The sequence below is a fragment of the Actinomadura decatromicini genome (genome assembly GCF_008121305.1).
GTDB classification, from domain to species: Bacteria; Actinomycetota; Actinomycetes; order Streptosporangiales; family Streptosporangiaceae; genus Spirillospora; species Spirillospora syzygii.
The window spans coordinates 1-57,671 of sequence record NZ_VSRQ01000008.1 but is presented as its reverse complement, the minus strand read 5'-3'; the positions used below and the strand labels follow the sequence as shown (position 1 = coordinate 57,671).

The following is a 57,671-nucleotide window of genomic DNA, read 5'->3' as shown; positions in this document are numbered from 1 at the left end:
CTGATGCTGAACGCCCGCGCCTACCAGGCGCTCAAGGCGGGCGCCCCGTTCGAGCCGGTCTGGGACAAGACGATCGTCAACTGGGACGATCTCGTGATCCCCAAGGGCTCGAAGAACAAGGAGCAGGCGATGAAGTTCATCGCCTCCGCGTCCGGGGAGAAGCCGTCCGCCAGGATGTCGGAGCTGGCGTCGGTGCTGCCGATCAAGGAGACCATCAAGCCGAACTTCGACCAGTACCAGCAGCGGCTGAACGCGTACGCGCCGGAGCACAAGGACAGCATCGTCCGGACCGACGCGGCCTGGTGGGGCAAGAACTTCGACATGGTCACCAAGCGCTACACGGCGTGGCTCAACGGGTGACGCGATGAGCGCCCCGACCGCATCGGCGCCGCCGGTCGCCGCCACCGGCGGCGCCGGCCCGGCCGCCGCCCGGCCGCGCCGGCGGCTGGCGGGCTGGTTCATCCTGCCCGCCACCGCCCTGCTGCTGGTGTTCTTCTGCTACCCGCTCGCCTTCGTCATCTGGCGGAGCTTCACCGACCCGTCCGCGGGGCTCGGCAACTACACGGCCCTGCTGCACGACGGCGTGTCCACCACGGTCCTGGTGCGGACGCTCGTCACCGGGCTGATCGTGTCCGCCTGCACCCTCGTGATCGCCTACCCGTACGCGTACACGATGACGAGGGTCGGGCCGCGCGGCCGGAACCTGATGACGGTCGTGGTCCTGCTGCCGTTCTGGACGTCGATGATGGCCCGCAACTTCGCCTGGTACATGCTGGAGCAGCGCGGCGGCCTGATCGACGACGCGTTCTCCGCGGTCGGGATCCACGGCGTCGTCCTGCTCGGCTCGGTGCCCGGCGTGGCGGTCGCGATGGTGCAGGTCATGCTGCCGTTCATGGTCCTCCCGCTGTACAGCGGGATGGAGGGCATCGACAAGCGGCTGCTCGACGCGGCGACCAGCCTCGGCGCGCCGCGCTGGCGGGCGTTCGCCCGGGTGTACCTGCCGCTGTCGCTGCCGGGCGTGCTGTCGGGGTTCACGCTCGTGTTCATCCTGACGCTCGGGTTCTACGTCACCCCGGCGCTGCTCGGCTCGCCGCAGGAGTCCCTGGTCGCCCAGCTGATCGCGACGCAGGTCAGCAAGCTGCTCGACTTCGGCGGAGCGGGCGCGCTCGGCACGGTGCTGCTGGCGGTGACGCTGCTGGCGCTGTTCGTCGTGTCGCGGTTCGCGAACCTCTCGTCCACGACGGAGAAGGCGGTGACGAATGACTGAGCAGGCTGCCTCGGGCGGGCCCGGGCTGCGGGCCGGACGGGACGGCGGCGTCGGCTGGGGCCTGCGGTCGGTGGTCGCGCTGACCGGGCTCGTGCTGATCGCGCCGACCGCCGTCGTGATCCCGATGAGCTTCTCCGGGGGCGACACCTTCCAGTTCCCGCCCGAGGACTGGTCGCTGCGCTGGTACCAGGCGTTCTTCAGCTCCGAGAAGTGGATGCGGTCGCTGCTGACCTCGGTGCAGATCGGGCTGCTCGTGGCGGTGACGGCGACCGTCCTCGGCGTCGCGGCGGCGTTCGGGCTGAACCGGGCGGGCTTCCGCGGCCGGGGCGCGATCCGCTCGCTGATGATGGCGCCGCTGATCGTCCCGGGCATCGTGGTCGCGGTGGCGATCTACGGCGTGTTCCTGCGCTGGCAGCTCAACGGCACCGCGATCGGGTTCGTGACCGCGCACACCGTGATGGCGCTGCCGTTCGTGGTGACGGTCATGACGACCAGCCTGGCCGGCTACGACCGCACGCTCGACACGGCCGCCGCGTCGCTCGGCGCCACCCCGGTGACGACGTTCTTCCGGATCACCGTGCCGCTGATCGCGCCCGGCGTGCTGTCGGGGTTCGTGTTCGCGTTCGTCATGTCGCTGGACGAGGTCGTCGTCGCGCTGTTCCTGCAGACGCCCGACATCCAGACGCTGCCGGTGCAGATGTACAACTCCATCACGCTGGAGATCGACCCGACCATCGCGGCCGCGTCCAGCCTGATGGTGACGGCCACGACCCTCGTCCTGCTGGTCCCGCAGTTCGTTCGCCGCAAGCGGAGCACACCATGAGCCATTCCGACACCAGCGCCAGCCCCGGGATCCGGATCGCGGGCGTCTCGAAGGTCTACCACGGGACGTCCCGTCCCGCCGTGGACGACGTGTCCCTCGACATCGCGGACGGCGAGTTCATCACCTTCCTCGGGCCGTCGGGCTCGGGCAAGACGACGATGCTGTCGATGCTCGCCGGGTTCGTCTCGGTGTCCGGCGGGACGATCGAGATCGACGGCCGGGACGTCTCCCGGCAGAAGCCGCACAAGCGGAACCTGGGCGTGGTGTTCCAGCAGTACGCGCTGTTCCCGCACATGAGCGTCGCGAAGAACGTCGCGTTCCCGCTCCAGCAGCGGCGGATGCCGAAGGCGCAGATCGCGGCGAAGGTCGCCGAGACGCTGAAGCTCGTCCACCTGGAGGACTACGCGGACCGGCTGCCGAGCATGCTGTCCGGCGGGCAGCAGCAGCGCGTCGCGCTGGCCCGCGCGGTGGTGTACCAGCCGCGCGCCCTGCTGATGGACGAGCCGCTCGGCGCGCTCGACCGGCGGCTGCGCGACCAGCTCCAGCGGGAGATCGCCCGCATGCACCGGGAGCTGGGCATGACGTTCATCTTCGTCACCCACGACCAGCACGAGGCGCTCACCCTGTCCGACCGCATCGCGGTGTTCAACGACGGCAGGGTCGAGCAGGTCGGGACGCCCTCCGAACTGTACGAGCGTCCCGGGACGCTGTTCGTCGCGCAGTTCCTCGGCGAGTCCACCTGCTTCCGCGGCACCGTCGACGCGGCCGCGGGCCTGCTGCGCTGCGAGGGGTTCGCGGCGCGGGCGCCGCGCCTGGACGCCGGGCTCGACGGGACGGGCGGCGTCGCCGTCGTCCGGCCCGAGCGGCTGGAGCTGCACTCCGGCGCGGGCGACGTCCCGTCCGGGCACAACCATGCCACCGCGACCGTCACCGAGATCGTCTACGTCGGCAACCACCACCAGGTGGGGCTGCGGTTCGGGGACGGCACGACCGGCTCGGCCATGCGGGTGGCCGGGCGGTCGCTCCCCGCCGTGCCGGGCGAGGAGGTCACGGTGAGCTGGGACCCGGAGCACCAGTCGATCGTCCCCGCCCCCGGCGGGACGTCCGCCTCGCCGTCCGTGCTCGAAGCCGCGGGCACCTGACCCCGCCCCCACCCTGAACCGCACACCCGCCACCGCACCCCGACCACCAGAGGGAGTCGCCCATGCCCGTCCAGAGCCACCGCGCCGGGCCCGACGAGCGCTACGAGCGGATCACCGCCGGGGTTCCCGAGCTGCCCGACGAGCTGGTACGGGACGTCCTGCGCGACCGGTACGGGCTCGACGCCGACGACCTCCGCCCGCTCGCCGGGGAGACCGACCGCAACCTCCGCGTCCGGGCGGGCGGGGCGGAGTACGTGTTCAAGGTCTGCGACCCGGCCGACCGCGCGGCCATCGACTTCCAGTCGGCGCTGCTCGCGCATCTCGACGGGCAGGAGCTGGGCTTCGAGGTTCCGCGGGGCGTCCCGGACGTGTCGGGCGCGCCCGTCACGTCCGTGTCCGAGGGCGGCCGCGACCTGCCGGTCCGGCTGCTGACCTGGGTGCCCGGGGAGCTGCTGGCCGAGACGGTCCCGGCGCGCCGGTCGGCCGAGCTGCTCGCCGACGTCGGCGCCGTGGCGGGACGGCTGACCGCCGCGACCGCGTCCTTCGCCCATCCCGCGCCGCCCGCGCCGCACTACTGGGAGTTCGGCCACGCCGGCACGGCGCTCGCCGGGTCGGCCGGGCACGTCCCCGACCCGGACGTGCGCGCCGCCGTCGACGCGATCCGGGAGCGGTACGAGCCCCTGCTCGCTGAGCGGCTGCCCGAACTGCCCACGGCCGTGGTGCACCACGACCTGAACGCCTTCAACCTGCTGGTCCGGCGGGACGGCGGCCGACGCCGGGTCAGCGGCGTGATCGACTTCGGCGACGCGCTGCCGACCGCGCGGGCCGCCGACCTGGCCGTGCTGATCTCCAGCGTGGCGCGCGGGGCCGCCCGGCCGCTGACCGTCGCGCGGACGCTCGTCGCCGCCTACCACGCGGCGTGCCCGCTGACCGAGGCCGAGCTCGACCTGCTGTTCCCGCTGGTCGCGGTGCGCGCCGCGACGGTCGCCGCCACGACCGCCCGGCTCGACGCGGAACGGCGGCACGGCGACCCCCGGCACCGGTCGGCGGCCGCCGCCGACCTGGTGCGGGCGCTCGCGGAGATCCCGGCCGAGCTGGGGCGCGGAGCCGTCCGGGAGGCGTGCGGGCTGCCCGCGCATCCGTCCGGACCGGCGCTCGTGTCCTGGCTGGCGGGCTGTGCCGCGACGGCGCCGGTGGACGGCGCGTTCACCACGGTCGACCTCGGCGCGTCCTCCCCCGTCTTCGACGGCGTCGACCCGCGCGACCACGACGCGCTGCGGGCCGCCGCGAACGCCGCCCTCCTGGCCGAGCGTCCGGACGTGGCGGTCGGGCGGTACGGCGAGCCGCGCTTCCTCGCGCCGCGCCCGCGCCGCGACGGCGGACCGGACGAGCCCGACAACGTCCACCTCGGCGTCGACCTGTTCGCGGCGGCCGGGACGCCCGTCCGCGCGCCGCTGCCCGGCCGGGTCGAGGAGAACGGCGCGGCCCTGGTGCTGCTCCACGAGCCGTCCGGAGGCGTCCCGTTCCGGACGCTCTACACCGGGCTGGACGGCGCGCCCGAGGCGGGCACGGAAATCGCGGCGGGCGAGCCGATCGGCCGGATCGCGCCGAGCACCGGGCTGCCGCCGCACGTCCGGATCCAGGCGACGTGCTCGGATCTCGGCACCTGGACGTCCGTGCCGTCCGGCGTGCCCGGCTCCGAGGAGGCGGTGTGGCGGGGCCTGTTCCCCGACCCGACGCCGCTGCTCGGCGCGCAGAACGCGGTCACTGCCTGGACGCCCGCGATCGACAAGGCGCTGGAGGCCCGCCGCAAGCACCTGCCGAACACGCACCCGACGTACTTCGCGGACCCGATCGCCATGGCCCGCGCCCGGGACTGCCTGTTCTACGACGAGCGGGGCCTCTCCTACCTGGACGCGCTCAACAACGTCACCCTGCTCGGCCACGGCCACCCCCGCCTCGTGGACGCCGCGACCCGCCAGCTCGGCAGGCTGAACACCAACACCAGGTTCGTCTACGACACGCTGACCGAGTACGCCGAGCGGCTCACCGCGACGCTCCCCGATGGGCTCGACGTCGTCTACTTCGTCAACTCCGGCAGCGAGGCCAACGACCTCGCCCTGCGCATGGCCCGCTTCCTGACGAAGCGCGACGACATCGTCATCATCGACGACGCCTACCACGGCTACACGACCGTGGTGGCGGACGTGAGCCCGTCGCGGTACCGGAACTACGGCAAGCCGGACACGACGCATCCGACGCCCGTCCCCGACCGCTACCGGGGCGCGTACGGCTACGACGACGCGGACGCGGGGGCCAAGTACGCCCAGCACGTGATCGACACGTTCGACCGGCTGGCGGCGGAGGGACGTCCGCCCGCGGCGTTCCTGTACGAGTCGCTGCTGGCGGGCGGCGGGCAGGTCGTCCTGCCGCCCGGCTACCTGGAGCCGATCACGGCGGCGGCGGCCGAGCGCGGCGTGCTGACGATCGCGGACGAGGTCCAGGTCGGGTTCGGCAGGCTGGGCGAGGCGTTCTGGGGGTTCCAGACGCAGGGGCCGGGCGTCGTCCCCGACTTCGTGACGATGGGCAAGGCAATGGGCAACGGGTTCCCGATGGCGGCGATGGTCACGACGCGGGAGATCTCGCGGGCCTTCGACCCGGCCGGGCGGTTCTTCTCCACCTACGGCGGCAACCCGGTCGCCTGCGCGGTCGGCCTTGAGCTGCTGGAGGTCGTCGCGGACGAGGGGCTCCAGCACAACGCGCTCGTCGTCGGCCAGTACCTGCGCGACCGGCTCGCCGGGCTCGCCGACCGGCACCCGCTGATCGGGGACGTGCGCGGGCAGGGCTTCTACAGCGGGGTCGAGTTCGTCCGCGACCGGGAGACCAAGGAACCGGCCTCGGAGGAGACGCTGACCATCTGCGAACGGCTCAAGGACCGGGGAGTGCTCGTGTATCCGACCGGACCGTCGTGGAACATCCTCAAGCTCAAACCGCCGCTGACGTTCACGCGGGGGCACGCCGACGAGTTCACGGACGCGCTCGACGCCGTCCTAGAGACGGGCTGGTGACATGACCGGACACGCTGACATGGTCCTGCTGAACGGGCGGGTGCTCACCGTCGACGACGCGTTCACGGTCGCGTCCGCGCTGGCGGTGACCGGCGACCGGATCACGGCCGTCGGATCGGACGACGAGGTCAGGGCCCTCGCCGGGCCGTCCACGACGGTCGTCGACCTCGACGGCCGGACGGTGCTCCCCGGCATCAACGACGCGCACCTGCACCTCGCGATGTTCGGCCTGGCCGGGCCGCCCTTCTCGGCCGACCTCAACGGCGTCGCCTCGCTGGCCGACCTGCGCGCGGCGCTCGCGGACGGCCCGCCCGGACCCGGCGGCAGCCGGTGGCTGATCGGCGAGGGCTGGCGGGAGGCGAACATCGCCGAGTTCGACGCCTCCGACCCGGGGCCGCACCGCTCCCTCATCGACGAGGTCACCGGCGACCGGCCGACCGTGCTGCACCACGCGTCCCGGCACTCGGTGCTGGTGAACACCGCCGCGCTGCGGATCGCCGGGATCACCCGCGACACCCCCGACCCGGCGGGCGGGCACATCGTCCGCGACCGCGACGGGGAGCCGTCCGGGCTGCTGCTGGAAGGGGCGAAGGGGCTGGTCACGCCGTTCGTCCCGGCGCACTCCGAGCGGGAGCGGCTGGACGCGATCGAGTCGGCGATGCGCACGCTCAACGCGCTCGGCATCACCAGCGTCACCGACCCGATCGTCTGGCCGGAGCTGCTGCGCGACTACACGACGCTGCGGCGGCAGGGGCGGATGACCGTCCGGGTGAACGCGCTGCTGCACTGGGACTGGCCGTCCCCGGCGAGCTCGTCCGAGCGGCTGGAGACGGCGCTCGGATACGCGGGGCTGTCCGCGGGGTTGGGCGACGACTGGCTCCGCGTCGGCGGCCTCAAGCTGTTCGCGGACGGCGTGCCCACGCAGTGCACGGCCTGGCTGCACGAACCGTACCCGGCCGGCGGGCACGGGAGCCTGATCACCTCGGGCGACGACGACGAGGCCCGCTACGAGGAGCTGCTGCGCTCGATCGAGCTGGGCCACCGGCACCGGCTCCAGGTCCAGGTGCACGTCACCGGCGACCGCGCGGCCGACGCCGCCGCCGACGGCCTGGTCCGCGCCCTCAAGGAGGACCCGTGGCCGGACGCGCGGCACGCCCTCATCCACGGCACGCTCCTCAACGAGGACGGCTTCGCGCGGCTGGCCGAGCACGACATCAGCGTGATCACCAGTTCGCTGATGAAGTCGCACAGCGGCGCGTCGATGACGCGGGCGATCGGCGCGGACCGGTGGGCCCGCGCGTTCCCGGCCGGGGCGCTGCTCGCGGCGGGCGTCCACGTCGCGGACAGCTCGGACGCGCCGGTCACCTTCCCCGACTGGCTTCGCGGCATCGCCACGTTCACCGGCTCCGCCCCGGGGCCGTTCGCCGACGTGCCCGCCGACCTGCGGCTCACCCGCGAGCAGGCCGTCCGGCTGTGGACCACGGCGGGCGCCTACCTGGAGCACGCCGAGGACCGCAAGGGCACCCTCACGCCCGGCAGCCTCGCGGACCTGGTCGTGCTGGACGGCGACCCCGTGACCGCGGACGGCGACGCGCTGCAGCGCATCAAGCCCGTGTTCACCGTGGTCGGCGGGCGCGTCGTCCACACTGGGGGAACGTCCGGCTAGCGATCTCAGCCGTCCGACCCCGTGAAGGAGCCCGCCCATGCGGATCACCGCCGCTCTCGTCGAGGAACTGGACGGCCCGTTCACCCTCACCGAGCTGGAGCTGGACGAGCCCGGCCCCGGCGAGGTCCTGGTCAAGGTGGCCGCCGCCGGGATCTGCCACACCGACGGGCTGGCCCGGCACGGCGACCTGCCGTTCCCGCTGCCCGGCGTCCTCGGCCACGAGGGCGCCGGGACGGTCGCCGCGGTCGGGCCCGGCGTCACCGGCTTCGCCGAGGGCGACCCGGTCGTCATCGGATGGCCGTCGTGCGGCGCGTGCCGCAACTGCCGGGCCGGGGAGCCGCGCTACTGCGAGATGCTCGCGACGGCGCTGGTCGGCGGCGGACGGCTCGGCGGGCCGCGCGCCGGGGAGACGGCGCTGCGCCGCCCGGACGGCAAGCCGGTCTCCAGCCACTTCTTCGGCCAGTCGTCGTTCGCGACGCACGCGCTGACCACGGCCGCCGCCCTGGTGCCCGTCCCGCCGGAGCTGCCGCTCGCGCTGATGGGGCCGCTGGCCTGCGGGGTGTCCACCGGCGCGGGCGCGATCTTCAACACGGTCCGGCCGGGCGCGGGGGCGCAGCTCGTCGTGTTCGGGACGGGGACCGTCGGCCTTGCCGCGATCATGGCCGCCCGCAACTCCCCCGCCACCCGGATCATCGCCGTCGACCGGCACGCCTCCCGGCTGGAGCTGGCCCGCGACCTCGGCGCGACCGACACCGTCGACGCGACCGGGCACGACCCGGTCGACGCCGTCCGCGACCTGTGCGGCGGGCCCGCCGACTACGCGCTGGAGTGCACCGGGGTGATCGACGTCGTCCGGCAGGCCGCCGACGTGGTCGGCATGCTCGGCACCTGCGTCCTCATCGGCGGTGCCCCGGCCGCCGCCGAGTTCTCCCTCGACCACCTGTCCACGCTGTGGGGCAAGCGGATCGTCGGGGTGCTCGGCGGCGGCGGGCGCAGCGAGGAGCTGATCACCGCGATCATGCGGCTGTACGCGCAGGGCCGCTTCCCGTTCGACCGGCTCGTGGAGTACTTCGACCTCGCCGACGTCCAGACCGCGCTGGACCGGTCCTACGCGGGCGAGGTCATCAAGCCCGTGCTGCGCATGCCGTGAGGCCGCGCACGGGCCGACCACGGGGCCTGCGAAAAAACGGGTTGCGCGGCGGACATACGGTGGAAGCGTGATCGAGATCAAGGACATCCCCGAGGCCGACGCCGACCGCATGGTGGACTTCGCCGGGATCGTGTTCCACAGCCGCATCGAGGACGGCGACCACGAGCGCAACTCGTGGGTGGCCCGGCGCGCCGAGCGGATCGGCGCCTACGACGGCGGCACGGTCGCCGGGCAGCTCGCGGCCCTCCCGATGCGGCTCGCCGTGCCCGGCGCGCTGCTCGATTGCTCCGCCGTCACGTTCGTCGGGGTGCTGCCCACGCACCGCCGCCGCGGCGTCCTCACGTCCATGATCGAGCGGATGCACGCGGACGCGGTCGCCGCGGGCCGCCCGGTCGCCGCGCTCTGGGCGTCGCAGGGCGCGATCTACGGACGGTACGGCTTCGGCCTCGCGACCCGCGCCATCGGCCTGGAGATCGACGCCGCGCGTCCGCTCGAACTGCGCACGACGCCCGATCCCGCGCCGCTGCGGCTGATCGACCTCGCGTCCGCGCCGGAGATCCTCGGCCCGATCCACTCGCGCGCGCTGGCCGCGCGTCCGGGCGGGCTGGTCCGCGACCCGGAATGGTGGACGCGCGGCACGCTGCGCGCGGTCGAGCAGGAGGCCCCCGGGTTCAGCGAGCCGCGCGTCGTCGTCCATCCCGGCGGCTACGCGGCCTACCGCGCCCACGAGCACACCGTCAGGGTCGAGGACCTCGTCGCGGACACACCGGCGGTGGAGGCCGCGCTGTGGCGGTACCTCGCGTCGATCGACCTGATCAAGGTGGTGCACGCGCCGAGCCGCCCGGTGGACGACCTGCTCCCGCTCATGGCCGCCGATCCCGACCAGGTCGTCGTGAAGAACGGCTACGGCGCGCTGTGGCTGCGGCTGATCGACGTCCCGGCCGCGCTGCGCGCCCGGTCGTGGGCCGCCGAGGACGCCTTCGTGCTGGACGTCCAGGACGACCGCCTCCCGGCCAACGCGGGCCGCTGGCGGCTGACGACCGGCGCCGCGCCCGCGTGCGACCGGACGGACGCGGCCCCCGACCTGACCCTGTCCGCCGCCGACCTGGCGTCCGTGTACATGGGCGGCACGCGGGTGTCCGCGCTGGCCCGTCTCGGCGTGGTGACCGAGCACACCCCGTCCGCGGTCGCCCAGCTGGACGCGGCCCTCGCCATTCCCCTCGCGCCTTACACCAACGACGACTTCTAGGTGACGGCGAAGCCCGTGCAGGCTATGGGCGTGGCCTTGCCGTTCGCCGGGACGTGGTACCACAGCACCGTCCAGGCGCCGGGCGACAGGGGGAACACCTCGTTGTTGGCGCCCGGCCAGCTGAAGTCCTCCGGATAGGTCACGGTCAGCGCCTCGGCCATCGTCGCCTGCTGGCGGGGGTCCGCCTTCGCCGGATACCGGATCGGCTTGGAGTTGACGATGCCGGTGATCCGGTTGCCGCCCTGCCCGGCGGGCGGCCTGATCTGGGCGGCGATGGAGTAGCCGGGAGGGCCGTACCACTCGAAGAGCAGTTTCAGGTCGACGCTTCCTCCGGCGCGGATGGCCGCCGGCGTGTGCGCCAGTCTCATGGTCGCGGCGAGCGTCTGGTCGTCGGGCTTGACGTTCTTGTCGCATTTGCCGGTCGCCGGGTCCCAGGTGAAGGCGCCCACGCGCTGGTCGATGGACGTGATCTCTGGGGCCTTCGCGGCGGCCCGGGTCGCGGCCGGGGAGTGCGTGACGCCGCCGGTCGTCGTCCCGCCAGTGGTTCCGCCTGTGGTCCCGCCCGTTGTGCCGGTGCCGCCGTGTGCGGAGGGGCCGGTGTCGGGGAGGCTTTCGTAGACCAGGAGGGACGCGGCGGCCAGCAGCGCCGTCCCGCCGAGGATGACGGCCACCCGCCGCCGGGTGCGGGACGGCCGGGTCACCGACGTCGCCACCGCCGTGCGGCCGTGGTCGGGCGGGACGAGCCCGTCCGCGATCGCCGACCGCAGGTCGGGCGGCGGCGGGGCGGTGAGCGCCACCAGCCGCCGGTAGTCCGGATGCTCCGCCAGCGGGTCGCGGACCGCGCACAGCCGCATGACCTCCTCCGGCCCCGGCCGGGCGGCGGGGTCCTTGGCGGCGCAGCGGGTCAGGAGGGCGGCCAGCCGCGGGTCGACGCCGTCCAGGTCGAGGTCGCCCGCCAGGGTGCGGTGGACGATCACGGAGAGGCTCTCGTCGCCGAACGGGGGCCGCCCGGTCGCCGCGAAGGCGATCGTCCCGGCGAGCGAGAACACGTCCGACGCGGCGGACGCCGGACGGCCGTCGATCAGCTCCGGCGCGACGAACCCGGGCGTGCCCGTCCAGGCGCCGGTCCCGGTGATCTGCTCCTGGCCCTCGCCGCGGGCGATGCCGAAGTCGATCAGGCGCGGCCCGTCCCGGCCGAGGATCACGTTCGCCGGTTTGAGGTCGCGGTGCCGGACGCCCTGCCGGTGCAGGTCGCCGAGGCCCTCGGCCAGCGCCGCCAGCAGCCGCAGGCAGGTCTCCGGCGGCAGCGGCCCGTGCCGCCGCACCGCCTGCTGGAGCGTCGGCCCGGGGACGTACTCGGTCGCCAGCCAGTACGGCGGGGCCGCGACGCCCGCCCCGACGAGCGCGGCGGCGAACCGGCTGCGCACGAGGCCGACCGTCTCGACCTCGCGGCGGAACCGCGCGAACGCCTGCGGCGCGGTGAACTCCCTGCTGATCACCTTGAGCGCGACGTGCAGGCCGCCCCGGCTGAGACCGAGGTAGACCTCGCCCATGCCGCCGGCGCCGAGCCTCGCCAGCACCGGGAAGCCGCCGATCTCCGCCGGGTCGTCCGGCCGTAGCGCCTGCATCGCCGACCTCCGGGCGGACGAGCCGAAAAGGACACGCCGAGTATGATTGACTGAGCGTCATTCAATCAAGGGGAACGCGATGTCTCCGCGCAACGTCGGCACCAACCAGCGGATGCGCGCCGAGGCGAAGGCCAAGATCCTCGCCTGCGCCCACCGGCTGTTCAGGGAGCACGGCTACGACTCGACGAGCCTGGCCCGGATCGCCCGCGAGGCCGGGGTGTCGGCGGGCCTGACGGTCTACTACTTCCGCACCAAGCACCACCTCGTCCAGGCGCTGGCGGACCGGCTGCTCCACGAGAGGGTGGTGCGGCGGATCGAGGCGCTCGACCCGGGCGCCGGTCCGGACGAGCGGCTCGCGACCCTGGTCGACGCGGTCCTGGAGGCCGCGGCGGCCGAGCCGCAGATCATCGCCCTGCACCTGGCCCTGCTGCTGCGGCCCGGCATCGCCGAGACCCTCGCCGACGCCGAGCACGAGCACGAGGAACGGCTCGCCGTCCTGGCCCAGGAGATCCTCGCGTCCAGGGGAACCGACGCCGTCACCGAACAACTGCTGTTCCGCACCTCGATGATGGGGCTCGTCTATGGAATGGTCAGCCCGTATCAGCCATTGCCGCTGGAAACGGCGCGCGCGCACATGTACGCCCAGTACGGCCTGGCCGAGCGGTAAAGGGCCCGGGGCCGGAACATGCTGACGGTCGGCGGCGGCGGGGAGTTGCGGGTCGGCCCCGCGTTCCGCCGGGGCGGGCAGGGCGAGCTCTTCGCCGTTTCCGGACGGCCCGACCTGGTGTTCAAACGCATCCACGACACGGAACTGGCACGGGACGCCGCATGGCCCGACCGGTTACGCGTCATGGTCAGCCATCCCCCGCCGGGAATCCGGGACGGGCACGGGCATGTGCTGCTGGCCTGGCCTTCCGACTACGTCCTGGACGGCGACCGCTGCGTGGGCTTTCTCATGCCGCGCCTGGACGTTTCCCGGACCGCCGAACTGCACCTGCTGGCCAATCCGTCCGACCGGCGCTCTCCGGCTCCGGGTGGGCCGCATTGGGCCGTGCAGTGGACGTGGCGGGAATTGCTGCACACCGCCGTGAACCTGGCCGCGGCCGTCCGGGTCGTCCACGAGTCGGGCGTGGTGATCGGCGATTTCCAGGAGCGGAATGTGCTCGTCGACCAGAGGGCACTCGTGTCCTTGGTCGACTGCGACTCGATGCAGGTCGCCGATCCCGACACGGGACGGGTGTTCCACTGCACGGTCGGACGGCCCGAATACACCGCGCCGGAGTTGATCGGCGCCGACGTCGCGAACCTCCGCCGGGAGCCGTCGTCCGACCTGTTCGCCCTCGCCGTCCATATCCATCAGATCCTCTTTTCCGGCGCCCATCCCTTCGACGGTCTGTGGACCGGGTCGGGAGAAAAGCCGCGCCGGGACCGGTTGGCGGCGAAGGGCTGGTACGCCAACGGCCGGAAGGGTCCGCTCCGCCCGCCGCCGGGCGTTCCCGGGTTCGAGCTGGTAACGGCCCCGGTCCGCGACCTGTTCGACCGGGCGCTGGCCGAAGGGGCGCGCCGTCCGGAACGGCGGCCGACGGCGGCGGAATGGCAGGCGGCGCTGCGGGAACTGGCCGCCGACCTGAGGAGTTGCCGGGCGGACCGGACACACGTGTATCCGCGGGAGGCGGCGTCGTGCCCGTGGTGCGCCGCCGAACGCGCACGGTCTGAGCACGCGCCGCCCGTCCCCGGCCCCGTGCCCCAGCAGGTCGCGGCGGCGGCGCCCGTGCGGAGGCGCCGCCGGTGGCCCGCCTGGGTCGGCGCGTTCGCGGTCCTGGCGACGGTGGGCGCGTTCGCCGTTCCGAAGGTCGCGGACGCGGTACGAACCGAACCGGCTCCCCCGGACGTCGCGGCGCCCCGACTGTCGGGTGCCGCGACGCATACCGTCCCGGCCAAGGCCCAATTTCAGAGCGCCTATCCTTCGACGCTGAAAATCGAGCGGGCCACCCTCAGCGGGTTCCGGCTGACCGTGAGTTTCGACGCGCGCGGCGACTACGTGTCCAATCCCGGATTCCGGGGGGCGCGGCTGCTCGTCCATACCCGCCGGGGACTGGTCGACGTCGCCCCGATGAAGCTTGAGCCAATCGCTTCGGACCAGCAGCACATCGCGGCCCGCCTCACCTATCCGGCGCATCTGCCGGGTGACTACGACTTCGTTTTCAACCGCGACCGTTTTGCCTGGACGCGGATCGGCCGTGTCGACGTGCCCGCCGTGGCCTTCGTCCCCAACGCGAACGGAGCGTTCGGAACTCCGGCGTCCTGGACGCTCTTCCGCAAGACGTCCCTGCCCGACGGACGTCTCCGCCTCGACGTCGGCGGCTATGGACGTCCGAGCGCGAGCTGCCTGCTCCCGAAGAAGAGCGAACCGAAGACGACCGAACGCGAATACCAGAACCAGAACTACTTCACCTGGAACGGCACCACCTCGATGGCGGTCGGCAACTCCCCGTTCTACCGCGCCACGCTCACCTTCCCCCACAAGGGCCGAGCGTTCCGCTTCTACTGCCGCATTTCCGAGACCGAGGTCCCCCTCTAACCCCCAAGCTCCCCCGAAAGGAACAGTCCAGAATGACCGCACCCTTCACCCCGCGTTTGAAACTGGACAATCGCGATCCGCGCGTCGCCTGCGTCCTGCTCCTCGACGTCTCCCTGTCGATGGGCGGCGCGCCGATCGACGAACTGAACCGCGGGTACGCGCAGTTCTGCGGCGAACTCGGCGAAGACCCGCTGGCCCGCAAGCGCACCGAGGTGGCGGTCGTGACGTTCGGCGGCGAGGTGCGCGTCGCGCAGCCGTTCGCCGAGGCCAGAGAGCTCGCGCCGCAGCGGTTCTCGGTCTCGGGCACGACCCCGCTGGGCGAGGCCCTCGACACGGCGATGGACCTCGTCGAAGGGCGCAAGGCCGAATACCGGGCGGCCGGGCTGGAGTACTACCGGCCGTGGCTGTTCGTCCTGAGCGACGGGTCGCCCACCGACGGGGAAAGGTTCGAGAACGCCGTCCGCCGCCTGTCGGAAATGGAGCGCGCGAAAGGCGTGACCGTGTTCGCGGTCGGAATCGGCGAGGCCGCCGACATGACCCAGCTCGCGCGACTGTCGCAGCGCGGTCCGGCGCGGCTGCGGGGCCTCCAGTTCGGGCCGATGTTCGCGTGGCTGTCGGCGTCCATGCAGCAGGTCAGCAACTCCGTCGCGTTCGGTCCCGAGAGCGACACCGCGCAGATCCCGCTGCCGCCGGTCGGCTGGGGCACCGCGTGAGGGTGCTGGCCGCCTCGGTGACCGGCGCCGCGCACCGGCGTCTCGGCCGGGACTGCCAGGACGCGTGGGCGTCGGCGCGGACACCGGCGGGCCTCGTCCTCGCGATCGCGGACGGCGCGGGCTCCCGCGAGCACGCGGCCAAGGGCGCGCGAACGGCGGTCGCCGCCGCGTGCGCGCCCGCCGAATCGGAGGACGACCCCCTGCTCGGCGCGTTCGCCTCCGCCCGGCGTGCCGTCCTCGGCCTGGCGTCCGACCCGGCCCCCTTCGCCTGCACGCTCACGGTCGTGGTCGTCGGCGCCGCCGAGGTGGCGGCCGGGCAGATCGGCGACGGGATCGTCGCGGTCGAGCAGGGCGGCGTCGAGCAGGGCGGCGTCGCGCGGAGCGCGGCGGTGACGGCGCGGGGCGAGTACGCGAACGAGACGGTCTTCCTGACGTCCCGGGACGCGATGGACGCGCTGGCCGTCGAACGCTTCCCGGCGTCCGAGGTGACGGGCGTGGCGCTGTCCACGGACGGGCTCCGCTCGGTGATCCTGGACGACCCCGCCGCCGGAACCCTGTACGAGCCGTTCTTCACCGACCTCTGGGCCTACGCCCGGCGGGAGTCCGCGGCCTCGGACGGCCTGCGCGCCTTCCTCTCGGAGGTTCCGGACGGCACCGGCGACGACAAGACCCTCGTGGTCGCGGTGCCCGGCGCGACCGGCGAAAGCCGTCCCCCGGACAACACGGACGACCCGGTCTAACGCGCCCGCTTGCTAAGTTTGGCAATTGCCGAGGTGGTCACCCCGGCGAAGGGGGATCGGGCATCGTGAGCGCGCCGCTGTACCAGCTCAAGGCGGAGTTCTTCAAAACGCTCGGGCACCCGGCCCGGATCCGCGTGCTGGAGCTGCTCAGCGAGCGCGACCACGCGGTGGCCGAGATGCTCCCCGAGGTGGGGATCGAGCCCGCGCACCTGTCCCAGCAGCTCGCGGTGCTGCGCCGCGCCGGGCTGGTGGTCTCCCGCAAGGAGGGCTCCACGGTCATCTACTCGCTGACGAGCCCGCGTGTGGCGGAGCTGCTCGGCGTCGCCCGTGCCATCCTGACCGGCGTGCTCTCCGGTCAGGCGGAACTCCTCGACGACCTCCGGGCCGCGGGCGCCGCCGAAGGCAGGAAACACTCCTAGCAGGACCCCCTCGGACTGACCCGGGTCCGGTCCCGTGCTGTTGTTTCGAGTTGCTAACGTTGGCAATTGCGCAGGACGGTAACTTCCTACGCTTCGGTGCCCTATGCCCCCGTACGGGCCGTCTCACATTGAGGAACACGGTGAAAGATCTGCTGCGCAAGATCCGCGCGACGGGCCGGGTCGCGGAACCGCCGCCCGCGCGGCCCGAGGGCGCGTCCCCGGAACGCGCGCGGGAGTTCGGCGGCTCGGTGCAGGTCCGGCACGTGGACGCGGGGTCCTGCAACGGCTGCGAGGTGGAGATCGCCTCGGCGTTCGGCCCGGTGTACGACGCCGAGCGCTACGGGGCCCGGCTGGTGGCCTCGCCCCGGCACGCCGACGCGCTGCTGGTGACCGGGCCCGTGACGCGCAACATGCGGATGGCGCTGCGCCGCACCTTCGAGGCCGTCCCCGAGCCGAAGGTCGTCGTCGCGGTCGGCGACTGCGCGCGGAACTGCGGGGTGTTCGCCGAGGCGTACGGCGTGGTCGGCGCCGTGGGCGACGTCGTCCCGGTGGACGTCGAGGTGCCCGGCTGCCCGCCGCCGCCGGACGCGATCACGGCCGCGCTGCGGGGGCTCACCGGCCGATGAGCCTGAGCCGATGAGCCTGACAGGCGCCGCGCTCGGCGCGGGGCTCGGATCGAGCCTGCTCGCCGCCGCGGCCGGGACGCTGCTGCCGCGGCGGGCCCGCCGCGTCGGCGCGGGCCTCGGGACCGGCGCGGCCGGGATCGCGGCGGTGGTCGCGGGCGGCGCGGCGCTGTCCGGCCGCCCCTGGGACGCCTGGTACCCCGACCTTCTGCCGCTGGCCGGGATCCGGCTGTCGGTCGACCCGCTGAGCGGGCTGTTCCTCGCGGTCACGGGCGCGGTGGCGGTATGCGCGGCGGTCTACGGCGTCGGATACGCACGCGGCGGCCACGGCCTGGACGGAAGAGCCACCCAGGCGATGGTCCCGCTGTTCGTGGCGGCGATGCTGCTGGTGCCCGCGGCGGCGAGCGCGAGCACGTTCCTGGTGGCGTGGGAGCTGATGGCGCTGACCTCGCTGCTGCTGGTCGTGGCCGAGCACCGGCGGCGCGCGGCGGTGGCCGAGGCCGGGCTCTGGTACGCGGTGATGACGCACCTCGGGCTGGTGGTCGTGCTGGCCGGGCTCGCGGGGTTCGCCGCGGCGGCGGACGGCGAGTCGTTCGCGCGGATGCGCGCGGCGGCCGACGGCATGTCGCCCGCCGTGCGCGGCGCCGTGTTCTGCGCGACGTTCGCCGGGTTCGCGTCCAAGGCGGGCATCGTCCCGCTGCACGTGTGGCTGCCGCGCGCGCACCCGGAGGCGCCGAGCCACGTGTCCGCGCTGATGAGCGCCGCGATGGTCAACCTCGGCGTGTACGGGATCGTGCGGGTCGGCTTCGACCTGCTGGGCGGCGGCCCGGAGTGGTGGTGGCTGCTGGCGCTCGCCGCGGGCGCGGCGTCGGCGCTGTACGGGATCCTCCAGGCGGCCGTGGCGACCGATCTGAAGCGGCTGCTGGCCTATTCGACGTGCGAGAACATGGGGCTCGTCCTGCTGGGCGTCGGAGCGTCGGGGCTGTTCGCGGCGGCGGGCTCGCGTCCGCTGGCGGCGCTGGCGATGACGGCCGCGCTGCTGCACGTGGTCAACCACGCGGGGTTCAAGACGCTGCTGTTCCTGTCGGCCGGGTCGGTGGTCCACGCGACCGGCACCCGCGACCTGGACGCCCTCGGCGGCCTGCGGTCGCCGATGCCCGCCACGACCGCGCTGTTCGGCGTCGGGGCGCTGATGGCGTCGGCGCTGCCGCTCGGCAACGGGTTCGTGAGCGAATGGCTGCTGGTGCAGAGCCTGATCCACGCGCTGCCGTCCGGCGGGACGGTCACCGCCGTCACGATGCCGCTGGCCGTGGCGGTCGTCGCGCTGTCGGCGGGACTGGCCGTCGCCACGTTCGTCAAGGCGTTCGGCGTCGGGTTCCTGGCCCGTCCGCGCACGCCCGCCGCCGAGCGGGCGCACGAGAGTCCCGCGACGATGCTCGCGGGAATGGCGGCGGCGGCCGTCTGCTGCGTCGCGCTCGCGCTGGCGCCCGGGTGGGCGGCGTCGGGCCTGTCCCGCGCGATCGCCGTCGCGGCTCCGGGCCCGGACGCGGTGTCCGCCCAGGCGACGCTGCGGCCCGCGGGCCTGCCGAGCACCATGTCCCCGCTCGTGATCGCGGTCGCGCTGCTGGTCGCCGTGGTCGGGCCGGCCGCGCTGCTGCGCGCCGCCGCGTCCCGCCGGGCCCGGCGCAGGGCGCGGCTGTGGGACTGCGGGGCCGGTCCGATGTCGTCCCGGATGGAGTACACCGCGACCTCGTTCGCCGAGCCGCTGCAGCGGGTGTTCGACGACGTCCTCGCCCCGGAGACCGACCTCGACGTCACACCGGTCACCGAGTCGGCGTACCTGGTGGACAGCGTGACCTACCGGGCCAGGGTCGGCGACCGGATCGAGCACCGGCTGTACCGCCCGGTGCTGGCGGCGGTGGCGTGGACCGGGCAGGCCGCCCGGCCGCTGGCGAACGGCAGCGTGCACCGCTACGTCGGGTACGGGTTCTACGCCTTCACCGGTGTGCTCGTCGTCCTGGCGGTGCTGCGGTGAGCGCGGTGAGCGCGGCGGGCGCGGTCGGCGCGGCGGCCCAGGTGGCGCTGGTGGCCGCCGGGGCGCCGGTGCTGGTCGGGGTGATGCGGCAGGTACGGGCCCGGCTGGAGGGACGCGCCGGTGCGGGCGTCCTGCAACCGTGGCGGGACCTGCGGAAACTCGTCCGCAAGGAGGCGATCTCACCCGACGGCACCGGTCCGATCTTCCGGATCGCGCCGCTGGTGCTGGCGGGCACGGCCCTGGTGATCGCCGCCGTGATCCCGGTCGCGACCACGGCGTCGCCGCTGGACGGGGCCGCCGACCTGTTCGCCGTGGCCGCCCTGCTCGCGCTCGGCACGGTCGCGCTGGCGCTGGCCGGGCTGGACACCGGCACGGCCTTCGGCGGCATGGGCGCGAGCCGCGAGATGACGGTGATGGCGCTGGTGGAGCCGACCATCCTCGTGTCGATCTTCGCGCTGTCGGTGCCGGTCGGCTCCACCAACCTCGGCGCGATCGTCACCTCGACGCTGCACGAGCCGCAGCGGGTGGCGTCCCCGGCGAGCGTGCTGGCCGCGGTCGCGCTGGCGGTGGTGGCGATCGCGGAGACCGGGCGGATCCCGGTGGACAACCCGTCCACGCACCTGGAACTGACGATGATCCACGAGGCGATGGTGCTGGAGTACGCCGGGCCGGACCTCGCGCTGGTGGAGTGGGCGTCGGCGATGCGGCTGACGATCCTGCTCGGCCTCGTCGCCAACCTGTTCGCGCCCTGGGGCATCGCCGGGGCGTCCCCGGCGATGCTGCCGGTCGCGCTCATCGCCTTCGCCGCCAAGGTCGCGGTGCTCGGCGGCGCGCTCGCCGCCGGCGAGGTGTTCATGGCCAAGCTGCGCATGTTCCGGGTGCCCGAGCTGCTCGCCGGGTCGTTCGTGCTCGCGCTGCTCGCGGTCGCCGCGTCCTACTTCCTGGTGGCGCCGTGAACCACGTCCTGTACGTGCGGCTCCTCGACCTGGCCTGCGGCGCGTTCCTGCTGGCCGGGGTGCTGGTGCTGTGGCGGCGCGACCTGGCCGCGATCGTCCGGCTGTTCGCCGCCCAGGGCGTGGCGCTCGGCTGCCTCGTCGCCGTGCTCGGCGTGGACGCCGGCGACCCCGGGGTCATCGCCCTCGCGGCGGGGATCGGGCTGCTGCGCGCGGTCGCGCTGCCCTGGCTGCTGCGGCGCGCGATGACGGCGGGCGGCGCGGACCGCGAGACCGACCCGCGGGTCAACGTGGCCGCGTCCCTGGTGGCCGCGGCGCTGCTGGCCCTGCTGGCGTACGCCGTGACCCGTCCGGTGGTGGCGCTCGACCCGGCGCCCGCCGTGCGGGCCGTGCCCGTCGCGCTGACCGTGGTGCTGATCGGGCTCTTCGTCCTCGTGACGCGGCGGCGCGCCCTCTCCCAGGTCGTCGGGTTCCTGCTGGTCGACAACGGCATCACGGCCGTCGCGTTCCTCACCACCTCGGGGGTGCCGCTGATCGTCGAGCTGGGCGTGTCCCTGGACGTCCTGCTGGCCGTGCTCGTGCTCCAGGTGCTGACCGCCCGGATGCGGGCCGCGTTCGGCGGCACCGACCTCGACGACCTGCGGGAGCTGCGGGACTGATGACCCTCCTGTTGACCGCCCCCGTCGCCGCGCCCGCGCTCGCGGCGGGCGCGTACGCGGCCTTCGGATGGCGGCGCGGCACGGCCTGGCTGGGCGCCGTCGCCGCCGTCGCGCTGCTCGCCGCCGCGATCGCCCTCGCCGTCCACGCCGTGGACGCGCCCCGCACCGGCCTCGGCGGGCTGCTCCGCGCGGACGCCCTCAGCGCGTACATGCTGATCGTGATCGGCGCGGTGGCGGTGCCCGCGACGCTCGCCGCACCCGGATACCTCGACGCGGAGCGCACCGCCGCGCGGGACGCGCGCCGCTACGGCGTCCTCACCCAGGGGTTCGTCGCCGCGATGGCGCTCGCCGTGCTGGCCGCCAGCCTCGGCGTCCTGTGGGTGGCGATCGAGGCGACGACGATCCTGACCGCGTTCCTCGTCGGGCACCGCCGCACCCGCAACGCCACCGAGGCGGCCTGGAAGTACGTGGTGATCTGCTCGACCGGCATCGCGCTGGCGCTCCTCGGCATCGTGCTGCTGCACTTCGCGGCGCGGCACGCCCACGTCCCGTCGTCCGGGTCGCTGGACTGGACGCGGCTCACCGCGCACGCCGGGCAGCTCGACGCGGGCGTGACGCGGATCGCCGTCGCGCTGCTGATCCTCGGCTTCGGCGCGAAGGCGGGCCTCGCCCCGCTGCACGCCTGGCTGCCGGACGCGCACAGCCAGGCCCCGGCCCCGGTGTCGGCGCTGATGTCGGGCGTGCTGCTGTCGGTCGCGTTCTACGCCGTCCTGCGGGTCAAGGTGATCGCCGACGCCGCGCTCGGCGCCGGGCCCGCCCGGACGCTGCTGCTCACCGTCGGGCTGGCCTCGCTCGCGGTCGCCGCCGCGCTGCTGCTCGCGCAGCGCGACTACAAGCGGATGCTCGCCTACTCCAGCATCGAGCACATGGGCCTGCTCGCGGTCGGCGCGGCGATCGGGACGCGGCTCGCCGTCCTTGCGGTGCTGCTGCACATCCTCGGGCACGGGCTCGCCAAGTCGGTCGCGTTCCTGGCGTCCGGGCACATCGGCCGGATCGCCGGGGGCAGCCGGATCGACGCCGTGCGCGGCCTCGCCGCACGCGCCCCGCTGGTCGCGGGCGGGTTCGGCGCGGCGGTGCTCGCGCTGCTCGGCTTCCCGCCGTTCGGCCCGTTCGCCAGCGAGCTCGGCGTCCTCCGCGCCGGGTTCGCCGCCGGGCTCGGCTGGGCGGCCGGGATCGCGCTCGTCCTGCTGCTGCTCGTGATGGGCGCGCTCGCCGCGCGCACCGGCCGGATGCTGCTCGGCGCGCCGCCGGACGCGCCCGGCGCCGCCGCGCTCCCCGTCCGGCTCCCCCGGGCGGACGCGGCGGCGCTCGTCCTCGGGCTGCTCGGCTGCGCCGCGATCGGCATCGGGCTCGGACCGCTGCGCACCCTCCTCGACCACGCGGCCACCGTCCTCGGAGCGCACTGATGGCCCCGCCCGAGCGGACGAGCGTCGAGGTCAACGCGGGCGCGCTGCCCAGGCGGGCCGCCGCGCTGCTGGACGGCGGCTCCCGCCTCGCCCTCGTCGCCGCCCACCACGACCCGGACGCCCTGCGCGTCGTATACCTGTTCACCCACCCCCGGACCGACCGGCGGACCGAGCTGCACGTCGCCGTCGACCCGGCCGACCCGGTGCTGCCCAGCCTGGCCGGCATCAGCTTCCCGGCGGGACGGTTCGAGCGCGAGATGCACGACCTGTACGGCATCGTCCCGGAGGGGCACCCGCTGCCGCGGCGGCTCGTCCGCCACCACCACTGGCCCCGCGGCTGGTACCCGATGCGCGCCGACGCCGGACCGCCGCCCGAGTTCGGCGACCCCGCGGGCCCCTACCCGTTCGTGCAGGTCGAGGGGCCGGGCGTCTACGAGATCCCGGTCGGGCCCGTGCACGCCGGGATGATCGAGCCCGGCCATTTCCGCTTCTCCGTCGTCGGGGAGAGCATCCTCAAGCTGAAGGCCCGGCTGTGGTTCGTGCACCGGGGCGTCGAGAAGCTGTTCCAGGGGCGGCTGCCAGCCGACGCCGTCCCGCTCGCCGAGCGCGTCAGCGGCGACACCACCGTCGGCCACACCCTCGCGTTCTGCCTCGCCGTCGAGGAGGCGGCGGGCGCGGAGGTCGCGCCCGGCGCGCAGCGGGCGCGGGCGATCCTGCTGGAGCTCGAACGGCTCTACAACCACGTGACCGACCTCGGCGCGCTGTGCAACGACGTCGGGCACTCGATCCTCAACGCCCAGTTCGGACGCGTCCGCGAGCAGTTGCTCCGGCTCAACGCGCAGGTCACCGGGCACCGGCTGCTGCGCGGCGGCGTCCATCTCGGCGGGGCCGTCCTGCGCACGATCCCCGGCCCGGACGTGCTGCGGTCCATCGAGGCGGACGTCGCGGAGATCGTCGCGCTGGCGCTCGGCCACACCGTGGTCGCGGACCGCTTCACCGGCACCGCGCCGCTCACCGCGCGGGCCGCCCGCGACCTCGGCGCCCTCGGCTACGTCGCGCGCGCCTCCGGCATCGACGCCGACGCCCGCCGCGACCACCCCTTCACCGACCTGCGCCCGGCGCTGACCGTCCCGACCGCCGGGACCGGCGACGTGCTGGCCCGCTTCCAGATCCGGGCCCGCGAGATCGGCGCGTCGATCGCGATCGTCAACGACCTGACCTACGGGACGAACCCGGGCTCGGCCACCTACTGGCCGCCGCTCGACCCGCCGCCCGCCCCGTCCGGCCGCCCGGCGTCGGGCGTCGGCGTCGTCGAGGGGTGGCGCGGCACGATCGTCCACCGCGTCGAGCTCGCCCCCGACGGCACCCTGACCCGCGCGAAGATCGTCGACCCGTCGTTCTTCAACTGGCCCGCCCTGCCGCTCGCCCTGAGCGGCGCGATCGTCCCCGACTTCCCCCTGGTCAACAAGAGCTTCAACCTCTCCTACGCGGGCAACGACCTCTGACCGCCGGCGCTGGCCCTCAGGGGGACGGGGCGGCGAAGGTCAGCGCGCGGGCCGGGTTCTCCACCATGATCATGTGGAGGGCCTCGTCGGGGACCCCGAGGCGGCGCAGCGCGGGCAGGAAGTGGTCGGGGATGTAGCTGTAGCCCTGCCCGCCGTACCGCTTGAGCTGGATCTTCTGGCAGACGTCGTGGCCGAGCAGGATCTGGCTCGCGTACCCCTCCTCGACCAGGTTCGCGATCCCGCGGGCGACCTTGTGGTCGCCGAGGAGCACGAGATGCCCCCACGGGCTGCCCGGTGACGCCAGGAAGTCGAACTCGATGAAGACGCCCCGCTCGAGGACCCGCCGCGCGTAGGGCAGGTCGACGGCCATCGTCCCGGCGTGGCCGACGACGACGTTGGACGGGTCGACGCCCTCCTCGTCCATGATGTCCAGGACCTTGAACTTCTCCTCGCCGACCCCGCCGACGTGGAACGTGACAGGGGCGCCGGTGACGCGGCTCGCCCGCCCGGACGCCCGGACGCTGGTCAGCTCGGCGGGCGTCAGCGGGTCGGTCTCCGCGCCGACCTCGCCGATGATCCCGGCGCGGACGCCGGTGCCGTCCGCGCCCTCCACGATGTCGCGGACGATCCCCTCGGCGAGGTCGTCCACGGTGCGCTCGGCCATGCCGGGCGGGTGGAAGGTCGGCGTGTACCAGCCCGCGCCCATCACGACGTTGAGCCCGCTGGCCCGCGCGATCCGCAGCAGCGAGCGCGGGTCGCGGCCGATGCCGAGGCTCGTGACCTCGACGACCGTCCCGCCGCCGGCGCGCTGGAACTCCTGCACCTCGGCGAGCATCTCCTCGAAGTCGGCGAGGACGTCGTTCTCGGCGTTGACCGCGCCGTGCCGGGTGCGGGCCAGGGTGGCGATGCCGAGCGGCTCCAGCGCCCGCGGCTCGCCCTCCCCCGGGCGCAGCGCGTTCGGCGGGCGGCGCAGGTCGAGGAAGAGGTGCTCGTGCATGAGCGCCGGGCCGAGCGTCGACGGGTCGACCGGCCCGGTGACCGTGAGCGCCTTCCCGGCGAGGTCGGGGATGGTCGGCGGCAGGGTCATCGGTCGTCCCCCGTGATGGTCAGCCAGCGGCGTGGATTCTCCGTCGTGAGCGCGCCGAGCAGGGCGTCGTCCGCGCCGAGGTAGCGCAGGAACGGGAGGAACTGCTCGGCGACGAACCCGTATCCGCCGCCGCCGTAGGACTTCAGGTCGATCTTCCGGGCGACGCGCGGGGACAGCAGCACCCGCTCGGCGTGACCGCGTCCGGCGAGGTCCATGACGGCGGCGGCGACGTCCTGGTCGTCGGTCTCGCGGTACACGGTCGGGAGCCTGCCGAGCCCGTCGAACTGGAGGAACACGCCGCGGGCGGCGAGCCCGGCGAGGGCATCGGCGTCGGCCGCGAGGCCGTCGCAGTCCCCGACGGCGACGCCGCCGAGGTCGGCTCCCCCGGCGGAGAGCAGGTCGAGGAGCTCGTGCGTGGCGGCCGTGGTCGCGGCGCGGTCGACGAGCACGGGCGCGCCGGTCTCGCGGGCGGCGGCGGCCACGCCCGCGGCCAGGGCGCGGTCCTCGGGACGGTCGAGGTCCAGCGGGTCGATCCCGCCGATCAGGCCCGCGCGGACGCCGTCCACGCCGTCACGGAGGTCGCGGACGATCCCCTCGGCGATGCCCTCGGCGGACGTCCCGGCGAGCTCGGGCGTGCGGGCCGGGGAGCGTCCGCCGCAGCCCATGACGACGGTAACCCCGCTCGCCCGCGCGAGGCGGGCCAGCGCGGGGGCGCGGCCCGCGAGGTCGAACCCGGTCGCCTCGACCACGGCCCCGCCGCCCAGCGCAGCGAAGTCGGCCAGCTCGGGACGGACGATCTCCTCCGTCAGGCGGAGGTCGTCCCGGTTGCGGAGGCCGAGCGCGAGCGCGCCGAGGGCCTCCATGGTCACCTTCGCGTCGTCGGCGTCGCCGTCGTCGTTCAGGTCGCTGACCAGGTGGACGGACGTGGCGGTGAGCCCGAGGGCGGCGGGGTCGACCTCGCCGGTGACGGTCACGACGCGGCCGGTCGCGCCCGGCGCGCTCACCCGCGGCGCCATGGGTGTGCGGAGCCGCTGAACGGGCTGGTCGCCAACTGGAATCCTCCCCTGCGCGAGGACGTCGCGTCCGCGACGGCCGGGCCCGTCCCTCAGCCGGACGGCACCGAGGTGAATGTACCGGTTCGCGGTGATACGCCCGCTTGTGTTTCGCCGCAAGCTTGTTGACGGACGGCGCAGCCGCCCGGGCCGCCGCCAGGCGCGGAGGGGCGTGGTCGCGCTAGGTGCGGACGGCGTGGTCGCGCGGCGCGACGATCACGGCGAGTTCGGCGCGGCCGGAGACGCCGAGCTTGGCGTAGGCGCGTCCCAGGTGGTTGTCGACCGTCCGGACCGACAGGGACAGCAGCCCGGCGATGTCCTTGCTGGCCGCTCCCCCGGCGGCCAGCAGCACGATCTCCCGTTCGCGCCGCGACAGCTCCGAAAGCGCCTCGGCGTTCTCGGGCGCGATGCGCGCGGGGCCCTCCGCGTCGTCGCGGCTCTCCGAGAGCCAGGCGGCGCCGGCCCGCACCCGCGTGACGGTCTCGTGCGCGCCGATGAGCAGTTCCGCCAGCATCTGCGGATTCCCGTCGACCATTCGCGCGATCTCCCTCCGGTGCGCCTCCGCGATGTACGGGCCGAGGACGTGGGTCAGGATGTCCGTCATCGCGGCCGGTCCGAGCGGGTTCAGGCGCACGCGCGTGGCGAGGCCGTCCTTCCACAGGGCGACGATTCCGTCGGGCGCCCTCTCGCCGTCGCGGACCGTGGCGACCACGGACACGAGACCGCGGACGGCCAGGTGGTGCACCACCCCGGCCGATCCGTCGTCCAGCAGGTGGGCGTCGTCGATGCCGACGACCAGCGGGCTTCGCCGCGCCCGCGCCGCCGTCCGCCGGACCGCGCCGGACAGCAGGACGAGCGGGTCGCCGCCGGGCGCGGCGCCCGGTCCGTCGCCGGGGTCGAGCAGCGGGAGTATCGCCCCGAACGGGATCGACGCGCATTCCCTGGTGGCCGCGAGCCATTCGGTCTCCCGTCCCGCGCGGCGGGCCCGCGCCAGGATCTCGCGCGCCGTCCGCGTGCGGCCGACCCCCGCCGGGCCCACCAGGACCACGCCGCCGGCCGCCAGCGCGGACTCGGCGGCGACGATCTCGTCCGCCCGCCCGCTTATTGGACAGTCCATTCGCACCGCGCCTCCCCGTATTTCCCCTTGATGTGGCCTTCCATGGAGGTATTCGTTCCGGAGCGGACGCCGGATGGGCGCGCCGCGACCGGCGGGCGGGCGGCCACGCAGTGCGGTGCACGCCATTACGCCGAGTAATTCACGCGACGGAATTGAGTAGTCAAAGTACTCACGGCGACTACTCAAGACAATTGCGTTCGCAGCGCCCTATGGTTCCGGTGTGGATGCCGCCGGGGGCGGGATCCGGCTTTCTGGAACGGGGATCTGACAATGACGGGGTTTCTCATCGATCGGGATGTTCCGGCTTTCGGCGCAGAGCCGGAGGACGGCGCGCCGCGCGAGCCCGCGGCGCTGGTGAGCGCCGAGTTCGACCGGCTCAGACTGAACGGGTGGTCGATCGAGCCGGGCGAATTCTGGACCCATGTGAGGCCCGCGTCCCAGGCCCGCCGAATTCAGGGGTGGAAACTCCACGTCTCCGCGACGATCGTGTCCGCGGCCGAAGTGCTGCGCGTGTGCCTGCCGCCGATCGTCGCGTCCGGGTCCCCGTTCAAATTCGCGGGCACGCTGGAGAATCTGCGCGACCTGAACGACTTCCGGACGCCGCGCGGCAACTCCGGAAAGTTCATCACCGTCTACCCGGCCGACGACGGCGTGCTGGGCGAGCTGGCGGAGCGGCTGCACGAGGTCACCCTCGGCCTCGACGGACCGGCCGTGCTCTCCGACGTCCCGTTCCGGAAGGGCAGCCTGGTCCACGCCCGCTACGGCGGGTTCGACGGGGTGCGGGCCCTGTCCAACGACGGGAGGTACCGGAACTGCCTGGTCACCCCGGACGGCGGCCTGGTCGAGGACGAGCGCGAAGGCGTCTTCCGCCCGCCGCCCTGGACGGACCCCCCGTTCGGCGCCGCGCGGCCCTCGCGGAACGGCGGCGGCGGTCCGGTGCTGCTCAGGGAGGGGTACCAGGTGGCGTCCGCGATCCGGCACGCCAACAAGGGCGGCGTGTACCGCGCCCTGGACCGGCGCACCGGCGCCGAGGTGATCGTCAAGGAGGCCCGGCCGCACGTGGCGAGCGACGCGCTGGGCCGGCACGCGGGCGACTTCCTGCGGCACGAGGCGCGGGTGCTGCGGCACCTCGCGGGGCTCGGCGTCGTCCCGTCCGTCGTCGACGAGTTCACGCAGGACGGCCACCGCTTCCTGGTCGAGGAGCTGATCGCGGGCGAGACCCTGTACGACAAGGTCGCCACCGCCCTGGAAAAGGGCTCGGCGTGGCCGCCGGGGCCGCTCGTCCGCGACCTGGTCTCGCAGCTGGCGCGGACGCTGCAGGCCGTGCACGGCGCCGGAGTCGTGGTCCGCGACCTGTCGCCGAACAACGTCCTGATCACCGACGACGGACGGCTCCGCCTCATCGACCTTGAGCTCGCCGCGGTGCTCGCCGAGGGGAAGGGGCCTTCCACCGGGCGGTGGGACGTGTTCGGCATCGGCGGCGGGACGCCGGGTTTCAGCGCCCCCGAGCAGCGGGACGGCGCGGCCCCCGACTTCTCCGCCGACCTGTTCAGCCTCGGCGCCCTGGCCCTCTTCCTCGCGACGCAGACCGATCCGTCCCTCGCCGACGACCGGCCGGAGGGGCATCCGCTGGAGGACCGGATCGTCCACCTGCTGACACCGCCGCTGGGGCCGCCGGACATCGACCCGGTCACGCACGACATCGTCACCGGCCTGATGCGGTCGGCGCCCGTGACCCGCATCCCGCTGACGCGCGTGCTGCGGATGGCGTCCGGCGCCGTCCCGCTCGTCCGCCCCGTGACCGAGCGCGAGGCCATCGGCGGTTTCGACTACGACGCCTGGGGTTCGCTGGTCAGCGGCATGCTGGGGCATCTCGCGGCGAACCTGCCCGCCGACCCCGACGAGCGGCCGTGGCCGGAGACCGGGTTCGGGACGGAGGCGGAACCCTGTACCGTCCAGCACGGCCTCGCCGGAGGGCTGGCCGTGCTGGCGCGGTTCGCCGAACTCGGCCTCGACGGCGACGCGGGCGGGCACGTCGCCCGGCTCCTCGACGCGGTCGTGCCCCGCGTCACCCGGCACCTCGGCGCCGCCGAGCACCGGCTGCCGGGCCTGCACTTCGGCTTCGCGGGCACGGCCTGGGCGCTGTTCGACGCCGGGCGCGCCCTGGACCGTCCCGACCTGTCGGCGCTCGGCCTCGAACTGGCGTCCGGGCTGCCGACCGCCTGGCCGGTGCCGGACGTGACGCACGGCCTGGCGGGGCTCGGCTCCTGCCTGCTCCATCTGGCGCGGGAGACCGGCGACCGCCTGCTGCTCGCCGCGGCGGGCCGATGCGCCGACCACCTCCTGGAGACCGCGGAGCACACCGGAGACGCCGTCTCGTGGCGCACCCCCGAGTCGTTCGACTCCGAGCTCGCCGGGTACCGCTCGTACGGCTACGCGCACGGCGTCGCCGGGATCGGCGCGTTCCTGCTGGCCGCCGGGCGCGCCACCGGCCGCGACGAGCTGCTGGGGACGGCCCTGCGCTGCGGCGAGACCCTGCTCGGCGCGGCGATCCCGATCGGCGACGCGGCCTACTGGCCGGACCGGGTCGGGACGTCCCGCCCGTTCGCCCACTGGTGCAACGGCTCCTCGGGCGTGGGCGGCTTCCTGTGCCGCCTCCACGTCCACACGGGTGATCCGCGGTACCTGGACGCGGCGGTGGCGGCGGGGCGGGCGGTCCTGCGGTCCCGGCGGCGGAGCGGCGCGTCGTACTGCCACGGGCTGGCCGGGAACGGCGACTTCCTGCTCGACCTCGCCGAGGTCGAGGGCACCGGGCGGCACAAGGCCGAGGTGCTCGCGGCGCTGCTGTGGGCGCGCCGCCTGGACCGGGACGGCCGCGCGGTGCTGCCCGACGAGACCGGCCGCGCCGTCACCGGCGGCTACGGCGTCGGCCTCTTCGGGCACCTCGCCTTCCTGCAGCGCCTCCGCTTCGGCGGCCCGCGCCTGTTCCACCTCGAAGCGCGTCCCGCCGGCTCCGGCGGCGTCCAGACCGGGCCGGAGGACGTGGCATGACCGCGCCGCGCGCCGACGTCTGGACCCGGCCCCGGCACAACCTCCGCCTCACCCCGGACGGCGGATGGGCCGCCGCCCTGTGCCGCTACGACGACGAGTCCGCGCCCCAGGTCGAGATCTGGCGGCGACACGAGGACGGCTGGTCGGTCACGCCCACCGGGGCGTCCGCCGCCGTGACCGACCAGCTCCTCCCCCTTCCCGGCGGGCGCGTCCTGGTGCGCTGCGGCGACGGCACCCGGCGGCTCCGGCTCGTCGGCCCGGACTCGGCGACGACGGTGGCGCGGACGGCCGAGCCGTCGGTCCGGCTGCTGCCCGCGCCGCCCGGCGACCCGGGCACCCGCTGCGTGCTGGCCGCCTACGACGAGCGGACGACCAGGCTGTACCGGCTGACGGCGGCGGACCGGCTCGTCCGATGTCCGGGCGAGCTGCCCGGCCGCACCGAGGACGGCGTGTGGCTCGGCACCCGGCGGCTGGCGCTCACCCTGTTCCGCTCCGGCGGCGCCGCGACCGTCGTTGCCGACCTCGCCACGGGGCGGACACGCCCCCTGCTGGACGTCGGCCCGAACACGATCGACCGGGCCGAGCTGTACTCGCCCGCGTCCACGGCGCTGGTCGTCCGGACGGACGCGGGCGGCGCGGACCGGATCGGGTTCGCCCGCCTCGGCGCGGACGAGGCGTTCTGGTTCCCCGCCGAGACGTCGTCCGACCGCGGGCTCCGGCCGCTGGCCCTGGACCCGGACGGGCGGCGGCTGCTCACGCACGAGCAGCGCGGCGTCCATTCCGAGCTGGCGGTCTACGACATCGCGGACCGCGTCCGGGAGCCGCTGCCGACGCCGCCGGGCGCGCAGCGCGGGCCCGCCGCCTGGACGGACGAGGGCATCGTCACCCCGTGGTCGGCGCCGACCGCGCCCACCGCGATGCTCCGGCTGCGTCCCGGCCACCCGCCGCCCTCGCCCGTCCCCGTGCCGGGCGCCGGCCCCGCCCGCGTGGTGACGGTCGAGGGGGCGGGGGGTCCCCTAGAGGCGATCGCGTACGGCGGGGACGGCTGGCTCCACGCGCCGACCCTCGTCGTCGCGCTGCACGGCGGGCCGCTGTCGGCCTGGCGGTACGAGTTCCACCCCCTGCTCTCCGCGCTCGCCGCCGACGGCGCCGGCGTGCTGGCGGTGAACCAGCGCGGCAGCACCGGCTACGGCGCCGAGCACGTCCGGCCGATCCGCGGCGGGTGGGGCGGGCCCGACCTGGACGACGTCACCGCCGTCCTCGGCGACCTGCGCGAACGGCGCGGCGACGCGGCCCCGCCGGCCGTGCTCGGGCACAGCTACGGCGCGTTCCTCGCGCTGCTCGCCGCCTGCGCGGCCCCGGGCCGGGTGAGCGGGTGCGTCGCGCTCGCGCCGTTCCGGTCGGCCGCCGCGCTGCACGCCGCGGGTCCCGGCCCGGTCCGCGACCTCGTCCGCCGCCTGGACGGGCTGCGCGTGCCCGCCGGCCCGCTCGGGCCCCGGGACGTCCCGGCGCTCGCGGGCCGGATCACGGCGCCGGTCCTGCTCGTCCACGGCGCGCTGGACGAGGTGGTCCCGGTCCGGGAGAGCCGGGCCCTGTACGCGAGGTTCCTCGCCCTCGGGCGCCGCCCGGGGACGGACGTGACGTACGTCGAGGTCGCGGACGGCGGGCACGACCCGCTGTCCGGCGGGGAGGCCGGCCGGGCGACGGCCGCCGTCCGCGACTTCCTGAGATCCGAGAGGAGGTGAAACGAATGTCGATGAGCATCGAGGACCTTCAGTCCCTGCCCGAGGAGCAGCCGAGCCTGCTCCACGGGGAGGCGGACCTGGCGTGCTGCACCTACACCTGTGGCACCCAGAGCTGCGGCGCCACCTGCAGCCCCGGTAAGACGATCGGCCCGCGCACCAGCACGGGGCTCCACTGATCCATGACCGCGCCCGGGGCGGGCCGCACGCCCGCCCCGGGCGCACCCCTCAGACAGCCCGCCCCGGGCGCACTCCTCAGACAGAAAGGGCGAACCGTGACCGTCGCAGCCGTCGTCCGCCGCGACCTGACCCGCGGCGACCCCGGGCTCGCCGCCCTGGTCGCCGTCGCGGGCGGGACGGCCGTCGGGTGCCGGCTCGCCGCGCCCGCCGCGCTCGCCGCCGTGGTCGGGGCGCTGCCCGGCCGGGCCCCGGTCGCGGCGCCGCTGGCCGTCCTCGCGGCCGTCCTGCTGGGCGGGCTCGCGGCGACGGCGGCGGCCGACCAGGGCGCGGCGGCGCTGTCCGCGGCCGTCACGCGGCGGCACCGGACGGCGCTGCTCCGGCACGCTCTCCGCATGTCCCCGCGCGACGCGCGGTTCGGCGACGGGGAGCTGCTCACCCGCTTCTCCACCGACGCGGTCGCGCCCGGCGACCTCCTCGCGTCCGCCATCTCGGTGGCGCTCGGGGGCTGCGCGGGCGTCGGCGCGCTGGTCGCGCTCGCGTCCGTCCGGTGGTGGCTGGCCGCGCTGGTCGTGGCGGAGCTGGCGGCCGCGTTCGGGGTCGTGCGGGTGTTCGTCCGGCGGGCGTCGCGGGCGGAGCGCCGCTACCAGGCGGCGCGCGGCGACCTCGCCGGACGCATCGTCGACGCGCACCGGGGAGCCCGGACGATCCGCGCGTGCGGCACCCGCGACCAGGAGCGGCGGCGGATCCTCGTCCCGCTCGCGGAGCTGCGCTCGGCGGGCCGGGCGAGCTGGGCGGCGCAGCGGCAGGTGACCTGGCGGATGGGGCTGATCGTCCCGCTCCAGCAGGTCGTGTTGCTGACCGTCCTCGGGTTCGGGCTGCTGACCTGGCGGCTCGACCTCGGCGAGGTGGTGGCCGCGCTGGCGTACGCGCGGCTGGCGCTCGGGCTGCTCGACCACACCGACGAGCTGGTGGACATGGCGCGCCTCGGCGCGGGCGTCCGGCGGCTCGGCGAGGTGCTCGACCGGCCCGCGCCCGGCCCGGCCGCCGACCCGCCGCGCCCGCCGCCGCCCGGCGGGCGCGGCGAGATCCGCTTCGAGGACGTCCTCGACGGCGTGACGTTCACCGTCCCGGCCGGGCGGCACGTCGCGGTCGTCGGACGGTCGGGCGCCGGGAAGTCGCTGCTGGTCGCGATGGTCGGCAGGCTCGCCGAACCGGGTCCGGGCCGCGTCCTGCTGGACGGCGTGGACGTCCGGGACGCCGACCCGCCCGCCCTGCGCCGCGAGGTCGTGTACGCGTTCGCGATCCCGGAGCTGTTCGGCCCGACCGTCCGCGAAGCGATCACCGCCGGGCTCCCGGACGGCGCGCCCGGCCGGGCGGAGGACGCGGCGCGGCTGGCGCGGGCCGACGGGTTCGTCCGGCGGCTGCCCGCCGGATACGACACGCCGCCGGGGCGGGCCCCGCTCTCCGGCGGCGAGCTGCAACGGCTCGGCCTGGCGCGGGCGCTGGCCCGCCCGGGGCGGGTCCTCGTCCTGGACGACGCCACCAGCAGCCTCGACACCGCGACGGAGGCGGAGGTCGCGCTCGCCGTCCGCGACGCCTGGCGCGGCCGGACGGCGCTCGTCGTCGCGCACCGGCCCGCCCTGGCCGGGGCCGCCGACCTCGTCGCCTGGCTGGACGGCGGCCGCCTGCGCGCCCTCCGCCCGCACGCCGAGCACTGGCGGGACCCCGAGTACCGCGCCATCTTCCAGGGGGACCCGTGATGACCGGACGCGCGGACGGCTCCCAGCGGGCGGTGATCCGCGCCGGGTGGCGGCAGCTCGCGGCGCGCGCCCGGCCGTACCGGCGGGAGCTGCTCGCGGTGGCGGGCCTGTCGGTGCTCCTCGCGGCGCCGACCGCCGTGTCCGGACGGCTCATCGCGCACGCGCTCGACGACGGGTTCCTGATCCGGCGGCCCGCGACCGGGCTGTTCTGGCTCGGTGTGCTCGCCGAGGTCGGGCTCGTGTCGGCGGTGCTCGGCGCGGCCCTGTTCCGGCCGCTCACCCGGTTCGTCGACCCGTTCCGCGACCGGCTGATCGACGAGGCGGTCACGGCCGGGCTGGACCGCGCCCTCGACCGGGACGCCCCGGCGCCCGGCGGCGACACGCTCCAGGCCACCGAGTGGGTGGAGACGATCAGGCAGCTCCTCGCGTCCGTCCTGCGGAACCTGCACATGACGGTGTCCGTCGCGGTCGGCGCGCTACTCGGGCTCGCCGCGCTGGAGCCCGTCGCCGCCGCGATCGTCGCGCCGTGCCTGCTGGCGTCGCTGGCCGCCAACTGGGCGCTGCTCCGCCGGGCCGTCGAGCGGCAGCGGCGGAACATCGACGTCGAGGAGGCCCTCGCCGACGAGGTCGCGGCGGTGTTCCGGGCCCGCCGCGACGTCATCGCCTGCGCCGCCGAGGACGCCGTGAGCCGGGACCTCGCCCGCGACATCGGCGCGGCCCGCGACGCGCACGTGGCCGCCGCGCGGATCGGCGTGCTGCGGTCGCTGACCACCGGGCTCGGCGCCGAGGCGTCCCTGCTGCTGCTCCTCGCGCTGGCGCCGTGGCTCATCGCCACCGGGCGGCTGTCCGGCGGGGAGATCGTCGGTGCCGCCTTCTACGTCGCGCTCAGCCTCGGACCGGCGCTGAGCTTCCTCGTCCTCGGCGGGACCGGCTGGTTCGTCGGGCTGCTCGGGCTGCTCGGCAGGCTGGACGAGGCGCTCCCGCACGTCCGGGCGGCGGCGGGGCCGGAGCCGTCCGCGCCGCCGCTCGGGCCGCGTCCCGCGCTCGCGGCCGACGACCTGGCCTTCGCCTACTCGGCGTCCGCCGACCCCGTCCTGGACGGGGTGAGCGTGCGGATACCGTTCGGCGCGCACGTCGCGGTCGTCGGCCCGAGCGGGTCGGGGAAGTCGACGCTGGCGTCGCTGCTGTGCGGGCTGCGTGCCCCGGACCGGGGACGGGTGAGCGTCGCGGGCCGCGACCTCGCCGACCTGCCGCCCGCGCTGCGCCACCGGACCGTGTCGCTGATCCCGCAGGAGGCGTACGTGTTCGCGGGCACGCTGCGCGAGAACCTCGGGTACCTCGTCCCCGGCGCGAGCAACGCGGTGCTGCTGGAGGCGGCGGACGCGTTCGGGCTCCGCCCCGTCCTCGACCGGCTCGGCGGGCTGGACGCCGCGCTCCCGCCCGGCGGCGCGGGCCTGTCCGCCGGAGAGCGGCAGCTCGTCGCGCTCGCCCGCACCTACCTGGCGGGCGCGCCGATCGCGGTGCTGGACGAGGCCGCCTGCCATCTCGACCCGGCCGCCGAGCGCGCCGCGGAGGCGGTGTTCGCGCGGCGCGGCGGGACGCTGATCGTGATCGCGCACCGGATCGGCAGCGCCGTCCGCGCGGACCGCGTCCTGCTCGTGGACGGCGGCCGGATCGCCGAGGGCACCCACGACGAGCTGCTCAGGACCAGCCCCCGCTACCGGGAGCTGGCCGGGCACTGGAAGGAGCACCATGCCGAGGCGCCCGCCTAGGCCCAGCCGCCCGCTCAGGCTCGCGGTGATCATCGCCGGGGCCGTGAGCGTCGTCGCGGGGAACGTCGTCGCGTACCGGCACGTGTCGCTCGCGTCCGAGCCCCGCATTCCGGGCGTGCAGCGGTACTCCGGGCTGGCCCGGACGCACACGACCCGCCCGGTCGCCTATCCGCAGACGCCGCCGGTGGGCGGGCCGCACGCCCCGTCGCCGCTCAACTGCGGCGTCTACGTCCGGCCGGTGCCGGCGGAGAACGCGGTGCACTCGCTGGAGCACGGCGCGGTCTGGGTGACCTACCGTCCCGACCTGCCCGCCGGTCAGGTGCGGACGCTGCGCGACCTGGTCCGGGGCAAGAGCTACCTGCTGCTCAGCCCGTATCCGGGCCTTCCCGCGCCGGTGGTGGCGAGCGCCTGGGGACGGCAGCTCCGCCTCGCCGCCGCGTCCGACTCCCGGCTGGCCGACTTCGTCGACGTGTACCGGCGCGGTCCGCAGACCCCGGAGCGCGGCGCGCCCTGCTCGGGCGGCGTCGGAGACCCGCTGTGGGCGGACCGGACGCCGTCGCGCGGCGGCCACGGCCACCGCTGACGGGCGGGTCAGCCCGCCCCCGCCGGGCCCGGCTGGAGGAAGCGGGGCGCGAGGGCGGCGGCGAGGGTGGCCGCGGCGGCGGACGCGGTGACGATCGTCCAGGCGCCGGGGCCGAGCGGCACGCAGCCGAAGAACTGGCTGACGCCCGGCGTCTCGACCAGCGCGAACAGGGCGGCGGCCGAGACCGCGCAGGTCGCGAGGACGAGCGGGCTGCGCCACCGGCCGACGAGCGTCTGCCCGAGCTGCGCGCCGACCAGCGCGGCGAGCCCCATCGTGGACGCCCGGCGGCGGCCGCCCGGGACGAGCCCGGTCAGCCGCCCGGCCAGCCAGGACGCCAGTGCGGCCGCCGCCGTGGCGGTGCCGCGCACGGCGAGCGCGCGGCGCATGTCCCGGCCGGTGAAGCCGCGCAGCGGGGCGCCGCCGAGCGGCGCGTCGCCGTCCTCGCCGGTCCCCGCCGGGCGCCCGGCGGGGGTGATCGCGACGGCGAGCGCCGGGAGCATGTCGGTGAGCATGTTCACCACGAGGAGCTGCCGGGTGCTGAGCGGCGCGTCGCCGCCGAGGGCCGTCCCGAGGACGGTGAAGGCGACCTCTCCCGCGTTGCCGCCGACCAGGATCGCGGCGGCGTCGCGGACGCTGTGCCACAGCGCGCGGCCCTCGCGCAGGGCGTCCAGGATGAGGGCGGTGTCGGGGGCGGTGAGGACGAGGTCCGCCGCGCTGCGGGCGGCCCCGGAGCCGCGTCCGGCGACCGCGATGCCGACGTCGGCGCGGCGGATCGCGGCGGCGTCGTTGACGCCGTCGCCGGTCATCGCGACGACCCGTCCCGACCTGCGCAGGTCCTTCACGATGCGGACCTTCTGCGCGGGCGACACCCGCGCGAACACCCCGGCCCGCTGCACGGCCCGCAGCCGCTCCGCGGCGGGCATCGCGTCGAGTTCGGCACCGGTGACGACCCGGTCGGCGTCCGGGATGCCGAGCTCGGCGGCGACGGCGGCGGCGGTCGCCGGATGGTCCCCGGTGATCATGGTGGTGCGCACCCCGGCGCCGTGCAGCCGCCGCACCGCCTCCTCGGCGGTCGGGCGCGGGGTGTCGGCGATGCCGACGAAGCCGAGCAGCGTGAGGTCCCGGACGTGGTCGGCGACCCCGCCGTCCAGGCCGCCGGGACCGGCGACGGGACGCTCGGCGACCGCGAGGACCCGCAGCCCCTCCCCCGCGAGGCGCCGCACCGTCGCGGCGGCGGCGCGCCGCCGGTCGGCGGTGAACGGCTCGGCGCGGCGGGCGGACCGCCGGACGCGCACGCACCGGGCGAGCAGCACCTCGGGCGCGCCCTTGACGGCGATGACGGTCCGGCGTCCGTCCCGGCCGAGGGAGGCGGAGTAGCCGCGGGTGGCCTCGAAGGGCAGCTCCTCGGCCAGGATCCAGCGGTCGTCCGGCAGGTCGGCGGCGCGGTCGAGCACGGCCCGGTCGGTGGCGTGCGGGGCCCGGCCGCGCTCCGGCGGCGGGCAGGCCCGCGCCGCGACCCGCAGCAGGCGCCGCCCCTCCGCGCCGGTGAGCGGCAGGGACCGCTCCTCCGACGGCGCGGGGCCCACGGCGCGGACGAGGCGCAGCCTGCCCTCGGTGAGGGTGCCGGTCTTGTCGAAGCACAGCGTGTCGACGCGGCCGAGCGCTTCGAGGGCGCGGGTGGAGCGGACGAGCACGCCGAGCCCGGACAGCCGCCGCGCCGCCGCGAGCTGCGACACCGTCGCGACCAGCGGCAGCCCCTCCGGGACGGCGGCCACGGCCACCGCGACGCCGGAGCCGAGCGCGTGCCGCAGCGGCAGCCCGCGCAGCGTGCCGAGCGCGGTGACGGCCGCGCCGCCGAGCACGGTCGCGGGCAGCGCCTGGTGGGTGAGCTCCGCGAGCCGCGCCTGCATGCTGGACGAGGCGTCCCCCGCCCCCGCGAGGGCGGCGGCGCGGCCTGACTCGGTGGCCTCCGCGGTGGCGACGACGAGCGCGACCGCGTCGCCCGCGACGACCGTGGTGCCCTCGTAGACCATGCAGTGCCGGTCGGCCGGGTCGGCGCCGGGCGACGGCTCGACGCTCTTGTCGACGGGGACCGACTCGCCGGTGAGGGTCGCCTCGTCCAGCTCCAGCGACTCGGCCCAGAGCAGCCGCGCGTCGGCGGGGACGACGTCCTCCGAGCGCAACAGGATCACGTCGCCGGGACGCAGCCGCCCGGCCGCCACCCGGTCGGCCGGGGCGTCCCTCAGCCGCTCGAACCCGCCGGTCGGCGGCGGGCTCGCGCGCAGCCGCCGGGCGCGGACCTGCTGGCCCAGCAGCAGCTCGCCGAGCGCCTTCTCCGCGCGCGTGCGCTGCGCGCCGCCGATGAGCGCGTTGCCCGCCATGACGCCGGTGACGAGCAGGGCGTCCACGCTGGAGCCGACCACGGCGGACGCCGCCGCGCCGAGCGCGAGGACGGGCGTCAGCGGGTCGTCCAGCTCCTGCCGGACGGCGGCGGCGAGCCGCGCGCCCGCGCCCGCCGGGCGGAGCACCGCCCGGTCCAGCAGCGGGACGTCCCGCAGCCGCGCCCAGGGCGGCGGTCCTGTTCCACGTGCTTCTCCGGCGGTCGTGGCGGACAGCCGCCGGACGGCCTCCTCGGCGGTGAGCGCGTGCCAGGCGTCCCGGACGACCGGCGGCGGCAGCGGGCGGCGCCGCAGCCGCCGCGCCGCGACCGCGTTCGCCGCCATCGCGGTCAGCGACGCCGCGTGGACGGGCGGGACGTCCCGCCACGACGCGGCGGCCCGGCCGAGCGGCCAGAGCGGGGCGGCGCGGCGGGGCGGGCGGCCCGCGATCAGCAGCGCGCCGAGCGCCGACGCGCTCATCGACAGCTTCGCCGCGCGGTCGCTGGCCCGCCGCGCCGGGCGGACCGCCGTCAGCAGCCGCCACGCCTCGCCGAGCCCCGGCCCGCAGGCGAGGTCGGCGCACCAGTCGGCGAGGCCGCCCGCGCGCAGCACGGCGACGCCGACGTCGGCCGCGCCGAGCGAGCCGTCCCGCCCGGACGACACGGCGAGGACGACGTGCCCGGCGCGTTGCAGCGCCCGCACCGAGCCCGCCGCCTCGGCCGCGTCCACCGGCGAGTCGTCGCCCCAGGCCACCAGCTCGCGCGTGCTGGCGTGCTCGGTGAGGACGACCACGTCCGCCGCCTGGTGCGCCGCCGCCAGCAGCGCCTCCGCCAGCGGGTCGAGCGCGCAACCGACGCGCACGCGCCCGTGCCGGGCGCCGTGCTCGTCGAGCAGGTCGAGGGTCGTGCCCTCGGGGTCGGCGGGCGCGCCGGACGGGGCGTCCGCCGCCCGGGCCAGCCGCCAGCGTCCGCCGCCCTCCCACGGCCCGGGACCGGCCAGGTCGCCGGGGTCGCGCCCGGTGAGGAGCGCTCCGGCCGCGCGCCATACCCCGCCGTCGTCGAGCGCGCCGCCGACCGCGACCGCCGAGAGGAGCCGCAGGTCCGCGCCGCACAGGGCGGCGGAGTCGATGACCACGGCGGTGACCCGGTCGAGGCGGCGCAGCGCGGCCGGGTCCAGCACGACCGTCCCGCGGCCCGCCAGGTCGTGGCCGAGCACGGCGGCGAACGCCTCCCGGCCGTGCCGGGCCGCCTTCGGCACGGTCGCCAGCAGCAGTTCGGCGGCGGCGGACGCGTCGCGCGTCCCGGCGAGGACGCCCGCGCCGGCGAGCAGTTGGCCGAGCGCCGTCCGGTCCCCCGCCCGCTCGACGGGGCCGTCCGGCAGCGGGCACGGGCGCCGGGGGCGGGGGCCGCAGTCGGCGGGCAGCTCGCCCGGCCGGGCGAGGTGCGGCTCGCGGCGCCGCCACGCGGCGCGGCGCGCGCCGATCTCGTAGCGCTGGAGCACGCGGTGCGCGGCGTCGGCGGCGAGCGGCGCGACGCCCTGCCCGCCGCCCTGGGCGACGGCGTTCGCGATGCCGAGCAGGGCGTCGGCGCGCACCACGCCGAGCCGCCGCTCGACGGCGGTCCGGACGCGGGGCAGCGCCTCGGCCGCCGACACGGCGGCGCGCACCGGGCTCGGGACCGGCGGCAGCGCCACCAGCCGCCCCGCGACGGCCGCGGCGACGCCCGCGCAGTCCGCGACGAGGGCGGACGTGGCGGCGGCCCATGCCAGGTCGTCGTCGGGCGGGCGGGAGTGCGCGCGCTCGTCGAAGGAGGTCGCGCCGTGCGCGTCCTCGACGGCCTGGACGGCCGCGACCAGCGCGTCCACGCCGACGTCGCCCTCCGCGTAGGAGACGAGCACGTTCCCGGTGACGGCGTTGACCTCGGCCCAGTCCACGCCGTCCAGGCGGCGCAGGGCGCGGGTCAGGGCGTGGACGTAGCGGCGGTGCCGCGTCCCGTGCCCGGCGAGTCCGTTGACCTGGATGTGCGCGCGCCCGCCGTGCGCCCACACGTGCCGCCGGGGGCCGCCCCGGGCGAGGTCGGCGAGGACGCCGACGGCGCGGCGCGGGCGCTGGACGACCGGCGCGCGCACGGCGGAGGCCGCGCCCCGCGCGGCCAGCCGCAGCGCCGCGTCCCCGGCCGTGACCGGCACGCTCAGCCCGGTGACCAGCCCTTTGACCAGCGCCGTCGCGGCCAGCGACGCCCCCGGAAACGCCACCCGCCCGTTCCCCCCGTCCGCGGCGGCGCATGATCATCGGCCGCCGACGAACGCCGGGTACCCGGGGCGCGGCCGCCCAAACCCGGCGCGGGCGCGCTCAGGCGGGGTCGGGGGCGGGCGGGCGGAGCAGCCGCCCGTCCGTCGACAAAGGCGGCGCGGGCCGGGAGAGTTCCGGAAGGTAATGGCGGAAGAACAGGTCCGCGATCAGTTCTCGCCCGTTGCCGACTCCGGCCTTTTCGAAGATGGCGCCGAGATGGTCCTGGACGGTATATAGGGAGAGGCCGAAATGCGCGGCGATCTCCTTGTTGGAACGTCCCAGCAGCAGTTGCTGAGTGATCTCGCGTTCGCGCCGGGTCAGCCCGTAGGCGGCGAGGACGATCGCGGTCAGCTCGCGCGGCTCGGGCGGCCCGATCGACACCGCGACGAGCGACTCGGCGGCCTTCTCCACCGTCCAGGCCTGCAGCGACACCCAGCCGCCCGACCGGTCCGGGGCGTGCGCCCGGACGGCCCCCGCGCCCTCGTTGCCCGCGCGGGCCGCGACCGCCGACACCACGTACGGGCAGCCGCCGTGCGCGGGACGGCTCTCCTGCAGCCGGTCGAGCCACAGCCGCGCCGTCGGCGTCATCGACCGGACGGCCAGCCGGCCGTCGAGCATGATCAGGCCGGGCGCGTCCGGCACGTCGCCCCGGTCGATGCCGGACAGCAGCAGCGACCGGCGCAGGACGGTCGACGCCGGCGGGCTCAGCGCGGCGGCCGCGGCGAGGTCGTCCGCCCCGAACGGCGGCGAGCCCGCCTCCCGGCAGAACACGAGCAGGCCCCAGGTGCGGCCGGCGTCGCGGAGCAGGACCCGCAGCTCGTCGGCGAGGCCGAGCGGGCGCAGGATGTCGCGGTAGTACTTGCTGTCGTCGAGCCGCCCGCGCGTGGACTCGCTGAGCAGGCTCACCGGCCCCGGCCTGCCCGCGAGCGCCCGCAGGTTGTCGACGTCGTCCTGCTCGCCGTGCTCGATCTCGAACAGCCGCGGCATGACCTCCTGCGGAAAGCCCGACTCGTGCTGCCCGCCCGTGTCGAGGAGCGTGGACGGGTCGAGGAGCACGCCGCACCACACGTCCGCCGGAACGGCGTCCAGCAATGCGCGGGCGGTGCGGTCGACGACGGCGAGCGCTCCGATATCGGGGAGTAAATCGCGTTTGAGATCGCGCACAAGGCGCGGGGGGTCTTCCCGTGAATGCCGCCGTCCCATGAACGGGATCCTATGGCACCCCCCAGATGTCTGGGATTGGTTTCCCACCCCGTTATCCCTAATGTCGGAGGACGCATCTCGGACGGCGCCCGGAAAAGATGATCAATTCTTCCGGGAAATCCGCGCGGCCGGGACGCGAACGGGGCGTACGGGGCGCGAGCATGGGGGCGAACGCGGATGCTGCATCAGGTGATGACGTCGGTGCTCGGCGCGTCGGGGTCCGGCAAGTCGACGTACCTGCTGGCCCTCTACGCCACGATGTCGCGCGGCGTGAACACCTGCACCCTGCACGAGGTGGACAGCAACCGCGACGTGGAGCTCTCGGACGGCTGGCGGGACCTCGGCGAGTCCGGCCGGCCGCCCGAGCAGACCGGCGCCGCGCCCCGGCAGCACGTCTTCGTCTACTCGCGGGACATGAAGCGGCTCGCCAACCTCCACTGGACGGACTTCCGCGGCGGCGCCCTCGCGAGCTTCGTCGGCCCCGACGGGTCGCCGGACGCGGCCGACATGCTCCGCCAGGTGTCGCTCGCGCACGGCGTGTTCCTCGTCGTCGACGGCGAGCACTTCCGCAAGCCGATCGCGCCGAACCAGCGGGAGGCGGTGTCCCGGGACTCGCTGCTCCAGCGGATGTCCAGCGTCCTCACCGACACGCTGACCGGGCGCACCGCCGCCGGGCGGCCGCTCCCGGCCATCACGATCCTGATCACGAAGGCCGACCTGATCGAGTGGAACCTGCCGGGCGCGTCGCGGCGGCTGGAGGACCTCGTCGCCGAGATCCGGAGCCTGCTGCCGGTGGCGTTCCAGCGGCGGGTGTGCACGGCGGTCTGCCCGGTGAGCGTCGGGCCGCTGGAGAGCGTCGCGTCCGGGGCGGTGCGGCCGGACAGCGTCGCGCCGGACAGCGTCCACCTGCCGGTGATGTTCACGCTCGCGCACTTCTACCGGCAGGAGCGGGACTCGCTCGGCGAGCGGCTGAAGGCGCTCGCGGCGGAGCGCGCCGCGGTCGACGGCGAGCTGCGGACGCTGCCGCCCGGCGGGTCGCGGTCGCTCGCGGCCCGGCGGGACCGGCTCATCGGCGCGCTGCGCGCCCTGGACGAGCAGCAGGCGAGCGCGGGCCACTGGCGCGGGCACTGCGCGGCGGAGGCGGAGGCGCTCGTCCCGATGCTCAGGCACCTGATGATCTACGACGGCGGGCGGCTCGCGACGTGGGCGGGGGTCGGCCGTGGCTGAGCCGTTCCGGCGGCCCGCGGTCCCGCCGCCGGGCCCGGCGGCGGGACGCGTGACCGCGGACTGGGCCCCGGTCCTCTACGGGCGGACGCGCAGCGCGGACACCTGGTGGCGCGTCGTCCCCGAGGGCGTGGACCAGCACGGCTGGCTGGACGGCGTCGTCCAGGCGGCGGTGGCCGACGGGGCGGGCCTGCGCGACGGCGCCCGCTTCCTCTTCGCGCAGAACGGCGTCCACCGGATCGTCGGGGTGGCGTGCCGGGCGTCCGAGCTGAGCAACACCATGCGCTCGGACGGCGTCCGGGAGATGTACTGCTTCGTCGGCTGGCTGACGGAGACCGGGCCGGGCGGCGGGGCGCCTGGGCCGGAGTGGGCGCGGTTCGAGCGGGAGTACCGCGCGTGGGCGGGAGCCGTCTACGCGCGGTGGATGGAACCCGTCTGGACGGCGCCCGCGAGCACGCTCCGGCGTCCACGGCGGGCCGCGGCGGAGGCGGCGCCGTGGCCGGAGCCGGTCCGGCGGGCGACGGGGCCGGTGGGCGGCGCCCGGTTCGTCCCGCCGGAGGGGTGGGCGGCCCTGTGGGACGGCGCGGGCGCCGGCACGGCCCCGGTGACCATCGTGCTCGGCTGGCCCTCGGCCGATCGGGCGCGCGGGGACGCCGTGACCCACCTCGGCGTGCTGCGCGTCCCGGCGGACGCGCGGCACGCGCCGGCCTTCTCACCGCCTGCGGCCCGTCAGGCGGCGCGGCCGTTCGCTCCGGCGCCGCCGGGTCCGCCGGGTCCGCCGCCGCGCATGCCGCCGGGGCCGGCGCACGCGCCGCCGGGGCGGTCCCCGGCGGCGGGACCGCCGGTCGCGGCGCTGGCGCTCGCGGCGGGCGGCGCGGTCCTCCTCGGCACGGTCGCGCTGATGGCGCTCGTGCTCTCCGGAGGGGACGACGAGCCGAAGACCGTGCCGCTGACCGGCGCCGCGACCGTCCAGCCCGGACACGGCCTGGCGGTCGGCGCCGGGCTGCCCGCCGACCTGAACGGCGCGCTCCGCTACGACGGCGGCAGGCTGACCGCCGCCCCGAAGACGGTGGCCGCGACGCTGCCGACCGCGACCGCGCCGTCCGAGCGGGCATGCGGCGACCGGCTGCGGGAGAACGGCGCCGCGCTCCCGGCCGGAAAGACCGGAAAGGTCGCGGGCCTCGGCGTCTGCCTGCGGACCGGGGCGTCCGGACGGCTCGCGTTCGTCCGCGTCGACGCCGAGCGGAAGAAGATCCTGGACGTCACCGTGACGATCTGGAAACACGGCTGACGCGCGTCCGGAGACGTGGCGGCGGGCCGGGGAGGCAGGGGCGGAAGTGGACGGCCGGGAGATCCAGACCAAGATCGCGGCGGCGCTCGCCGCGCGGCACGGCCAGCGCGACCGGGCCGAACGGCTCTTCGAGGCGTGGCAGGCGCTGTCCGACCGGTTCGGCGCGCTCGTCGCCCTGGCCGAGCACGCCCAGGTCGAGGCCGCGGGCGTGCGGCACGGCGGCGAGCCCGGCACGGAGCTGACCGCCGCCCTGCGCGCGTTCCTCGACGGCGGCAACGCGCGCCGCGTGCAGGCCGGGCTGGCGGAGGCGGCGGAGCGGGTGCGCGCCGTCCGCAGCCGGGCCGCGCGGCCGACGCTCAACATCGGCGTGATCGGCCAGACGCAGGCCGGGAAGAGCACGCTGCTGCGCACCATCTCCGGGCTGTCCGACCTCGGCGCGGACGTCCTCCCGACGTCCGACGACCTGCTGCCGACCACCGCCGCGCGCAGCCGCATCTACAACTCGCCGTCGCCCCGCGCCGAGGTCGTCCTGCGCTCGTTCGAGGAGTTCAGGGAGGTGTACCTGCGGCCCCGGCACGAGTCGCTCGGCCTGCCCGTCCCGGGCACGCTGGACGAGTTCGCCGCGTTCCGCTACCCGACCTGGGACGAGTTCGCCGGACCGGCCCGCGCGACCGGCCGGGACCTGCCGTCCAACCAGGAGCACCTCAAGCGGCTCCGCGAGGCGCAGACGGCGCTGCCCCACTACCGGCCGCTGTTCGGGACGCGCGACGTGCTGCGGATCGGGCTCCAGGACGTCCCCGCCTACGTCTCCTACCCGCCGAACCCGGCGCCGCCGAACGCCGAGCGCCGCTACCTCGCCGTCCGGGACGTGCGGATCTTCTACCCGTTCCCGAACACCCCGGTCCGCGACCTCGCGCTGATCGACCTGCCCGGCACGCAGGAGCGGGGCCTCGACGTCGCCCGCCAGTTCCTGTTCGACCTGCGCAACGACGTCGACCTGCTCATCCAGGTGAAGCGGCCGGCCCGGATCAACGTGATGTTCGCCGCCGCCGACAGCGACCTCCAGGACCTCGCGCACGAGGCCCGCGCCGGGGTGCCGCTCGGCGACTTCATGTTCGTCCTGCTGAACCGGGACAGGATCCGGCCCGACCTGGACGACGACGGCTTCGCCAAGGCCGTCGCCGAGGCCGAGGACGCGGTGCGCCCGCAGGGCATCCGCGTCCTCAAGGGCGACCTGATCGAGCGGGACCAGGTGCGGGAGCGGGTGCTGCACCCCGTCCTCGCGCACCTCGCCGACAAGCTCGCCGCCATGGACCGCGCCGCCCTCCAGGACGCGCGGGAGACGACCGGGCAGGCCGGCCGGGACGCCGACGAGGCCGCCGAACGGCTCGCCGCGGGCGTCCGGCGGGCGCGCGGGCACCTCGTCAGCGACGGCCAGCGGCTCGCCGAGCTGGTCAAGGACCTCCGGCGGCGGCTCGCCGGGGACCTCGCCCAGATCCGCGACCACTACCTGGCGCTGATCCGGGAGGGGCGGCGCAGCGCGGAGCTCGACGCCGCCGTCCAGAGCGCCGCCGCCGAGGTGCGCGAATGGCTCGCGGACGGGTTCGGCGGCGGCGGGCACGACGAGTGGCGCGCCCGCGTCCGCAACGACATCCTCCTGCTGCCCCGCAAGACCGTCGAGGAGGAGTTCATCCGCGCCCGGCACTTCGTCGCCGGGACGTTCCGCCGCGTCGTGGACTCCTCGCTGTCCGCCGCCATCGCCGAGCTGCAGCGGGCGATCTCCACCGCGCTGTGGGCGCACCTGCCCGAGGGCGCGGCGCCCGCCGACCACACGCTCGGCGCGTTCGCCGAGGCGCTCCGCGAGCAGGGGCTGCCGGGGCTGGCGACGCCCGTCCGCGACCTGTCGGAGCTGAGCGTCGGATACGGCGACCAGAGCCTTTTCCTGCGGATCGTCCAGCCGATCGTGGTGGGCATCGACGTCGAGGACCCGCCGTCCGCGCCCGGAGGGGCGCCCGCGTCCCCGCCCGGCCCGGCCGCCGCGTCCCGTCGGGACACGATCGCGGACATCAACGTCGAGATGGAGGTGCCGCTCCCGCTCTGGATGCCGGGCAACGTCAGCGTCGGCGCGCGGATCCCGATCCGGCGGCCGGGCGGCGGCGGGCCGCGCGGGCTGTCGGCGGCGTCCGCGCAGGAGCTGATCCCCGCCGGGCAGAGCGCGGAGGAGACGACGCGGTGGCTCGCCGACACCCTCACCGGCGTCGTGGACGACGTCGTCGAACGCCTCGTCACCGCGTTGGAGGCCGAGTCGCTCGCCGCCGTCCGGGCCCTGTTCGCCTGCGCCGACCAGTTCCTCGATGGCTTCCTGCGGCACGAGGACACCGACCAGGAGCTGCGCGAGCTGTGCCGCCCGCACCTCGACCGCCCGACGCCCGACGACGGCCCGGCCCGGGTGTCGGCGCTGGCCCGCGACATCGGCGCGAGCGCCGACGCGGTCCGCGAGGCGTTCGCCGCCTACCAGGGGCTGATCCATTCCCTCTGACCCGTCAGGCGCCTCCGGGGAACGGCCGCACCGCCGGTGGGTGGCGCGCGGCCGTCCCTTCTGTCAATATTCTTGGTGTTGGATAGTCAAGGATCTGACTACAAGGCGTACGCATGCATCCCTTCCGAGCGGCCGCCGAAGCCGGCGACCAGCGGGCGATCGAGGCGCTCCTGGCCGACGACGTCGTGTTCACCAGCCCGGTGGCCTTCAAGCCCTATCCCGGCAAACCGATCACGGTGGCGATCCTGCGCGCGGTGCTGCGGGTCTTCACCGACCTCCGCTACTTCCGCGAGATCGGCGCTCCCGACGACCACGACCACGCGCTCCTGTTCAAGGCGAAGGTCGGCGACCTCACCATCACCGGCTGCGACTTCATCCGGACGAACGACGCCGGCCTGATCGACGACCTCACCGTCATGGTCCGGCCGCTGTCGGCGGCCAAGGCCCTGGCGGACGCGATGTCCGCCGAGTTCGACCAGGTCAGACGGGAGGTGGCGGCGGCCGCGGCCGACTGACGCGCTGCCCGACGAGGTGCCCGACGAGACCCTCACCGAGGTCCGCGCCGTGTTCCTCACCGAGGTCCGCGCCACCCGGGCGGACGCCGCCGAGACGGAGCGTCCGGCCGGGACGCCGCGTGCCCGCGTCGATGTCGCCGCGCCCCGGGTTAATGAACTGTGAAGATGTTCCCGGCGACGCGTCGCGCACGTCCCGGTGGGCAGTAGGCTCGCCGGGCAGCGGGCGCAGGCCGGGAGGGGAATCGGGTCGTGAGCGTGATCAACATCGGGCAGGCCGTGGTCCTGGGGATCGTGGAGGGCCTGACCGAGTTCCTCCCGATCTCCTCGACCGGGCATCTGAAAATCGCCGAGGGTCTGATGGACATCCCGGTGAAGGACGAGTCCGTCATCGGCTTCACCGCCGTCATCCAGTCCGGGGCGATCGCCGCCGTGCTGGTGTACTTCTTCACCGACATCGTCCGGATCGTGAAGGCGTGGGGACGCGGGATCGTCAACCCGTCCGAGCGCTACCACCACGACTACAAGTTCGGCTGGTGGGTCATCTTCGCCACGATTCCGGTCGTGGTCGTCGGGGTCGCCGCCGACGGCCTCATCCACGGCCCGCTCGCGTCCCTGTGGGTGGTGGCCGGGTCGCTGATCGCCGGCAGCGTCGTGATGTGGCTCGCCGACCGGTACGGCAAGCACAAGCGCGGCGAGGACGACACGTCCTTCACCGACGCGATGCTGATCGGCTGCTCGCAGATCCTCGCGATGCTGTTCCCCGGGTTCTCCCGGTCCGGCGCGACGATGTCGACCGGGCTGCTGCTCGGCCTCGACCGGGTCGCCGCGACGCGGCTGTCGTTCTTCCTCGGCATCCCCGCGCTGACCGGCGCCGGGATCTACGAGCTGCCGAGCGCGCTCGGCTCCGGGGCGGGCACGGCGCCGCTGATCGTCGGCACCGTGGTGTCGTTCGTCGTCGCGTACGCGTCGATCGCCTGGCTGCTGCGGTTCGTCGCGCGGCACACCTTCACCTCGTTCGTCGTCTACCGGATCGCCGTCGGGCTTCTCCTGTTCGCACTTCTCGGCGCGGGAACGTTGAACGCCTGAGCCCCGCGCGGTAGAGCGGGGATCATGAACGATGCGATTTGGGCCGGAACCGTCACGACCGCCGGGCACGAGGGCGCCCAGCTTGAGGCGTACCTCGCGCGGCCGCTGAGCGACGTCCCGCGCGGCGGCGTGGTCGTGATCCACCACATGCCCGGCTACGACGCCGGGACCAAGGAGTTCGTCCGGACGTTCGCCGCGCACGGCTACGCGGCGATCTGCCCGAACCTGTACTCGCGGGAGGGCGCGGGCGTCAGCCCGGACGACCAGGCCGCCGCCGCCCGCGCGAAGGGCGGCGTCCCCGACGACCAGCTCGTCGGCGACGTCGCCGGGGCCGTCGCCCACCTGAACTCGCTCGACCACGCCAACGGCAAGGTCGGGGTGATCGGGCACTGCTCGGGCGGACGGCAGGCGTTCCTCGCCGCGTGCTCCCTCGCCCTGGACGCCGCCGTCGACTGCTACGGCGCGTTCGTCGTCAACGACCCGCCGAGCGACTACCCGACCGCCGCCCGCTCGATCGTCGCCAAGGCCCCCGACCTGTCGTGCCCGCTGCTCGGACTGTTCGGCGAGGACGACCGCAACCCCGCACCCGACGAGGTCGCGGCGCTCGACGCGGAGCTGACCCGGCTCGGCAAGGAGCACGAGTTCCACACCTATCCGGGCGCCGGGCACGCCTTCTTCGCGGTCGAGCGGACCGCGTTCCGCCCCGCCGCCGCCAAGGACGGCTGGGAGAAGATCTTCGCCTTCTACGGCCGCCACCTGAGCGCCTGAGAGGAGACACCCCCATGTGCACCTATCAGACGATCAAGGTGGCGCTGGACGGCGCGGCCAAGGGCGCGAACGGCTGGTTCACGCTGACCGACGGCGCCGTCTACGTCGACCATCCCTTCCACGCCTGCCATGAGCACACGGTGAACATCGACTTCACCAATCCGGGCGACGGGCCGTCCGCGCGGGTCGCGGTCGAGCTGACCGAGGAGGGGGCGCTGGCGCTGGTCGCGGCCATCCAGGAGGCGCTGGCCGCCGCGCCGCCCGGCCTCGCGTCCGTCCGCGCCTCCGCCCGTGTCTCCGCCGGGACGGCGGACGCGGGCACGGGCTGACCGCGCGGGGCACCGCCGCGCAGGCGGTGCCCCGCCGCCGGGGGCTCGGGCTGCCCGACGCCGCAAGTAGGGTGCGAAACGTGAAGAGGCCACGGCGGAGCTCTGTCGTCGCCGAGCCCGCCCCCGCGCCGACGCCCGGCCCGCGAGACCTGCTCCCGGCCGCCGCCGTCGTCGTCGCGCAGGCGCTCGTCTGGACGGTCCCCGGCGCGTCGTCCGCCCTCGGGCGGGTCCTCGCCCTCGGCTCTCCGGGCCTGCCCGGCGGGGCCGCGACGGCCCTGGTCACGGCGCTCGGCACCGGCCTCGCCGCCGGAGCGCTCGCGGCGCGCCGGATCGCGCCCGGCTGGGCCCTCGGCAGCGCGCTGGCGGCGGCGCTCCTCGCCGCGTGCGGCGGCGGAGCCGCCGTCGGATGGCCGGTCGCCCTGGTGATCGCGCTGCACTCGCTCGCCGTGCACCGGACGGCCGGGCTCGCCGCCGCCGGGGCCGCCGCGACGTCGCTGTCCGTCGCCGGGGCCGTCGCCGTCGCGGGCGCGGCCCCGCGGACGGTGGCGGGTGCGGGGCTCCTCGCGGCGGGCGGCACGGCGATGCTCTGGGTCCTCGGGAGGTCGCGGCGGCGCGGGCGGGCGGGCCGGTCGGCGCTCGCCGCCTACCGGGCCGGGGCGCCCGCCGCGCCGAGGTTCGCGGCCGACGCCGAGCGCGAGCGGCTGACGGCCGAACTCCACGACGTGGCCGCGCACCGGCTCACCGGGATCGTGGTGTCGGCCGGGGCGGCGACCCGGCTCGCCGATCCGGAGCTGGCGGCGGAGGCGACCCGCCATGCCGCGGGCGCGGCCCGGCAGGCGGTGGCGGAGCTGGACCGCCTCATCGAGGCCGCCGGGACCGTCACCCTCGACGACATCGACGCGCTGGTCGCCGAGCACCCGTCCGTCGACTACCGGCGCACGGCCGCCGCCGCGCCGCCGGACGTCGTCGGGGCGGCCCACAGGGTGGTGCGCGAGGCCCTCACGAACGCCGTCCGGTACGCCTCGGGCGCCCGCCGCGTCCGGGTCGAGGGGACCGCCACGAGCCTCACCGTCACGGTCACCGACATGGGCGGCCCTCCAGCCGCGCCCGGCCTCGGCACAGGGCACGGCCTGGCCGGGCTCCGCTCCGCCACGCGAGCCCTCGGCGGCTCGTTCTCGGCGGGCCCGGACGGCGCCGGCTGGACGGTCCGCGCCGAGTTCCCCCTCGTCGCCGCGCCGGGGAGCGTCCCGGAGCACCGCGGCGACCGGCCGCTCGCGGCGTTCCTGAACGGGCCGGGCGGCTGGCGCGGACCCGCGGCGCTGGACGCGGTGCTGGTCGTGCTGGCGGTCGCGCTGTCCCTCGGCGCCGCGCTGCCGCCGGGAGACGACCCCGATCCTTTCTCGTCACCCGTCGTCGGCACGGCGCTGGCACTGCTCTTCGCCGCCCGCGCGTTCCCGTTCTGGTGGCGGAGGCGGGCCCCGCGCGGCGCGCTGATCATCGCGCTCGCGACGCTCCTGGTGTGGCTGGGGCTCGACCTTGCCGGCTGGCCGGGCCCGCCCCTCAGCGACGGGTTCCTCTGGTACTGGTGGGTCGATCTGGCGCTCGTCTACGCGGTCGCCGCCTTCCGTCCGGGCGGCCGGACCTGGCCCGCTCCCCTGGCCGTCGCGGCGGTGGGCGGGGCGGTCCTCGCCAGTGGCGACGGCATCACCGGGAACCGCGTGGCCGCCTGGGCGGTCCTCGCGGCGGCGCTCGCGATCCCCTGCTTCGCCGTCTGGGCGCTCGGCGCGCACACCGCCGCCCGCCGGAGGCGGCGGGAGGCCGCCGCCGCGCGGGACCGCGCCCGGCTCGACCGGGAGGTCTCGGCAGCGGCCGCCGCCGAGCGGCGGCGGGTGGCCGACGGGCTGCGCCGGACCGCGCGGCGGCACACGCGGAACGCGGCCGACGAGGCCGACGCGGGCCGCCTCGACGGCGTCCTCGCCGAGGCGAAGGCGGGGCTGGCCGCGCTCCGCGAACTCCTGGCCGACCTGCGGGCGCGGGACGACGGCGGCGACCCGCCCCCGACCGTCGACGGCATCGCCGCCCTGGCGGGCAGGCGCGGCGCCGCCGTCCGGTTCGCCGGGGAGCGCAGGCCGCTGCCGCCCGCCCTCGAGGTCGCGGCCTACCAGGTGGCGCGGGAGCTGCTCGCAGGCGGAGACGCGGTCACGGTCGCGTTCTCCGGACGGGGCGTCGCCGTGTCCGGGCGGGCGCCGGGCGGCGCCGCGGCGGAGCGGCGGCTGCGCGCGCTGACGGACGCCTGCGGCGGTACGCTGACGATCGCCGACGACGGCGCGGCACGGGGATGGCTGCCGGAGGTGTCCCGCCCTTGATCGAGACGACCGGTGCGGGCCTCCCGGCCGGGCCCGGCACGATGACCGGGCCGGTGACCGGGCCGGTGACCGCATGATCCGCGTGGTTATCGCCGACGACCAGGCCGTGGTCCGCGCGGGGATCGCCGCCATGGTCGGCGCGGAGCCCGACATGACCGTGGTCGGGCAGGCGGGCGACACCGAGACGGCCGTGTCGCTCGTCGCCTCGCAACGTCCCGACGTCGCGCTCATGGACATCCGCATGCCCGGTGCCGGGGGCCTCGCCGCGACGACCACGATCACCGCCGACGTCCCCGGCACCCGCGTGGTCGTGCTGACGACGTTCGACCTCGACGAGTACGTGTTCGCCGCCCTGCGCGCGGGCGCGGCGGGGTTCCTGCTGAAGGACGCCGACCCGGAGCGGGTGATCGACGCCGTGCGGCTCGCGGCGCGCGGCGACGCGCTGCTCGACCCGGCGGTGACCGGGCGGCTGATCGGCCGTTTCGCGGGCGGTCCCGGCCCGGCCGAGGCCGAGCGGCTCGCGGCGCTCACCCCCCGCGAGACGGAGGTGCTCCGCCAGGTGGCGCGCGGCCTGACCAACGTGGAGGTGGCCGCCGAGCTGGGCATCAGCGCGGCGACGGTGAAGGACCACGTCGCGGCCGTGCTCGGGAAGCTCGGCGTCCGCGACCGGGTGCAGGCGACGATCTTCGCGTACGAGAGCGGCCTCGTCCGTCCCGGCATCCGCTGACGCGCGCCGGGGCCGCCCCGCATCCGCCGGACGGCGGGGTGGAGCCCCCCGAAGCGCGGGGATCCGGGCTCCGGCAATTGGGTCTGCGGTACCGCGATCCGCGCGTTTCCCGCTTCTAGCGTGGCGCGCATGTCACGTACCGTGCTGCGCCGGGTGTCCGGCGCCCTCCTGCTCCTCGCCGCCGCGGTGGCGGCCCCGCTCGCCGGTGTCGCGGGGTTCTTCGGCCTCGCGGCCGTCACCGCCGACATCCCGCTGCTCGCGGTCGTCGGGCTGCTGGTCGTCGCCGGCTCCGGGCTCCTGCTCGGGCTTCCGGCGTTCGCGCTGCTCGGGGTGCGGCGCAGGCGGGGCGCGGCGCTGCTCCTCGGCGCGGCTCTCACCGCCGCCGTGGCCGGGATCGCGTCGCTGACCGTCTTCCGGCCCGGGTCCCTCGCCCCGACCGCCGCGCCTCCCGCGGGCGTGCGGTTCTGGAACCTGCCGACCGGTTCGCGGATCGCCTACGTCCATGCCCCGGCCACCGGTAAGCCCAGGCCGACGCCCGTGGTGTTCCTGCACGGAGGGCCAGGAACCCCCGGCGAAGGGCTTCCGACGGCGAGCGCCGCGCTCACCGCGAGCGGCTTCGACGTGTACGCCTACGACCAGGTCGGCGCCGGACGGTCCACGCGGCTGTCCGACGTGACCGGGTACACGGTGGCGCGCCACGTCGCCGACCTCGACGCGATCCGCACCGCCATCGGCGCGGACAAGATCATCATCGTCGGGCAGTCCTGGGGCGGCTCCCTCGCCGCCCAGTACCTCGCCGCCCATCCCGGCCACGTCGCCAAGGTGGCCTTCACCTCCCCCGGCGGGCTGTGGCTGCCCGCCCTCCCGGACGGCGACGCCGATCCCTCGACGCGGCTCGGTCCGGCGCAGAAGAAGCGGTACGACGAGCTGACGTCGTCCCCGCGACTGCTCGCCGCCGCGCTCCTCCTCGGCGTCAACCCCAACGCCGCGCACGCCCTGGTCGGCGACCGCGAGGCGGACGAGCGCTTCCACGAACTCGGCCTCGTGCTGAAGGACGTCTCCTCGTGCCCCGGCGCGCCGCCGCGAACGCCCCACGAGAACCGGCAGGGCTTCTACGTCAACCAGGTCACCAGCAGGGACTTCGAGGACGTGCCGGACCCTCGTCCAGCGCTGCGGCGGGTCCGGGTACCGGCGCTGATCATGCGCGGCGAGTGCGACTACGTGGCATGGGCGGCGACCCGCGACTACCGCCGGACGCTCCCCGGCTCGACGCTGGTCATGATCAAGGGCGCCGGTCACGCCATCGCGGGCGACCAGCCCGCCGTCTACACCGATCTCCTCCGGGCCTTCCTGCTCGACCGGCGCCTCCCGCTGCCCGCCTACACCTCGGACGATGCGCCCCGCTGACGCGGAGCCCTCCGCCCAGGCCGGCGCGGGCCCCGGCCCCGGGCCCGCGCGGGCGTCGCGTCAGCCCGCGTGGGCCGCGCGGAGCCGGGCGATGTCGAGCTTGCCGTGGGTGGAGAGCATCTCCTTGGTGGCGCGCTCCGCCTTCGCCGGGTCGGGGTCGCTTATCAGCTCGAACAGCACGGACGGGATGACCTGCCATGACACGCCGTACTTGTCCTTCAGCCAGCCGCACTCGGACTCCTCGCCGCCCTCGGTGAGGCGGTCCCAGTAGTAGTCGACCTCGTCCTGGTCGGCGCAGTGGATCTGGAACGAGACCGCCTCGTTGAACGTGAAGTGGGGGCCGCCGTTCAGGCCGACGAACTTCTGCCCGTTGATCTCGAACTCGACCGCGAGCACGGAGCCCGGCTCGCCGTGCATGCCCGGACCGACGCGCGTGACGTCGCCGACCTTCGCGTCCTTGAAGATCGAGGCGTAGTGGTTCGCCGCCTCCTCGGCCTGGCCGTCGAACCACAGGCACGTGGTGAGTCGCTCGCTGGTCATCGTTACCTCCCGCTGTCGGGTGCCGTTTCACCAGAACAGACCGGGCGTCCCCGCGAAACTCATCGCGAACCACGCGACGATTTCCGGCGGCCCGCCTAGGACGAGGCGTCGCGGCGGGCACGGGCCCGGCGTTTGCCCTCGTGCATGGCCTGGACGCGGGCGATCGGGATCGTGTGCCCCTCCGCGACGAGGTCGTCGGGAAGGCGCTGCGGCTCGGGCATCAGCTCGGCCCACGGATCGCGGTCGGCGACGAGCGCGGCGGCGTTCCGGACGGTGAAGTCGGACGGCGCGACACCGTCGAGCCCGTCCCAGGGGACGGGGAACGACACCGGCGTGCCCGGCCGGATGCGCGGGCTGTAGGCGGCGACGACGGTCGCCCCGGCGGCACGCGTCGAGTCGAGGAACACCTTCCCGGCGCGGTCCTCGCGGATGAAGGCCGTCGTGGCGAGCGCCGGGTCGAGGCGCTCGGCGCGGGCGGCGAGCGCCCGGGTCGCGGCGGCCACGTCGGCGGCGGGACGCGCCTCCAGCGGGACGAACACGTGCACCCCCTTCGCACCGCTCGTCTTCACCGCGCCGGACAGGCCGCAGTCGTCGAGCGCGCGCCGCACCAGATGGGCGGCGCGGACCACGACGTCGAACCCGCCGGACTCGGGAGGGTCGATGTCCATGACGAGGTGGGTGGGCGTCCCCCAGGCGCCCGCGCGGACGAGCGGCGGGTGGTACTCGACGGCGCGCTGGTTCGCGAACCACAGCAGGGTCCGGCGGTCGCCGCACACCGCGTAGGACACCTCGCGCTGCGACGTCTCCGCCCACACCGTCACCGTCTCCACCCAGGACGGCGCGTACTTCGGGACGTTCTTCTGCATGAACGGCTTCTGGCCGCGCAGCACGCGCTTCACCGACAGCGGGCGGTCGGCCAACTGCGGGAGGACGCGGTCGGCGACGGCGTCCAGGTAGTCGACGAGGTCTCGCTTGGTGGCGTCCGCCCCTGCGAACAGGGGCTGGTCGAGGTTCGTCAGGCGGACCCCGTCCCGCTCCTCTTCGGCGCTCACCCGCCCAGCTTCGCACGCGGCTCCGACGAAAGATCGTCGAGTAGTGTCACGACCATGTATGTACCGGCACATTTCTCCGCCGACGACACGGAGGTCAAGGAGCTGCTGGCCGGGTGCGGCGCGGCCGATCTCGTCACCGTCACCTCCCGCGGACCGGTGGCGACGTTCCTGCCCGTCCTGTACGACCCGTCCGTGGGCGAGCACGGCGCGATGCTGGCGCACGTGGCGCGCAACAACGACCAGTGGCGGGAGCCCGGGTCGGGCGAGTCGCTGCTCATCGTGCACGGCCCCGATGCCTATGTGTCGCCGTCGTGGTACCCGTCCAAGGCGGAGCACGGCCGTGCCGTGCCGACCTGGAACTACCTCACCGCGCACGTGTACGGGCACCTCGTCGTCCACGACGATCCCGCGTGGGTGGAGTCCATGGTCCGCCGCCTCACCGAGCTGCACGAGAACGGCCGGACGCCGTCCTGGTCGGTGGACGACGCCCCGTCCTCGTTCATCGCCGGGCAGTTGCGCGCCATCGTGGGTCTCGAACTCGTCATCACCCGCATCGAGGCGAAGTCGAAGATGAGCCAGAACCGTCCGGAGGCCGACCGGGACGCCGTCGTGGCGGCGTACCGCGCGCAGGGCGACACGGTCATGGCCGAGGCGGTGCGGGCCGCGTCCGAGCGGTCGGCGCGGCGGTAGCCGAGCCCTACCGCGGCGGCGTGCCGCTCAGCGCGGGCGCCACGGCGACTCGGCCGAGGTCGGACGCGCGTCCGCCGACACCTGGAGCGCGTAGGTGGGCGGCTCCGCGCCGTCCACCGGGCCGAGGTAGGCGTGGCCGGTCAGGTGGCACCACGCGGGGAGGTCGATGGGCGCGGCCGGGTCGCTCGCGATCAGGTGGATGACCGTGCCGGGCGCGAGGCCCGCGATGTGCCCGCGCAGTTCCAGGAGGAGGCGCACGCAGGAGCGGTCGCCGCCGTCGATGACGACTGGGTCCGAGCTCATTCCGCCTCCCCCGGCCACGCTGCCCCGGCTGTTCCCGGAACCTAGCAGCTGCGGGTGGAAATATAGGCGTTTGCGGCGACAAAGCACCCCGCCGGGAGGCCGGTGAGCTGGGTGATCGACGTCCCAGACTTGACCGTTCCTTTCAGGTTCCTCCCAGGATCACGGCTTACAGTCGCAGGGAGAAACCCCCAGTGCTCTTCGAGGTTAAGGAACCGGTTTTGGGGCTGACCATGGATCTGGGCGTGGCGCGAGTGGAGATCACGTCGACCTGCGGGACGCTGACGTTCCCGGACGAGGTCGACCTGAGCAACGGCGAGGCGGTCCTCGAACAGGCCGTACGGCTCCTCGACTCCGGCGCCCCGGCCCTGATCCTCGACCTGACCGGCTGCACGTTCTGCGACTCCAACGGCCTGAACGTGATCACGCGCTCGCAGATGCGGGCGACCGAGCTCGGCGTGCCGATGTGGGTGGTGCTGCCGCCGCGCGGCATCGTCCGCCGGGTGTCGGACGTCGCCGGGCTGCAGCGCCGCGTCGCCATCGCCCCGGACGTCGCGACCGCCCGCGAGGCCCTCGCCGCGCGCCACTGACGGCGTCGGCGGACTGGCCGAACCAGCCTGAATCGACCAATCCGCGCCTCAAGGACATAGGGCGCGCGGGACATGGCCGCCGCGGGTGATCTCTTTACATGATCTTGCAGCGGCGGAGGCGGCGGGAGGTTGCGGACGGGGCATGGATGTCTGCGACCGAAGCCGGGGACGGCGCCGACGAGCGGAAGCGGGCACATGCAGGTGAAGCTGGAGGCCGAGCTCGGTCGCATCCCGATCCTCGATGTGGCGCCGGTGGTGGGGTGTGGGCGGTGGCCTGCCAAGGCGGTGGTGGGGGAGACGGTCGAGGTGTCGGCGACGGTGTTCCGGGAGGGGCACGAGCGGTTG

48 protein-coding genes (1 of these 48 running past the window's edge) are annotated in these 57,671 nt (G+C 75.4%); 39 read left to right on the top strand and 9 right to left on the bottom strand.

The window, feature by feature from the left end; genetic code table 11:
* From FXF68_RS33085 to FXF68_RS33050, 8 genes are all read left to right on the top strand, one after another.
* Positions 1 to 360, top strand: the 3' portion of a protein-coding gene (locus tag FXF68_RS33085; protein WP_187438221.1) for an ABC transporter substrate-binding protein. It extends 708 nt beyond the left edge of the window; 360 of the gene's 1,068 nt are visible here — the last part of the coding sequence; the start codon falls outside the window, past its left edge; it ends in the stop codon at positions 358 to 360.
* Positions 361 to 364: 4 nt separating this feature from the next.
* Positions 365 to 1,267, top strand: a complete 903-nt coding sequence (locus FXF68_RS33080; protein WP_148766297.1) for an ABC transporter permease — start codon at positions 365 to 367, stop codon at positions 1,265 to 1,267.
* A complete protein-coding gene (locus FXF68_RS33075; protein WP_148766295.1) occupies positions 1,260 to 2,090 on the top strand; it encodes an ABC transporter permease in 831 nt (276 codons plus the stop codon). Before FXF68_RS33080 ends, FXF68_RS33075 begins: the two co-directional genes overlap by 8 nt.
* Positions 2,087 to 3,232, top strand: coding sequence for an ABC transporter ATP-binding protein (locus FXF68_RS33070; RefSeq protein WP_148766293.1), 1,146 nt, complete (start codon positions 2,087 to 2,089; stop codon positions 3,230 to 3,232). Before FXF68_RS33075 ends, FXF68_RS33070 begins: the two co-directional genes overlap by 4 nt.
* 62 nt (positions 3,233 to 3,294) lie before the next feature.
* On the top strand, positions 3,295 to 6,300 hold the full coding sequence (locus FXF68_RS33065) for an aminotransferase class III-fold pyridoxal phosphate-dependent enzyme (RefSeq protein WP_148766291.1): 3,006 nt from the start codon (positions 3,295 to 3,297) through the stop codon (positions 6,298 to 6,300).
* A gap of 1 nt (position 6,301) precedes the next feature.
* Entirely contained in the window at positions 6,302 to 7,966 is a 1,665-nt protein-coding gene (locus FXF68_RS33060; RefSeq protein ID WP_148766289.1) for an amidohydrolase, read from the top strand.
* Between the two features lie 37 nt (positions 7,967 to 8,003).
* Entirely contained in the window at positions 8,004 to 9,116 is a 1,113-nt protein-coding gene (locus FXF68_RS33055; protein ID WP_148766286.1) for an NAD(P)-dependent alcohol dehydrogenase, read from the top strand.
* Positions 9,117 to 9,183: 67 nt separating this feature from the next.
* Complete coding sequence (locus FXF68_RS33050; protein WP_222870192.1) at positions 9,184 to 10,365, top strand: GNAT family N-acetyltransferase; 1,182 nt, start codon at positions 9,184 to 9,186, stop codon at positions 10,363 to 10,365.
* Here FXF68_RS33050 and FXF68_RS33045 read toward each other — a convergent pair.
* Positions 10,362 to 11,993: a serine/threonine-protein kinase gene (locus FXF68_RS33045; RefSeq protein WP_148766284.1), complete on the bottom strand. Its 1,632-nt coding sequence runs from the start codon at positions 11,991 to 11,993 to the stop codon at positions 10,362 to 10,364. The genes FXF68_RS33050 and FXF68_RS33045 overlap by 4 nt on opposite strands.
* Positions 11,994 to 12,072: 79 nt before the next feature.
* Here FXF68_RS33045 and FXF68_RS33040 point away from each other — a divergent pair, with 79 nt between their 5' ends.
* The 11 genes from FXF68_RS33040 (at position 12,073) to FXF68_RS32990 (ending at position 23,687) form a co-directional block, all read left to right on the top strand.
* The gene (locus FXF68_RS33040) at positions 12,073 to 12,660 is read left to right on the top strand and encodes a TetR/AcrR family transcriptional regulator (RefSeq protein ID WP_148766282.1); all 588 of its coding nucleotides are present in this window, start codon (positions 12,073 to 12,075) and stop codon (positions 12,658 to 12,660) included.
* A gap of 18 nt (positions 12,661 to 12,678) precedes the next feature.
* Complete coding sequence (locus tag FXF68_RS33035; protein ID WP_148766280.1) at positions 12,679 to 14,574, top strand: protein kinase domain-containing protein; 1,896 nt, start codon at positions 12,679 to 12,681, stop codon at positions 14,572 to 14,574.
* Positions 14,575 to 14,606: 32 nt separating this feature from the next.
* Positions 14,607 to 15,287: a vWA domain-containing protein gene (locus tag FXF68_RS33030; protein ID WP_148766278.1), complete on the top strand. Its 681-nt coding sequence runs from the start codon at positions 14,607 to 14,609 to the stop codon at positions 15,285 to 15,287.
* A complete protein-coding gene (locus FXF68_RS33025; RefSeq protein WP_187438220.1) occupies positions 15,284 to 16,027 on the top strand; it encodes a PP2C family serine/threonine-protein phosphatase in 744 nt (247 codons plus the stop codon). Before FXF68_RS33030 ends, FXF68_RS33025 begins: the two co-directional genes overlap by 4 nt.
* A 65-nt stretch (positions 16,028 to 16,092) precedes the next feature.
* On the top strand, positions 16,093 to 16,446 hold the full coding sequence (locus FXF68_RS33020; RefSeq protein ID WP_148766274.1) for an ArsR/SmtB family transcription factor: 354 nt from the start codon (positions 16,093 to 16,095) through the stop codon (positions 16,444 to 16,446).
* A 140-nt stretch (positions 16,447 to 16,586) separates the two neighbouring features.
* Positions 16,587 to 17,072, top strand: a complete 486-nt coding sequence (locus FXF68_RS33015) for an NADH-quinone oxidoreductase subunit B family protein (RefSeq protein ID WP_148766272.1) — start codon at positions 16,587 to 16,589, stop codon at positions 17,070 to 17,072.
* Between the two features lie 10 nt (positions 17,073 to 17,082).
* Positions 17,083 to 19,104, top strand: coding sequence for a proton-conducting transporter transmembrane domain-containing protein (locus FXF68_RS33010; RefSeq protein ID WP_148766269.1), 2,022 nt, complete (start codon positions 17,083 to 17,085; stop codon positions 19,102 to 19,104).
* A complete protein-coding gene (locus FXF68_RS42715) occupies positions 19,101 to 20,060 on the top strand; it encodes a respiratory chain complex I subunit 1 family protein (RefSeq protein WP_246179086.1) in 960 nt (319 codons plus the stop codon). Before FXF68_RS33010 ends, FXF68_RS42715 begins: the two co-directional genes overlap by 4 nt.
* Entirely contained in the window at positions 20,057 to 20,716 is a 660-nt protein-coding gene (locus FXF68_RS33000) for a hypothetical protein (RefSeq protein WP_148766267.1), read from the top strand. Before FXF68_RS42715 ends, FXF68_RS33000 begins: the two co-directional genes overlap by 4 nt.
* The gene (locus tag FXF68_RS32995; protein WP_148766265.1) at positions 20,716 to 22,182 is read left to right on the top strand and encodes a proton-conducting transporter transmembrane domain-containing protein; all 1,467 of its coding nucleotides are present in this window, start codon (positions 20,716 to 20,718) and stop codon (positions 22,180 to 22,182) included. Before FXF68_RS33000 ends, FXF68_RS32995 begins: the two co-directional genes overlap by 1 nt.
* Positions 22,182 to 23,687, top strand: a complete 1,506-nt coding sequence (locus FXF68_RS32990; RefSeq protein ID WP_148766262.1) for a hydrogenase large subunit — start codon at positions 22,182 to 22,184, stop codon at positions 23,685 to 23,687. The genes FXF68_RS32995 and FXF68_RS32990 overlap by 1 nt, the downstream gene beginning before the upstream one ends.
* Before the next feature lie 16 nt (positions 23,688 to 23,703).
* Here FXF68_RS32990 and FXF68_RS32985 read toward each other — a convergent pair whose 3' ends face one another.
* The 3 genes from FXF68_RS32985 to FXF68_RS32975 form a co-directional block, all read right to left on the bottom strand.
* The gene (locus tag FXF68_RS32985) at positions 23,704 to 24,774 is read right to left on the bottom strand and encodes a phosphotriesterase family protein (RefSeq protein ID WP_148766260.1); all 1,071 of its coding nucleotides are present in this window, start codon (positions 24,772 to 24,774) and stop codon (positions 23,704 to 23,706) included.
* The gene (locus FXF68_RS32980; protein ID WP_187438219.1) at positions 24,771 to 25,778 is read right to left on the bottom strand and encodes a phosphotriesterase family protein; all 1,008 of its coding nucleotides are present in this window, start codon (positions 25,776 to 25,778) and stop codon (positions 24,771 to 24,773) included. Before FXF68_RS32980 ends, FXF68_RS32985 begins: the two co-directional genes overlap by 4 nt.
* A gap of 229 nt (positions 25,779 to 26,007) precedes the next feature.
* Complete coding sequence (locus FXF68_RS32975) at positions 26,008 to 26,943, bottom strand: helix-turn-helix transcriptional regulator (RefSeq protein WP_187438218.1); 936 nt, start codon at positions 26,941 to 26,943, stop codon at positions 26,008 to 26,010.
* 270 nt (positions 26,944 to 27,213) lie between these two features.
* On the opposite strand from FXF68_RS32975, the gene lanL reads away from it, so the two are divergent.
* The 6 genes from lanL to FXF68_RS32945 all read left to right on the top strand — a co-directional run bounded on the left by lanL (position 27,214) and on the right by FXF68_RS32945 (position 36,031).
* Positions 27,214 to 29,994, top strand: a complete 2,781-nt coding sequence (gene lanL, locus FXF68_RS32970) for a class IV lanthionine synthetase LanL (RefSeq protein ID WP_148766255.1) — start codon at positions 27,214 to 27,216, stop codon at positions 29,992 to 29,994.
* A complete protein-coding gene (locus tag FXF68_RS32965) occupies positions 29,991 to 31,739 on the top strand; it encodes a S9 family peptidase (protein ID WP_148766252.1) in 1,749 nt (582 codons plus the stop codon). Before lanL ends, FXF68_RS32965 begins: the two co-directional genes overlap by 4 nt.
* A gap of 5 nt (positions 31,740 to 31,744) precedes the next feature.
* A complete protein-coding gene (locus tag FXF68_RS32960; protein ID WP_148766250.1) occupies positions 31,745 to 31,915 on the top strand; it encodes a listeriolysin S family toxin in 171 nt (56 codons plus the stop codon).
* Between the two features lie 96 nt (positions 31,916 to 32,011).
* Entirely contained in the window at positions 32,012 to 33,676 is a 1,665-nt protein-coding gene (locus FXF68_RS32955; protein ID WP_187438217.1) for an ABC transporter ATP-binding protein, read from the top strand.
* The gene (locus FXF68_RS32950; RefSeq protein WP_148766246.1) at positions 33,676 to 35,448 is read left to right on the top strand and encodes an ATP-binding cassette domain-containing protein; all 1,773 of its coding nucleotides are present in this window, start codon (positions 33,676 to 33,678) and stop codon (positions 35,446 to 35,448) included. The genes FXF68_RS32955 and FXF68_RS32950 overlap by 1 nt, the downstream gene beginning before the upstream one ends.
* Positions 35,429 to 36,031, top strand: coding sequence for a thioredoxin-like domain-containing protein (locus FXF68_RS32945; protein ID WP_148766244.1), 603 nt, complete (start codon positions 35,429 to 35,431; stop codon positions 36,029 to 36,031). The genes FXF68_RS32950 and FXF68_RS32945 overlap by 20 nt, the downstream gene beginning before the upstream one ends.
* Positions 36,032 to 36,039: 8 nt before the next feature.
* Here FXF68_RS32945 and FXF68_RS32940 read toward each other — a convergent pair whose 3' ends face one another.
* On the bottom strand, positions 36,040 to 40,662 hold the full coding sequence (locus tag FXF68_RS32940) for a cation-translocating P-type ATPase (protein WP_222870191.1): 4,623 nt from the start codon (positions 40,660 to 40,662) through the stop codon (positions 36,040 to 36,042).
* Between the two features lie 97 nt (positions 40,663 to 40,759).
* Positions 40,760 to 41,863, bottom strand: coding sequence for a helix-turn-helix transcriptional regulator (locus FXF68_RS32935; RefSeq protein WP_187438216.1), 1,104 nt, complete (start codon positions 41,861 to 41,863; stop codon positions 40,760 to 40,762).
* 216 nt (positions 41,864 to 42,079) lie between these two features.
* On the opposite strand from FXF68_RS32935, the gene FXF68_RS32930 reads away from it, so the two are divergent.
* The 11 genes from FXF68_RS32930 (at position 42,080) to FXF68_RS32885 (ending at position 54,154) form a co-directional block, all read left to right on the top strand.
* Complete coding sequence (locus FXF68_RS32930) at positions 42,080 to 43,129, top strand: TRAFAC clade GTPase domain-containing protein (RefSeq protein WP_148766240.1); 1,050 nt, start codon at positions 42,080 to 42,082, stop codon at positions 43,127 to 43,129.
* Positions 43,122 to 44,417, top strand: a complete 1,296-nt coding sequence (locus tag FXF68_RS32925) for a hypothetical protein (RefSeq protein ID WP_148766238.1) — start codon at positions 43,122 to 43,124, stop codon at positions 44,415 to 44,417. The genes FXF68_RS32930 and FXF68_RS32925 overlap by 8 nt, the downstream gene beginning before the upstream one ends.
* Positions 44,418 to 44,463: 46 nt before the next feature.
* The gene (locus FXF68_RS32920) at positions 44,464 to 46,956 is read left to right on the top strand and encodes a P-loop NTPase family protein (protein WP_148766236.1); all 2,493 of its coding nucleotides are present in this window, start codon (positions 44,464 to 44,466) and stop codon (positions 46,954 to 46,956) included.
* A 113-nt stretch (positions 46,957 to 47,069) separates the two neighbouring features.
* A complete protein-coding gene (locus tag FXF68_RS32915) occupies positions 47,070 to 47,471 on the top strand; it encodes a nuclear transport factor 2-like protein (protein ID WP_148766234.1) in 402 nt (133 codons plus the stop codon).
* Between the two features lie 16 nt (positions 47,472 to 47,487).
* Positions 47,488 to 47,634, top strand: coding sequence for a hypothetical protein (locus FXF68_RS42710; protein WP_187438215.1), 147 nt, complete (start codon positions 47,488 to 47,490; stop codon positions 47,632 to 47,634).
* An 86-nt stretch (positions 47,635 to 47,720) separates the two neighbouring features.
* Entirely contained in the window at positions 47,721 to 48,557 is an 837-nt protein-coding gene (locus tag FXF68_RS32910; RefSeq protein WP_148766232.1) for an undecaprenyl-diphosphate phosphatase, read from the top strand.
* 24 nt (positions 48,558 to 48,581) lie between these two features.
* Positions 48,582 to 49,325, top strand: a complete 744-nt coding sequence (locus tag FXF68_RS32905; RefSeq protein WP_148766230.1) for a dienelactone hydrolase family protein — start codon at positions 48,582 to 48,584, stop codon at positions 49,323 to 49,325.
* A gap of 14 nt (positions 49,326 to 49,339) precedes the next feature.
* A complete protein-coding gene (locus FXF68_RS32900) occupies positions 49,340 to 49,654 on the top strand; it encodes a DUF6295 family protein (protein ID WP_148766228.1) in 315 nt (104 codons plus the stop codon).
* A gap of 80 nt (positions 49,655 to 49,734) precedes the next feature.
* A complete protein-coding gene (locus FXF68_RS32895; protein ID WP_148766226.1) occupies positions 49,735 to 52,020 on the top strand; it encodes a sensor histidine kinase in 2,286 nt (761 codons plus the stop codon).
* A 73-nt stretch (positions 52,021 to 52,093) separates the two neighbouring features.
* Complete coding sequence (locus FXF68_RS32890) at positions 52,094 to 52,747, top strand: response regulator (protein ID WP_148766224.1); 654 nt, start codon at positions 52,094 to 52,096, stop codon at positions 52,745 to 52,747.
* 129 nt (positions 52,748 to 52,876) lie between these two features.
* Positions 52,877 to 54,154 (top strand): alpha/beta fold hydrolase, encoded by a 1,278-nt coding sequence (locus tag FXF68_RS32885; RefSeq protein ID WP_148766222.1) that lies wholly within the window; start codon positions 52,877 to 52,879, stop codon positions 54,152 to 54,154.
* Positions 54,155 to 54,214: 60 nt separating this feature from the next.
* Here the strand turns inward: FXF68_RS32885 and FXF68_RS32880 are convergent, their stop codons facing one another.
* Both FXF68_RS32880 and FXF68_RS32875 read right to left on the bottom strand, forming a co-directional pair.
* Positions 54,215 to 54,694 (bottom strand): VOC family protein, encoded by a 480-nt coding sequence (locus FXF68_RS32880; protein WP_148766220.1) that lies wholly within the window; start codon positions 54,692 to 54,694, stop codon positions 54,215 to 54,217.
* 95 nt (positions 54,695 to 54,789) lie between these two features.
* Positions 54,790 to 55,746 (bottom strand): DNA polymerase domain-containing protein, encoded by a 957-nt coding sequence (locus tag FXF68_RS32875; protein WP_148766218.1) that lies wholly within the window; start codon positions 55,744 to 55,746, stop codon positions 54,790 to 54,792.
* Positions 55,747 to 55,800: 54 nt separating this feature from the next.
* Between FXF68_RS32875 and FXF68_RS32870 the strand changes: the two genes are divergently transcribed.
* Positions 55,801 to 56,436: an FMN-binding negative transcriptional regulator gene (locus FXF68_RS32870; protein WP_148766216.1), complete on the top strand. Its 636-nt coding sequence runs from the start codon at positions 55,801 to 55,803 to the stop codon at positions 56,434 to 56,436.
* A gap of 27 nt (positions 56,437 to 56,463) precedes the next feature.
* Here FXF68_RS32870 and FXF68_RS32865 read toward each other — a convergent pair whose 3' ends face one another.
* Positions 56,464 to 56,739, bottom strand: a complete 276-nt coding sequence (locus FXF68_RS32865; RefSeq protein WP_148766214.1) for a sulfurtransferase TusA family protein — start codon at positions 56,737 to 56,739, stop codon at positions 56,464 to 56,466.
* A gap of 191 nt (positions 56,740 to 56,930) precedes the next feature.
* On the opposite strand from FXF68_RS32865, the gene FXF68_RS32860 reads away from it, so the two are divergent.
* Together FXF68_RS32860 and FXF68_RS32855 are read left to right on the top strand one after the other, a co-directional pair.
* On the top strand, positions 56,931 to 57,326 hold the full coding sequence (locus FXF68_RS32860; protein ID WP_148766212.1) for an STAS domain-containing protein: 396 nt from the start codon (positions 56,931 to 56,933) through the stop codon (positions 57,324 to 57,326).
* Positions 57,327 to 57,521: 195 nt separating this feature from the next.
* Positions 57,522 to 57,671, top strand: a 150-nt coding sequence (locus tag FXF68_RS32855; RefSeq protein ID WP_148766209.1) for a maltotransferase domain-containing protein, incomplete at its 3' end; no start/stop codon positions are given.

Coding starts and splice junctions, on each gene's coding strand:
- FXF68_RS33065 (WP_148766291.1), top strand. CDS start 3,295: ATGCCCGTCCAGAGCCACCGCGCCGGGCCCGACGAGCGCTACGAGCGG.
- FXF68_RS32950 (WP_148766246.1), top strand. CDS start 33,676: ATGACCGGACGCGCGGACGGCTCCCAGCGGGCGGTGATCCGCGCCGGG.
- FXF68_RS32870 (WP_148766216.1), top strand. CDS start 55,801: ATGTATGTACCGGCACATTTCTCCGCCGACGACACGGAGGTCAAGGAG.
- FXF68_RS32905 (WP_148766230.1), top strand. CDS start 48,582: ATGAACGATGCGATTTGGGCCGGAACCGTCACGACCGCCGGGCACGAG.
- FXF68_RS32960 (WP_148766250.1), top strand. CDS start 31,745: ATGTCGATGAGCATCGAGGACCTTCAGTCCCTGCCCGAGGAGCAGCCG.
- FXF68_RS32930 (WP_148766240.1), top strand. CDS start 42,080: ATGCTGCATCAGGTGATGACGTCGGTGCTCGGCGCGTCGGGGTCCGGC.
- FXF68_RS32945 (WP_148766244.1), top strand. CDS start 35,429: ATGCCGAGGCGCCCGCCTAGGCCCAGCCGCCCGCTCAGGCTCGCGGTG.
- FXF68_RS33075 (WP_148766295.1), top strand. CDS start 1,260: ATGACTGAGCAGGCTGCCTCGGGCGGGCCCGGGCTGCGGGCCGGACGG.
- FXF68_RS32915 (WP_148766234.1), top strand. CDS start 47,070: ATGCATCCCTTCCGAGCGGCCGCCGAAGCCGGCGACCAGCGGGCGATC.
- FXF68_RS33060 (WP_148766289.1), top strand. CDS start 6,302: ATGACCGGACACGCTGACATGGTCCTGCTGAACGGGCGGGTGCTCACC.
- FXF68_RS33055 (WP_148766286.1), top strand. CDS start 8,004: ATGCGGATCACCGCCGCTCTCGTCGAGGAACTGGACGGCCCGTTCACC.
- lanL (WP_148766255.1), top strand. CDS start 27,214: ATGACGGGGTTTCTCATCGATCGGGATGTTCCGGCTTTCGGCGCAGAG.
- FXF68_RS32985 (WP_148766260.1), bottom strand. CDS start 24,774: ATGACCCTGCCGCCGACCATCCCCGACCTCGCCGGGAAGGCGCTCACG.
- FXF68_RS32975 (WP_187438218.1), bottom strand. CDS start 26,943: ATGGACTGTCCAATAAGCGGGCGGGCGGACGAGATCGTCGCCGCCGAG.
- FXF68_RS33045 (WP_148766284.1), bottom strand. CDS start 11,993: ATGCAGGCGCTACGGCCGGACGACCCGGCGGAGATCGGCGGCTTCCCG.
- FXF68_RS32900 (WP_148766228.1), top strand. CDS start 49,340: ATGTGCACCTATCAGACGATCAAGGTGGCGCTGGACGGCGCGGCCAAG.
- FXF68_RS33080 (WP_148766297.1), top strand. CDS start 365: ATGAGCGCCCCGACCGCATCGGCGCCGCCGGTCGCCGCCACCGGCGGC.
- FXF68_RS32880 (WP_148766220.1), bottom strand. CDS start 54,694: ATGACCAGCGAGCGACTCACCACGTGCCTGTGGTTCGACGGCCAGGCC.
- FXF68_RS33070 (WP_148766293.1), top strand. CDS start 2,087: ATGAGCCATTCCGACACCAGCGCCAGCCCCGGGATCCGGATCGCGGGC.
- FXF68_RS33030 (WP_148766278.1), top strand. CDS start 14,607: ATGACCGCACCCTTCACCCCGCGTTTGAAACTGGACAATCGCGATCCG.
- FXF68_RS32995 (WP_148766265.1), top strand. CDS start 20,716: ATGACCCTCCTGTTGACCGCCCCCGTCGCCGCGCCCGCGCTCGCGGCG.
- FXF68_RS32890 (WP_148766224.1), top strand. CDS start 52,094: ATGATCCGCGTGGTTATCGCCGACGACCAGGCCGTGGTCCGCGCGGGG.
- FXF68_RS32965 (WP_148766252.1), top strand. CDS start 29,991: ATGACCGCGCCGCGCGCCGACGTCTGGACCCGGCCCCGGCACAACCTC.
- FXF68_RS33035 (WP_148766280.1), top strand. CDS start 12,679: ATGCTGACGGTCGGCGGCGGCGGGGAGTTGCGGGTCGGCCCCGCGTTC.
- FXF68_RS32865 (WP_148766214.1), bottom strand. CDS start 56,739: ATGAGCTCGGACCCAGTCGTCATCGACGGCGGCGACCGCTCCTGCGTG.
- FXF68_RS33010 (WP_148766269.1), top strand. CDS start 17,083: ATGAGCCTGACAGGCGCCGCGCTCGGCGCGGGGCTCGGATCGAGCCTG.
- FXF68_RS32990 (WP_148766262.1), top strand. CDS start 22,182: ATGGCCCCGCCCGAGCGGACGAGCGTCGAGGTCAACGCGGGCGCGCTG.
- FXF68_RS33040 (WP_148766282.1), top strand. CDS start 12,073: ATGTCTCCGCGCAACGTCGGCACCAACCAGCGGATGCGCGCCGAGGCG.
- FXF68_RS32885 (WP_148766222.1), top strand. CDS start 52,877: ATGTCACGTACCGTGCTGCGCCGGGTGTCCGGCGCCCTCCTGCTCCTC.